54 protein-coding genes, 2 tRNA genes and 1 riboswitch (1 of these 57 only partly in view) are annotated in these 55,018 nt (G+C 63.9%); of the genes, 34 read left to right on the top strand and 22 right to left on the bottom strand.

Annotation, left to right across the window (positions count from 1 at the left end; all coding sequences use genetic code 11):
* Positions 1-96: 96 nt before the first annotated feature.
* Positions 97-1,344 (bottom strand): extracellular solute-binding protein, encoded by a 1,248-nt coding sequence (locus tag ACX80Z_RS10775; protein ID WP_459315877.1) that lies wholly within the window; start codon positions 1,342-1,344, stop codon positions 97-99.
* 296 nt (positions 1,345-1,640) lie between these two features.
* Here ACX80Z_RS10775 and ACX80Z_RS10770 point away from each other — a divergent pair, with 296 nt between their 5' ends.
* From ACX80Z_RS10770 to ACX80Z_RS10745, 6 genes are read left to right on the top strand one after another with little or no spacing between them, the layout of a single operon-like run.
* Positions 1,641-2,588: an SIS domain-containing protein gene (locus ACX80Z_RS10770; protein WP_459315876.1), complete on the top strand. Its 948-nt coding sequence runs from the start codon at positions 1,641-1,643 to the stop codon at positions 2,586-2,588.
* A gap of 7 nt (positions 2,589-2,595) precedes the next feature.
* Positions 2,596-3,558, top strand: a complete 963-nt coding sequence (locus tag ACX80Z_RS10765; RefSeq protein ID WP_459315875.1) for an ROK family protein — start codon at positions 2,596-2,598, stop codon at positions 3,556-3,558.
* Positions 3,555-4,517 carry a 1-phosphofructokinase family hexose kinase gene (locus ACX80Z_RS10760; RefSeq protein ID WP_459315874.1) on the top strand — a complete coding sequence of 321 codons (963 nt, stop codon included), beginning with the start codon at positions 3,555-3,557 and terminating at the stop codon, positions 4,515-4,517. Before ACX80Z_RS10765 ends, ACX80Z_RS10760 begins: the two co-directional genes overlap by 4 nt.
* Positions 4,514-5,398, top strand: a complete 885-nt coding sequence (locus ACX80Z_RS10755; protein WP_459315873.1) for a class II fructose-bisphosphate aldolase — start codon at positions 4,514-4,516, stop codon at positions 5,396-5,398. The genes ACX80Z_RS10760 and ACX80Z_RS10755 overlap by 4 nt, the downstream gene beginning before the upstream one ends.
* Positions 5,395-6,195 carry a DeoR/GlpR family DNA-binding transcription regulator gene (locus ACX80Z_RS10750; RefSeq protein ID WP_459315872.1) on the top strand — a complete coding sequence of 267 codons (801 nt, stop codon included), beginning with the start codon at positions 5,395-5,397 and terminating at the stop codon, positions 6,193-6,195. Before ACX80Z_RS10755 ends, ACX80Z_RS10750 begins: the two co-directional genes overlap by 4 nt.
* A gap of 30 nt (positions 6,196-6,225) precedes the next feature.
* Positions 6,226-7,035: a CPBP family intramembrane glutamic endopeptidase gene (locus ACX80Z_RS10745; protein ID WP_459315871.1), complete on the top strand. Its 810-nt coding sequence runs from the start codon at positions 6,226-6,228 to the stop codon at positions 7,033-7,035.
* Between the two features lie 41 nt (positions 7,036-7,076).
* Here the strand turns inward: ACX80Z_RS10745 and ACX80Z_RS10740 are convergent, their stop codons facing one another.
* Both ACX80Z_RS10740 and ACX80Z_RS10735 read right to left on the bottom strand, forming a co-directional pair.
* The gene (locus tag ACX80Z_RS10740; RefSeq protein WP_019483543.1) at positions 7,077-7,718 is read right to left on the bottom strand and encodes a VOC family protein; all 642 of its coding nucleotides are present in this window, start codon (positions 7,716-7,718) and stop codon (positions 7,077-7,079) included.
* 4 nt (positions 7,719-7,722) lie between these two features.
* Entirely contained in the window at positions 7,723-8,151 is a 429-nt protein-coding gene (locus tag ACX80Z_RS10735; RefSeq protein WP_459315870.1) for a hypothetical protein, read from the bottom strand.
* 117 nt (positions 8,152-8,268) lie between these two features.
* Positions 8,269-8,404, top strand: a riboswitch (SAM riboswitch).
* 18 nt (positions 8,405-8,422) lie between these two features.
* On the opposite strand from ACX80Z_RS10735, the gene metX reads away from it, so the two are divergent.
* Entirely contained in the window at positions 8,423-9,556 is a 1,134-nt protein-coding gene (gene metX / locus ACX80Z_RS10730) for a homoserine O-acetyltransferase MetX (RefSeq protein WP_459315869.1), read from the top strand.
* 14 nt (positions 9,557-9,570) lie between these two features.
* Here the strand turns inward: metX and ACX80Z_RS10725 are convergent, their stop codons facing one another.
* Positions 9,571-10,392 carry an SGNH/GDSL hydrolase family protein gene (locus ACX80Z_RS10725; protein WP_024476586.1) on the bottom strand — a complete coding sequence of 274 codons (822 nt, stop codon included), beginning with the start codon at positions 10,390-10,392 and terminating at the stop codon, positions 9,571-9,573.
* Between the two features lie 115 nt (positions 10,393-10,507).
* Here ACX80Z_RS10725 and ACX80Z_RS10720 point away from each other — a divergent pair, with 115 nt between their 5' ends.
* Complete coding sequence (locus ACX80Z_RS10720; RefSeq protein WP_459315868.1) at positions 10,508-11,218, top strand: alpha/beta hydrolase; 711 nt, start codon at positions 10,508-10,510, stop codon at positions 11,216-11,218.
* Here the strand turns inward: ACX80Z_RS10720 and ACX80Z_RS10715 are convergent.
* The gene (locus ACX80Z_RS10715) at positions 11,205-11,465 is read right to left on the bottom strand and encodes an RNA-binding S4 domain-containing protein (protein ID WP_459315867.1); all 261 of its coding nucleotides are present in this window, start codon (positions 11,463-11,465) and stop codon (positions 11,205-11,207) included. The two genes, ACX80Z_RS10720 and ACX80Z_RS10715, sit on opposite strands and share 14 nt — an antisense overlap.
* Before the next feature lie 105 nt (positions 11,466-11,570).
* Here ACX80Z_RS10715 and ACX80Z_RS10710 point away from each other — a divergent pair, with 105 nt between their 5' ends.
* The 3 genes from ACX80Z_RS10710 (at position 11,571) to ACX80Z_RS10700 (ending at position 15,109) form a co-directional block, all read left to right on the top strand.
* Positions 11,571-12,539, top strand: coding sequence for a DMT family transporter (locus ACX80Z_RS10710; RefSeq protein WP_459315866.1), 969 nt, complete (start codon positions 11,571-11,573; stop codon positions 12,537-12,539).
* Positions 12,540-12,782: 243 nt separating this feature from the next.
* Complete coding sequence (locus ACX80Z_RS10705; protein ID WP_019483536.1) at positions 12,783-14,171, top strand: glycine--tRNA ligase; 1,389 nt, start codon at positions 12,783-12,785, stop codon at positions 14,169-14,171.
* Positions 14,171-15,109 (top strand): GNAT family N-acetyltransferase, encoded by a 939-nt coding sequence (locus ACX80Z_RS10700; RefSeq protein ID WP_459315865.1) that lies wholly within the window; start codon positions 14,171-14,173, stop codon positions 15,107-15,109. Before ACX80Z_RS10705 ends, ACX80Z_RS10700 begins: the two co-directional genes overlap by 1 nt.
* Before the next feature lie 65 nt (positions 15,110-15,174).
* On the opposite strand, the gene ACX80Z_RS10695 is transcribed toward ACX80Z_RS10700, so the two are convergent.
* Genes ACX80Z_RS10695 through ACX80Z_RS10685 form a run of 3 tightly spaced genes read right to left on the bottom strand, consistent with a single transcriptional unit; the run spans position 15,175 to position 17,626 of the window.
* The gene (locus tag ACX80Z_RS10695; RefSeq protein ID WP_116778552.1) at positions 15,175-16,014 is read right to left on the bottom strand and encodes a lysophospholipid acyltransferase family protein; all 840 of its coding nucleotides are present in this window, start codon (positions 16,012-16,014) and stop codon (positions 15,175-15,177) included.
* Positions 16,011-16,841, bottom strand: coding sequence for a DUF1295 domain-containing protein (locus ACX80Z_RS10690; RefSeq protein WP_459315864.1), 831 nt, complete (start codon positions 16,839-16,841; stop codon positions 16,011-16,013). Before ACX80Z_RS10690 ends, ACX80Z_RS10695 begins: the two co-directional genes overlap by 4 nt.
* A gap of 32 nt (positions 16,842-16,873) precedes the next feature.
* Complete coding sequence (locus ACX80Z_RS10685; RefSeq protein ID WP_459304210.1) at positions 16,874-17,626, bottom strand: alpha/beta hydrolase; 753 nt, start codon at positions 17,624-17,626, stop codon at positions 16,874-16,876.
* 145 nt (positions 17,627-17,771) lie between these two features.
* On the opposite strand from ACX80Z_RS10685, the gene ACX80Z_RS10680 reads away from it, so the two are divergent.
* From ACX80Z_RS10680 to ACX80Z_RS10655, 6 genes are all read left to right on the top strand, one after another.
* Positions 17,772-19,154, top strand: coding sequence for a YibE/F family protein (locus ACX80Z_RS10680; protein WP_459315863.1), 1,383 nt, complete (start codon positions 17,772-17,774; stop codon positions 19,152-19,154).
* A 50-nt stretch (positions 19,155-19,204) separates the two neighbouring features.
* Positions 19,205-20,386, top strand: coding sequence for a tRNA dihydrouridine synthase DusB (gene dusB, locus ACX80Z_RS10675; RefSeq protein ID WP_116778548.1), 1,182 nt, complete (start codon positions 19,205-19,207; stop codon positions 20,384-20,386).
* The gene (locus tag ACX80Z_RS10670; protein ID WP_459315862.1) at positions 20,370-21,671 is read left to right on the top strand and encodes a deoxyguanosinetriphosphate triphosphohydrolase; all 1,302 of its coding nucleotides are present in this window, start codon (positions 20,370-20,372) and stop codon (positions 21,669-21,671) included. The genes dusB and ACX80Z_RS10670 overlap by 17 nt, the downstream gene beginning before the upstream one ends.
* A gap of 75 nt (positions 21,672-21,746) precedes the next feature.
* Complete coding sequence (gene dnaG, locus ACX80Z_RS10665; protein ID WP_459315861.1) at positions 21,747-23,693, top strand: DNA primase; 1,947 nt, start codon at positions 21,747-21,749, stop codon at positions 23,691-23,693.
* Positions 23,694-23,772: 79 nt separating this feature from the next.
* Positions 23,773-23,848: transfer RNA gene (locus ACX80Z_RS10660), tRNA-Asn, on the top strand.
* 87 nt (positions 23,849-23,935) lie between these two features.
* Positions 23,936-25,405 carry an SDR family oxidoreductase gene (locus tag ACX80Z_RS10655; protein WP_019483527.1) on the top strand — a complete coding sequence of 490 codons (1,470 nt, stop codon included), beginning with the start codon at positions 23,936-23,938 and terminating at the stop codon, positions 25,403-25,405.
* A 35-nt stretch (positions 25,406-25,440) separates the two neighbouring features.
* On the opposite strand, the gene ACX80Z_RS10650 is transcribed toward ACX80Z_RS10655, so the two are convergent.
* Positions 25,441-26,610 (bottom strand): multidrug effflux MFS transporter, encoded by a 1,170-nt coding sequence (locus ACX80Z_RS10650; RefSeq protein WP_019483526.1) that lies wholly within the window; start codon positions 26,608-26,610, stop codon positions 25,441-25,443.
* Positions 26,611-26,958: 348 nt separating this feature from the next.
* On the opposite strand from ACX80Z_RS10650, the gene ACX80Z_RS10645 reads away from it, so the two are divergent.
* The 5 genes from ACX80Z_RS10645 to ACX80Z_RS10625 all read left to right on the top strand — a co-directional run bounded on the left by ACX80Z_RS10645 (position 26,959) and on the right by ACX80Z_RS10625 (position 30,860).
* On the top strand, positions 26,959-27,765 hold the full coding sequence (locus ACX80Z_RS10645; protein ID WP_459315860.1) for a phage holin family protein: 807 nt from the start codon (positions 26,959-26,961) through the stop codon (positions 27,763-27,765).
* Positions 27,766-27,839: 74 nt separating this feature from the next.
* Positions 27,840-28,484, top strand: coding sequence for a CDP-alcohol phosphatidyltransferase family protein (locus tag ACX80Z_RS10640; RefSeq protein WP_116778543.1), 645 nt, complete (start codon positions 27,840-27,842; stop codon positions 28,482-28,484).
* Positions 28,485-28,529: 45 nt separating this feature from the next.
* Positions 28,530-29,423, top strand: a complete 894-nt coding sequence (locus ACX80Z_RS10635; protein ID WP_019483523.1) for a DMT family transporter — start codon at positions 28,530-28,532, stop codon at positions 29,421-29,423.
* Between the two features lie 58 nt (positions 29,424-29,481).
* Positions 29,482-30,678, top strand: coding sequence for a glycosyltransferase (locus ACX80Z_RS10630; RefSeq protein WP_459315859.1), 1,197 nt, complete (start codon positions 29,482-29,484; stop codon positions 30,676-30,678).
* Between the two features lie 108 nt (positions 30,679-30,786).
* Positions 30,787-30,860: transfer RNA gene (locus ACX80Z_RS10625), tRNA-Ile, on the top strand.
* A gap of 519 nt (positions 30,861-31,379) precedes the next feature.
* Here ACX80Z_RS10625 and ACX80Z_RS10620 read toward each other — a convergent pair.
* From ACX80Z_RS10620 to ACX80Z_RS10595, 6 genes are all read right to left on the bottom strand, one after another.
* Entirely contained in the window at positions 31,380-32,285 is a 906-nt protein-coding gene (locus ACX80Z_RS10620) for an endonuclease/exonuclease/phosphatase family protein (RefSeq protein WP_459315858.1), read from the bottom strand.
* 33 nt (positions 32,286-32,318) lie between these two features.
* The gene (locus ACX80Z_RS10615; protein ID WP_459315857.1) at positions 32,319-33,278 is read right to left on the bottom strand and encodes a glycosyl hydrolase family 32; all 960 of its coding nucleotides are present in this window, start codon (positions 33,276-33,278) and stop codon (positions 32,319-32,321) included.
* A complete protein-coding gene (locus tag ACX80Z_RS10610; RefSeq protein ID WP_459315856.1) occupies positions 33,275-33,883 on the bottom strand; it encodes a glucosamine-6-phosphate deaminase in 609 nt (202 codons plus the stop codon). Before ACX80Z_RS10610 ends, ACX80Z_RS10615 begins: the two co-directional genes overlap by 4 nt.
* A gap of 223 nt (positions 33,884-34,106) precedes the next feature.
* Positions 34,107-34,946, bottom strand: a complete 840-nt coding sequence (locus ACX80Z_RS10605; RefSeq protein ID WP_459315855.1) for a carbohydrate ABC transporter permease — start codon at positions 34,944-34,946, stop codon at positions 34,107-34,109.
* 30 nt (positions 34,947-34,976) lie between these two features.
* On the bottom strand, positions 34,977-35,861 hold the full coding sequence (locus ACX80Z_RS10600) for a carbohydrate ABC transporter permease (protein ID WP_019483517.1): 885 nt from the start codon (positions 35,859-35,861) through the stop codon (positions 34,977-34,979).
* 138 nt (positions 35,862-35,999) lie between these two features.
* Positions 36,000-37,319, bottom strand: a complete 1,320-nt coding sequence (locus ACX80Z_RS10595; protein WP_459315854.1) for an ABC transporter substrate-binding protein — start codon at positions 37,317-37,319, stop codon at positions 36,000-36,002.
* 146 nt (positions 37,320-37,465) lie between these two features.
* On the opposite strand from ACX80Z_RS10595, the gene ACX80Z_RS10590 reads away from it, so the two are divergent.
* Complete coding sequence (locus tag ACX80Z_RS10590) at positions 37,466-38,197, top strand: GntR family transcriptional regulator (RefSeq protein ID WP_459315853.1); 732 nt, start codon at positions 37,466-37,468, stop codon at positions 38,195-38,197.
* A gap of 151 nt (positions 38,198-38,348) precedes the next feature.
* On the opposite strand, the gene ACX80Z_RS10585 is transcribed toward ACX80Z_RS10590, so the two are convergent.
* The gene (locus ACX80Z_RS10585; protein ID WP_459315882.1) at positions 38,349-38,759 is read right to left on the bottom strand and encodes a helicase associated domain-containing protein; all 411 of its coding nucleotides are present in this window, start codon (positions 38,757-38,759) and stop codon (positions 38,349-38,351) included.
* 623 nt (positions 38,760-39,382) lie between these two features.
* On the opposite strand from ACX80Z_RS10585, the gene ACX80Z_RS10580 reads away from it, so the two are divergent.
* Entirely contained in the window at positions 39,383-40,573 is a 1,191-nt protein-coding gene (locus ACX80Z_RS10580) for an acyl-CoA dehydrogenase family protein (RefSeq protein ID WP_459315852.1), read from the top strand.
* Between the two features lie 118 nt (positions 40,574-40,691).
* Here ACX80Z_RS10580 and ACX80Z_RS10575 read toward each other — a convergent pair whose 3' ends face one another.
* A complete protein-coding gene (locus ACX80Z_RS10575; RefSeq protein ID WP_459315851.1) occupies positions 40,692-41,264 on the bottom strand; it encodes a murein hydrolase activator EnvC family protein in 573 nt (190 codons plus the stop codon).
* Positions 41,265-41,656: 392 nt separating this feature from the next.
* On the opposite strand from ACX80Z_RS10575, the gene rpsB reads away from it, so the two are divergent.
* The 6 genes from rpsB to ACX80Z_RS10545 all read left to right on the top strand — a co-directional run bounded on the left by rpsB (position 41,657) and on the right by ACX80Z_RS10545 (position 46,799).
* Positions 41,657-42,601, top strand: coding sequence for a 30S ribosomal protein S2 (gene rpsB / locus ACX80Z_RS10570; RefSeq protein ID WP_459315850.1), 945 nt, complete (start codon positions 41,657-41,659; stop codon positions 42,599-42,601).
* Between the two features lie 107 nt (positions 42,602-42,708).
* Positions 42,709-43,545: a translation elongation factor Ts gene (gene tsf, locus ACX80Z_RS10565; RefSeq protein ID WP_459315849.1), complete on the top strand. Its 837-nt coding sequence runs from the start codon at positions 42,709-42,711 to the stop codon at positions 43,543-43,545.
* 165 nt (positions 43,546-43,710) lie between these two features.
* Positions 43,711-44,451 carry a UMP kinase gene (pyrH, locus tag ACX80Z_RS10560; RefSeq protein ID WP_019483509.1) on the top strand — a complete coding sequence of 247 codons (741 nt, stop codon included), beginning with the start codon at positions 43,711-43,713 and terminating at the stop codon, positions 44,449-44,451.
* A gap of 108 nt (positions 44,452-44,559) precedes the next feature.
* Positions 44,560-45,117 (top strand): ribosome recycling factor, encoded by a 558-nt coding sequence (gene frr / locus ACX80Z_RS10555; RefSeq protein WP_019483508.1) that lies wholly within the window; start codon positions 44,560-44,562, stop codon positions 45,115-45,117.
* On the top strand, positions 45,117-46,184 hold the full coding sequence (locus ACX80Z_RS10550; protein ID WP_459315848.1) for a phosphatidate cytidylyltransferase: 1,068 nt from the start codon (positions 45,117-45,119) through the stop codon (positions 46,182-46,184). The genes frr and ACX80Z_RS10550 overlap by 1 nt, the downstream gene beginning before the upstream one ends.
* Positions 46,185-46,220: 36 nt before the next feature.
* Positions 46,221-46,799 carry a DivIVA domain-containing protein gene (locus ACX80Z_RS10545; RefSeq protein WP_459315847.1) on the top strand — a complete coding sequence of 193 codons (579 nt, stop codon included), beginning with the start codon at positions 46,221-46,223 and terminating at the stop codon, positions 46,797-46,799.
* 37 nt (positions 46,800-46,836) lie between these two features.
* Here the strand turns inward: ACX80Z_RS10545 and ACX80Z_RS10540 are convergent, their stop codons facing one another.
* The 4 genes from ACX80Z_RS10540 to ACX80Z_RS10525 all read right to left on the bottom strand — a co-directional run bounded on the left by ACX80Z_RS10540 (position 46,837) and on the right by ACX80Z_RS10525 (position 50,709).
* A complete protein-coding gene (locus tag ACX80Z_RS10540; RefSeq protein ID WP_459315880.1) occupies positions 46,837-48,309 on the bottom strand; it encodes a sodium/solute symporter in 1,473 nt (490 codons plus the stop codon).
* Between the two features lie 15 nt (positions 48,310-48,324).
* Positions 48,325-48,708, bottom strand: coding sequence for a DUF485 domain-containing protein (locus ACX80Z_RS10535; protein ID WP_026041174.1), 384 nt, complete (start codon positions 48,706-48,708; stop codon positions 48,325-48,327).
* A 10-nt stretch (positions 48,709-48,718) separates the two neighbouring features.
* Positions 48,719-49,453, bottom strand: a complete 735-nt coding sequence (locus tag ACX80Z_RS10530; RefSeq protein ID WP_019483503.1) for a LytR/AlgR family response regulator transcription factor — start codon at positions 49,451-49,453, stop codon at positions 48,719-48,721.
* 68 nt (positions 49,454-49,521) lie between these two features.
* A complete protein-coding gene (locus tag ACX80Z_RS10525; RefSeq protein WP_024476574.1) occupies positions 49,522-50,709 on the bottom strand; it encodes a sensor histidine kinase in 1,188 nt (395 codons plus the stop codon).
* A gap of 236 nt (positions 50,710-50,945) precedes the next feature.
* Between ACX80Z_RS10525 and ACX80Z_RS10520 the strand changes: the two genes are divergently transcribed.
* Both ACX80Z_RS10520 and ACX80Z_RS10515 read left to right on the top strand, forming a co-directional pair.
* Entirely contained in the window at positions 50,946-51,329 is a 384-nt protein-coding gene (locus tag ACX80Z_RS10520) for a DUF485 domain-containing protein (RefSeq protein WP_019483501.1), read from the top strand.
* A complete protein-coding gene (locus tag ACX80Z_RS10515; protein WP_019483500.1) occupies positions 51,326-52,948 on the top strand; it encodes a solute symporter family protein in 1,623 nt (540 codons plus the stop codon). Before ACX80Z_RS10520 ends, ACX80Z_RS10515 begins: the two co-directional genes overlap by 4 nt.
* 136 nt (positions 52,949-53,084) lie before the next feature.
* Here the strand turns inward: ACX80Z_RS10515 and ACX80Z_RS10510 are convergent, their stop codons facing one another.
* Positions 53,085-53,564 (bottom strand): Lrp/AsnC family transcriptional regulator, encoded by a 480-nt coding sequence (locus tag ACX80Z_RS10510; protein WP_024477013.1) that lies wholly within the window; start codon positions 53,562-53,564, stop codon positions 53,085-53,087.
* A gap of 201 nt (positions 53,565-53,765) precedes the next feature.
* Between ACX80Z_RS10510 and pdhA the strand changes: the two genes are divergently transcribed.
* Together pdhA and ACX80Z_RS10500 are read left to right on the top strand one after the other, a co-directional pair.
* On the top strand, positions 53,766-54,920 hold the full coding sequence (pdhA, locus tag ACX80Z_RS10505; RefSeq protein ID WP_019483498.1) for a pyruvate dehydrogenase (acetyl-transferring) E1 component subunit alpha: 1,155 nt from the start codon (positions 53,766-53,768) through the stop codon (positions 54,918-54,920).
* Positions 54,920-55,018: the start of an alpha-ketoacid dehydrogenase subunit beta gene (locus ACX80Z_RS10500; RefSeq protein ID WP_019483497.1), read on the top strand. It continues 909 nt past the right edge of the window; 99 of the gene's 1,008 nt are visible here — the first part of the coding sequence; it begins with the start codon at positions 54,920-54,922; its stop codon lies off the right edge, out of view. The genes pdhA and ACX80Z_RS10500 overlap by 1 nt, the downstream gene beginning before the upstream one ends.

Genomic DNA, 55,018 nt, shown 5'->3' with positions numbered 1-55,018 from the left:
CCCCCCCCCCCCCCCCCCCCCCCCCCCCCCCCCCCCCCCCCCCCCCCCCCCCCCCCCCCCCCCCCCCCCCCCCCCCCCCCCCCCCCCGGCTGCTGGCTACTCGGCTGCTGCGTCAGCTTCCGCTTGAATCTGCTCGAGTACTTCTGCTGGTTCCATCCCTTGTCCAAGCTGGCCAAACAGGCTCTTGAACGCGCCATCGGTGGCGTTCCAGGCCGGGTTGGAGGTCGGGTAGAACACTGCACTCGGCAGCATGTCCAGGAACGGCGCCAGGGTTTCATCGCCGGACATCTGATCGGCACCGGAAATGGTGGTCGGCAGGAACCCTTCGGCGCTGACCCATTCGGCGTAGTTGTCCTCGGCGAAGAAGAAGTCCATGAACGCGGTCACGGCCTCGGCCTTGTCGCCGTCGTTCTTGAACGACATCAGCCGGTCTGCGACACCCAGTGTCGCGGGCTCACCTGTCGCGGTGGGGATGTTCGCCAAACCGTAGTTCAGCTCAGGGTTCTCGGCTTCGATCTGGCCGACGGTCTGTGGCAGACCGTAAACCATTCCAATCTGGCCCTGGATGAACACGTTGATCATCGGGGTGCGTTGGGTGGCTCCCGGATCGGACTGGGTCAGTCCGTCGTCAATCATGCGTTTCATGAACTCGACTGCCTCGAGGTTTTCAGGCGTATCAACGGTGATTTCGTTTTCATCGCCGAATCCGCCGCCGTTGCCAGCCATCCAGATCAGTGCTTCACCCTGGGCTTCTTCGGAGCCGAGTGGCATGCCGTAACCGGGGGTTCCGGTCTCGGTGATAGCGTCAGCGGCATCGTAGAGCTCGTCCCAGGTGGTGGGTGCACCGTCAACGCCGGCTTCTTCGAACAGGTCCTCGTTGTAGAACATGGCCCGTGCGGACGCCAGCAACGGCAGGGCGTACTGGGTCCCGTCAAACTCCTCGTTGACCGCGAAGGACTCCTGGAAGTCTTCGAGAGTTTCGGGTGAGGCGATTTCCTCGGCCGGGTACAGCAGCCCTTCCTCGGCGAAGGCCGCAAAAGCGCCACCGTTGTAGATATCCGGTGCCTCGCCGGCCTGGATCTGGGTGTTCAGGACCGACTCAAGGTTCTCCCACGATTCGACCTGAAGGTTGACCGAGATGTCCTCGTTGGCGGCCTCGAACTCCTCGATGACGCCTTCCCATAGAGCCCTGCTGTTGTCGGAATAGCTGGGTACCAGCAGGTCCAGGGAGGTGCTGCCTTCTGCGTCTCCGCCGGAATCCTCACCGCCAAAGCCGCAAGAGGTGAGCAAGAGACCGGCAGCCGCAACGCTTGCGACAACTCCGGTACGGATGGATTTCTTCATGGTTTCCTCGTTTTTCCAAAGGTGGTGCAGCTGCTAGAGCTGTCACAGGAATACTTGCAACAAGTTGACGGTATTGAGCTCGGAATGAGCATTACTGTTCATCCATTGTGGAACGATACTTGCGTGATCCACGTCTCACGTCAAGCTGATGCGGGAATTGAAATCTGAGCGTTACAAGACGCGCACTGCCCAAAACGTTCCAGGGATGGTTAGATTGGTACTGATTGCTTTACCTCTTGAAACGTCACACCTAATCACTCGCGGACCTAGCCGCGGCCACCGTGAAGGAGCGCCAGATGTCCCATCCCACCCCCGAGGTACCCGGTGCCCCAGCCCCCGCCGGGGCACACATGGACCGGGAGCTTCACTCCCAACCAGCGGTCTGGCGACAGGCGATCGATCAGGCGATGGCCGAGGATCTCCTCCCGAAAGACGGTGACCGGGTGGCCGTCGTCGGCTGTGGCACGTCCTGGTTCATGGCGCAAAGCTACGCCGCCGCACGTGAAGGCGCCGGCAAAGGCCTGACCGATGCGTTCGCTGCTTCCGAAGCGTCGGTCGTGGCAGGCCGCGGCTACGACGCGGTGGTCGCCATCTCCCGCTCAGGCACCACCACCGAGGTGCTGGAATTGATGAGGTCCTTGCAGGGCACGCTGCGGATGATCGCCGTGATCGGCGATGTCGATTCGCCCGCCATCGGGCTCGCCGACGCCGTCGTCGCCCTGCCCTACGCCGACGAGCAGTCGGTGGTGCAGACCCGGTTCGCCACTGCGGCGCTCGTCTATCTGCTCACCTCCGTGGGGATCGACCTGGAGCTGGCGTTGACCGATGCTGCGGCGGCCCTGGCAGCAGAGGTCAGTCCCCGGCTGCTCGACGCCGAACAGTTCACCTTCCTCGGCACGAACTGGACGGTTGGCCTTGCCCACGAGGCCGGACTGAAAATGCGCGAGGGCGTCCAGGGTTGGACCGAGTCCTACCCGGCGATGGAATACCGCCACGGTCCCATCTCGATTGCCGCACCGGGGCGGGTCGTGTGGCTCTTCGGTGCCGACATCCCTGGCCTCGCCGACGACGTCGCCCCCACCGGAGCCGACTATGTCTACACCGGGCGCCACCCCTTGGCTGATCTCGCCCTGATCCACAAAATCACCCTGGAGCGGGCGAGGGCACGGGGCCTGGATCCTGACCTGCCGCGCAACCTGACCCGCTCGGTCATTCTCGACTCCGCGGCCACCAACGATTCGTAGTCCCGGCGTGAGCACCATCGACCCAACGGCGACGCCGGAGCCAGCCACCGGTCCCGGCCAGGACCTGGTGCTGGCCATCGACGTGGGTGGCACCGATCTGAAGTCGGCACTCGCAGATCCTGCGGGGACCCTGGCCGATATCCGACGCACTGCCACCCCGGCCAGCTCCGGGGTGCCGGGCGAAAGCATCGTTGAGCGGTCGGCCGGGTTGCTCGCCGAGTATCGGGCGGCCTGGCCGGCGAAGACCATCGGAGCCATCGGATTGATCGCGCCGGGCCTGGTCGATGAGGTCAACGGCGTCGGCATCTATTCTGCGAACCTGGGGTGGCGGGACTTTCCCTTCGCTGACCGGCTGCGGCGCGCCACTGGTCTGCCGGTCAGCTACGCGCACGACGTCGGCGCCGCCGGAGACGCGGAAATGCGCTTTGGGGCGGCCCGCGGGCTGGACGACGTCGTGGTGATCATTGTTGGCACCGGTATTGCCGGTGCCGTTTTCTGCGACGGTAAGCGGGTCCTCGGGGGCGGGTATGCCGGCGAACTGGGCCATGCCCAGGTGCCGGGCGGCCTGGACTGTACCTGCGGCCTCCGGGGCTGCCTGGAAACCATCGGATCGGCCGGTGCAATCGCCCGCCGCTACTCCGAACTCACCGGGCAGTCCGCGCCCGGTGCCCGGGAGGTGTTCGCCGCAGCGGCTGCTGGGGACCCGGCAGGCCGTCGGGTAATCGATGACGCCATCACCGCTTTGGCGTTCAGCATTGCCCAATTGGTGGCGATCCTCGGCACCGAGGCCGTTGTCATTGGCGGCGGTCTGGCCCAGGCCGGTGCTGCGTTGCTTGATCCGCTGCGCCTGCGGGTCAAGCAGAACCTTTCCTTCCATCGGCACCCGGTCCTGCTCGCGGCCCAGATGGGTCAGGATGCAGGACTCATCGGGGCAGCGTTGCGTGCCCGCGGCCTGCTGGACGCGCCATGACACTGCACCTCCGTGGCCACGTCCTCACGGTGACCGCGAACCCGGCCATCGACCTGACCTATGCGGTCCCGCGGCTCATTCCCGGAGCCTCCCACCGCGTCTCGGCGCCGCTGCAGCGGGCTGGCGGTAAGGGACTGAACGTGGCAAGAGTGGTGCATCAGACCGGGTACCCGGCGGTCGCCGTGGCGCCCGTCGGGGGGACAGCCGGCGCCGAATTCAGCTCCGAACTCTCGGCCAGCGGCGTGCCTCACGCCCTGACCGAGGTGGCGGCGGCCACCCGGCGGAGCATGGCCTTTGTCGACAGGGAGGCAGGGCAGACCAGTATTTTCAATGAAGCAGGACGACCGCTGGCCGCCACCGAGTGGAATGCCCTGACTGGGCTGGTGGAAGAAAACCTCGCTGGCGCCGGGGTACTCGTGGGAGCCGGCAGCCTACCAGAGGGAGCGCCAGCCGATTTTTATCCAGCGCTGGTCCGCCAGGCAAAAGCGCACGGAATTCCGTGCATCATCGACACCTCCGGCGCTGCCCTCCTGGCCGCGGCTGACGCTGGTGCCGATGTGCTGAAACCCAACCACCATGAACTTCTGGAAGCGACCGGAGCGGCAACCATTGCCGACGGCGCCCAGATGTTGCTGGACCGCGGCGCGGGAACCGTAGTGGTCAGCTGCGCCGAGGCCGGCATGTACCTGTACCGGACGGGACAACCACCCCAGCAGGCGTCGCTACCCCGGGTGGACGGCAACCCGACGGGGGCTGGGGATGCGGCGGTAGCGGCGCTCGCCGTCGTACTCGCTGCCGGCATCACCTCCGCGGAAACCCTGCTGCGGCTCGCCGTCGCGTGGTCGGCCGCCGCGGTCCTGATGCCAGCCGCCGGCGAGTTGCACCCCAGCTACCCGGACCTGGAACCAGCAGTTACCGTCACCCAGCACCACCTACCCGAGCAGGAGTCCCGCGCATGACCCTCACACCGACAGGCGAACTGATGGCTGCGGCTGCAGCCGCGGGAACCGGGATTGGCGCGTTCAACGTCATCCAGCTGGAAACGGCCGAGGCGCTGGTGGCCGGGGCCGAAGCGGCGGGGCTGCCCGTGATTCTCCAAATTTCCGAGAACTGCGTCAACTACCATCGCGGGCTGGAACCGATCGCTCTCGCCACCCTTGCCATCGCCCGCGCCGCCCTGGTGCCGGTCGCAGTGCATCTGGATCACGCTGAAGATCCTGAGCTGGCGTTCGCCGCGGTGGACCTGGGCTTCGGATCGGTGATGTACGACGGCGCCGCCCTGGACTTCGACGAGAATGTTGCCACCACCACCCGCGTGGCCACCTACGCCCGGGAACGCGGCGTGTATGTGGAAGCCGAACTGGGCAAGGTCGGCGGAAAGGACGGCGCTCACGCGCCGGGCGTCAGGACGGACCCGGGGGAGGCCGCCGCCTTTGTGGCGGCCACGGGTGTCGACGCGCTCGCCGTCGCCGTCGGCTCCTCCCACGCGATGACTCAGCGCAGCGCCGAACTGGACCTGGTCCTGATCGCGGCCCTGAACTCAGTGCTCGATGTGCCGCTGGTCCTGCACGGGTCGTCGGGGGTTTCTGACGACGTTATCGCTGCGGCGATCCGGGCCGGGATGACCAAAATCAATGTCTCCACGCACCTGAACAGCCTCTCCACCCGGGCCGTTCGCCTGTACCTGGATCACAATCCGACAATCGTCGACCCGCGGAAGTATATCGGGGCCGGGCGTGCTGCCATCGAATCGGAAACCGCACGCCTGCTAACCCTCTTCGCTACCGCAGGCCCGGTCGCTGCGGCAGCCACCATCAACGGGAACGGGCCAGCGGGATGAAACGCGCGGAACGGCTCAGCGCCATCCTTGACCTACTCTCCGAAGCCACCCAGGTGGAAGTCGACGAAATAGTCAGCAAGCTCAAAGTCTCACCGGCCACCGCCCGGCGGGACCTGGACAGCCTCGCGGAGCAGCGGTTGCTGACCCGCACACACGGTGGGGCCACCATCGAAACCGTCGCCTACGATCTGCCCGGGCGCTACAACAAGGACGTCCACGCCGGGCAGAAGCGCGCGATCGCGCAGGCCGCAAGCGACCTCATCCCCAAGGGAGCGGTGATCGGGCTCTGCGGCGGGACCACCAGCACGGCAATCGCCTCGGCGCTCAGCAAACGCAGCGACCTGATGGAACCGTCAAACAAGCCAACGCTTACTGTCGTCACCAACGCCATCAACATTGCAGCCCAGCTCGCTGTCCGGCCCAACTTCAAAATCATGGTCACCGGTGGCATCGTCAACCCCCGCTCCTATGAACTGGTGGGTTCTTATGCTGACGCGGTGCTGCAGCGGGTGGCCCTCGACCTGGCGTTTGTCGGAGTCAACGGGCTGGACCCGGTCGTCGGGCCCACCATCAGCGACGAGGGTGAAGCCGCGGTCAACGCAATGGTCGCCAAACGCGCCGCCAAGGCCTACGTTGTCGCGGACTCGTCGAAGATCGGTACCCGATGCTTCGCCACCATGACCGGCTACACCTTCAGCAACCTGATCACCGACTCAGGAATCACCGCCGCTCAGCGGCGGTCGTTCGAAGATCATGGGACCACCGTCATCGTCGCCCCGAAGCTGGGTGCCGACTAGCCCCAAGGATCGCCCACTAGGATGGCTGGCATGTCCACCGAGATACCCAAGGCGTCCACGACGTCGACGCCGGACGATGTCAACCGGTCGGCCCCCGTCCAACGTCGGCGGATCACCGCCGAGATAGCGATTGTGCTCGGACTTTCCCTCGGGCAATCGGCCGTCTACGCGGTGGTCAACCTGCTCGACAAGCTCAGCCAGGCGCCGCTCGCTGCGCAGACCACCCGGCTGAATCCGGTCCTGAATGACCGCCAGTACTTCGACCTCACCTACCAGCTGCTCGGCATCTTCTTCGCGCTGGTTCCGGTGTTCCTGGTGCTATTCCTCCTGACGGAACCGGGAAAGTCGGCGTTCCGCACCCTGGGATTCACTTTCAGCCGGCCACGGGTCGATTTCGGCCTGGGGTTCGGCCTGGCGATGGTCATCGGGGTCGGCACGCTCGGCGTCTATGCGGCGGGGCGTGCGCTGGGGATCACGACGGCAATCGAGCCCGCTGCGCTCGACGCCTACTGGTGGACCGTGCCCGTCCTGATTCTCTCGGCGCTGCGCCACGCAGTGGTCGAAGAGGTCATTGTGGTGGGATACCTGTTTCACCGGCTGAAGCAGCTGGGCTGGTCAATGCCGGCCATCATCATCACCAGTGCCCTGCTCCGGGGCAGCTACCACCTGTATCAGGGCTTCGGGCCGTTTATCGGCAATGTCCTGATGGGTCTGATCTTTGGATATGCCTACACCCGGACCAAACGGGTGATGCCCCTGGTCATCGCCCACGCCCTGCTCGATATCGCCGGGTTTGTAGGCTTCGCCCTCTTTGGATCGGCGATTGGTATCGGCGACTAGTCACGTGGCGACTTGCCGGCCGGTCACACGAAAGGGTGCAGTTAAATTTCCACCAGGCCGTTGGCAGTCTGGAAGGTCACGGACATGATGCCGGGAGTGCCATTGGGTGCCACCCACTGCACAACAACCTCATCGAGCGGCTCGGTCGCCGGCGTGCCCAGCCATTCAGCAATCCGGTCGGGGGACCCTGCAATGGTCAGCGAATCGAGGCGCACTGTAGCGGGTCGGGCCTGTGAGGGGTGCAGGGCCTCAGTACCGTCATCCCACCGCAACATATAGGGGACCTGGGGATCAGCGATCAGCCCCTTGATGCCAATCTGCTGCCAGGTGAGCTCCTGACCGTCAGGAAATTTGCGGTTGCCCGGGACGGCGCTACGACCGAGGCGTTCCTCGAAGGGGGCCAGATCATCCACAGCAACACACCAACCCATCCAGCCGCCGCCAGCCTCGGACCGGGCGCGAACCGCCTGGCCGAAGGGAGCTTTGTCGGAAGCCGGGTGGTTCAGCACCTCAACAACTTCGAGATATTGACCGTTCAGCATCGGGAAAATCATGTTCCTGGTGCCGAAGCGGGGATGCACACCACCCTTCACCGGGTCGACGCCGAGGGCATCGGCGATCCTCCCCGCAGTTGCTACGAGGCCGTCGGGTTCACAAGCATATGAGACATGGTCCAAGCGCATGGCCCTAGTTTGGCACTTTGTGATCTGTGTCTCGACTTAGGGGACCCTTACCGACGAAAAGGCGTCTCACGCCACCCCGGGCAGCCATCAGAACGATGATCAGCGCCGTGACCTGGAAGAAGCCACCCAGGTACACCGCATCGCCGAAGAGGAACGCCACCAGCTGGAGCACCAGGAGTTTGCTTCCGGGAAGCACCAGCAGCAGGGCCCCACCATTGATCACCCGGGGGAGAACCCGCTCAGCCGTACGGACGCGGGTCAACAGGGCCTTCTTCACCCGCATCACCAATTCGAGCACCAGCTTCAGCAGCGCAGCGGTCAGCAACGCCAGGGTGAACGTCTCGGAAATCACCGCGGGAAACAGTTGAATGAACAGACCCAGGACGACGAGGTAGACAAAAACATCGACGAGATCGATTGGGCGGATCCGCATGGCGCAAGCTTATCGGGCTGCTGGGGGCAGATCAGGGTCTTTTTTGCCACGGACGTTCAGATACACGGACGTTCACATATTTGCGTCGAAGCTGCGTTTTCGGGTTATCTAGGAACAGGTCACGAGTGCCAGCACGGAGCGGAACACCCCGCTCCACCAAGCCCCGGCTTGCTGGACGGCAACCCTCCTTCGCGGTGGGGTGCCCCGGGTGACGACCAGGCGGCGGACAGGGTGTCCGGCGCAAGCGCGGATTCCGAGGTGGGCGATACCAGTGACAACTATTCACACCGCACAACAGGACCGGGCCCAGGTGACACCTGACGGCGTCGTCCGCTCACTCGGTCTGGGCCCCTTCACCTGTGAAACCGGGGGGCACCTGCCCGAGATTACGCTCGCCTATGAAACCTGGGGCACCCTCAACGACGATGGGTCCAATGCCGTCCTGATTCAGCATGCACTGACCGGCAGCTCCCATGTTGCCCGCGGCGATTCGACCGAAGACGGTTGGTGGGACCAGCTGGTGGGCCCCGGCAAAACCATCGACACCACCAGGTATTTTGTCGTATCCATCAATATGCTCGGCGGCTGCTATGGCTCCACCGGACCTGCGTCAGCGGACCCCGACGGCGTCCCCTGGGGCTCCCGATTCCCCTACCTCACGGTCAGGGATTCGGTCCGGGCCGAGGCCCTCCTGGCTGATGCGCTCGGAATCGATCGGTGGCACTCGGTGATCGGGGGGTCGCTCGGCGGCGCGAGGGCCCTGGAGTGGGCTCTGGTGTACCCGGAGCGGGTCGAACGGTGCGCAGTCATCGCCTGCACTGCCGCAAGCTCGGCAGAGCAGATTGCCTTCGCCCAGGCGCAGCTGCAGGCTATCCGGTTGGACCCGGGATTCGCCGCGGGGGACTACTATCCGGGCACAGGCCCGGTCGCCGGGCTCGGGCTGGCCCGGCGCATCGCCCACATCACCTACCGGTCCGAGCCGGAGCTGGAGCACCGCTTCGGTCGGGCGGCACAGGGTGCAGAGACACCCTTCGGCTCGTCGGACCCGGCAGCCCGGGGCAGATTTCAGGTGGAAAGCTACCTTGACCATCAAGCCAGCAAGCTGGTGGAACGGTTCGACGCCAACAGCTATCTGGTGCTGACAGAAGCACTCATGGGGCATGATGCCGGCCGGGACCGCGGTCCCCTGCACCTGGCGTTGCGGGATGCCACCGCCGAGTTCTTCATCGCAGCGGTTGACTCGGACCGGTTGTATTTCCCCAGCCAGTCCCACACCCTGGCACAGGCCTTGCCGGGGGAGGTGCCCGTCCACACGATCGTCTCACCGATCGGCCACGACGCCTTCCTGACCGAGATCCACCAGCTCGATCAACGCCTGCGGGAAGCCTTCTACACCGATCACTAGTGAATGACCGGGGCTTAGCCGCCGACGCCGGGGGGCATCCCGGGGCCAAAGATCGGAGCGGCATCGGGCCTTTTCGCCAGCACCCCGTCGCCCGAGGACTGGCGGCGGAGCCGGCGCAGCACCCAGGGGACGAAGTACACCTTCGCCCACACCAGGTCCTCCGTCCGCGCGGCGCGCCAGCTCTGATGGGGCAGCGGCTGCGGTTCGAGCGGTGTCAGGGAATGGGGTACCGCGAGGGTTTCCAGCACCATCATGGCAATGGTGTGATGACCCAGCGGGGAAAAGTGCAACCGGTCTCCATCCCACATCTGCGGGTTCACCAGCTGCCGGAGCGCCCACATGTCTGCGATCAGGGCGTCATGCCGGGCGGCGATGATCCTCAGGTTCTCGTTGAAAATTGCCGTCTTGGACCTGAAGTTGCCCAGCACCGAATCTCTCGCGTCGGGGCCGGCGAACAGGACCACCGTCGCCTGATCCGCGCTGAGCGCCTCAACGGCACCGTCCAGCCGGGCCGCCAGCTGGTCCGGGTCGCCACCCGGCCGGATCAGGTCGTTGCCGCCGGCCGAGATGGTGATCAGGTCCGGTTTCAAGGCCAAAGCCGGTGCAACCTGCTGGTCCACGATCTGGTGCAGCAGCCGGCCACGAACGGCGAGGTTGGCATACGCGAAATCCTCCCGGCTCCTGCTGAGTTCTTCAGCGACCCGGTCGGCCCACCCCCTGTTGCCGCCCACGCTCTCGGGATTCGGGTCACCAATGCCCTCGGTGAATGAGTCACCGAGGGCAACATAGCGGGTCCACGGATGCGGGATACTGTTCGCCACGCTGCTCTCTGGCATGCTGTCGTGAGGATCGGCCGGGGTGTCGGGCGTCAGGTACAGGTTCCGGTTCATCCTTCTATCCTGTTACAGACCGATACTGAACGCGACCCTCCGCGCGTGAAAGACTAGGTCAATGACTCTTTCGGAATCACCCCACCTGCCAGCCGCCGATCACGCCACCGCGCCTGCCTGGGATCCCGTGGTCCTGTGGTCGCGCCCCGCGGCGGAACGCGAGGGTACCGCCCTGCTCGTCATGTTCCACGGACATCTTGCCAATGAGGAAGACCTCATGGGCTTAGTCGACCATCTGCCGCCCAACCTCACGGTCGCCTCCGTGCGGGCCCCCCACGCGATGGGGCCAGGGTTCACCTGGTTCCCCCTCACCCAGGACACCGGATACTCGGTGGATCTGGTGACTGACACCGTCGCCAAGGTAGCCGGCTGGCTCGACTCGGTGAAAGCCGGGCATACCAGCGTGTCCCTGCTCGGCTTCTCCATGGGAATGGCCGTCGCCACCACCCTGCTGCGTCATCGCCCCCGCGACTTCACCGCCGTCGTCGGGCTCTCAGGGTTTGTGGTGCCAGCCGAGGGCAGCCAGTTCTTCAATGACGACGACGCAGCAGCGCACCCGGTGCCGCTCTTCTGGGGGCGCGATCAGGAGGATCCGGTGATCACTCCCGACCGGATTGAATTCACTCACCGCTGGGCTGTCGCACACACGAACCTCACCAAGGTGCTGTATGCGGGCATCGCCCACAGCATCAGCATGCGTGAGCTTGCCCACGTCAAGGAATTCCTCGAGCTGACAGTTTTCGGGATTGAACCGCAGCCTAAACGCCGTTAGCGGTCTCACGGGTGATAGTGACCGAGGCGCCATTCACGGTGACCACGTCGCCTGGATGGAGCTGCGCGCCGCGGCGCTCCTCGATGGCCCCGTTGACTTTCACGAGGCCGTTATCCACCAGCTCCTTGGCCTGCGCGCCGTCCTCAGCCAGATTGGATAGCTTCAGCAGCTGACCCAGCCGGATCATGTCATCAGTAATGGGGATGGTGTGGCCGACGGTCGGGTCGCTTTCTGGGGATTGGTTCATGGCTCCATTCTGCCCGACCCTGCCGGTCTCAGCGGCATGGCTCCGAATCTCTTGATCCGTTCGACTGGTCCCAGGGCACGGGCCAGCCTGCCATAGGATCAATGGGTGTCACACCACCCCCGGCTTCCCCTGTTCCTCGGCCTGCTGCTCGCCGTCTCAGCCGGCGTGGCAATTCCCCTGCAGGGGAGAATCAACGGCGCCCTCGGCACACACCTCAACGATGGGGTTGCCGCAGCGCTAGTCAGCTTCAGCACCGGCCTCGTCCTGATGGTGATTATCACCCTCGTGCTGCCGCGGGGGCGGGCCGGTTTCCGGCAGATACTTCCCTCGGTGCGGGAGCGGCGGTTCCCGCCCATCTATCTTGCCGCTGGCACCATCGGCGCGTTCTTTGTCTTCTCCCAGTCCCTGACCATCGGTGTTCTGGGGGTGGCGCTCTTCACGGTAGCGGCAGTGATGGGCCAGACCCTCAGTGGCCTGCTCGCCGACCGTGCAGGCATCGGGCCGGCAGGGAAACGACCGCTGACCGTGATGCGATTAATTGGCACGGCGCTCGCCGTCGCTGCCGTGGTCTGGGCGGTGTCACCCCGGTTCGGTGCCACCGGCGACCTCAGCAGCTGGCTGATACCGGTGCTGCTGCCGATCCTGGCCGGATTCCTCATCAGCTTCCAACAGGCCATGAATGGCACCGCGTCGGTTCACTATGGGACCCCAATCATCGCCACCCTGATCAATTTCATCTCCGGGGCGTCGGTCCTGCTGCTCGCCTGGCTGATCAAAATTCTCGTCGCCGGGCCGGGCGCGGCCCTGCCCACCGAGTGGTGGTATTACCTCGGCGGCCCGCTGGGATGCGTCTTCATCGGGCTGGGAGCGGTGCTGGTCCGGAGCCTCGGCGTCCTGCTCACCGGTCTGGGGATGATCGCAGGCCAGCTGGTCGGTTCCCTGGCCCTCGACCTGGTCTTCCCGACCCCGGGCACCGTGGTGGAACTCGCCACCGTGGCGGGCCCCATCCTCACCCTCATCGCCATTGTGCTGACCACCTTGCCATGGCCGAGACGGGCGCTCCGGGTACGCTGATCAGCCGACCCCAGATGCCTTGACCTGGGCAGTTGATCCGGGTAGTTGACCGGAGCAGCCGATACACCCCGGCAGCCGATACGCCTCGGTAGGCTAAGGTTGTACCTTCGATTCGAGCAGGCACCCAGCCCCTGTTTTGGAACCCCTCACCGGGACCATTCACCGGAACCAGATGCTGAACCTCAGCCCTGCCGGACACCACCACGGACCGCACCCAGCGGCCTGTAGAAATGGAGAACCACCTTGGCCAAGAACCAGTCCGCACTCGACCCCATCATTTCGCTCGCGAAGCGCCGCGGGTTTGTCTTCCAGGCGGGGGAAATCTACGGAGGATCACGGTCAGCCTGGGACTATGGTCCCCTCGGCGCCGAGTTGAAGGAAAACATCAAACGCCAGTGGTGGCAGTCAGTGGTTCGCGGGCGCGACGACGTCGTCGGCCTGGATTCCTCCGTAATCCTCCCGCGCAAGGTCTGGGAGGCATCCGGCCACGTCGAGGTGTTCAGCGACCCCCTGGTGGAATGCCTCAGCTGCCACAAGCGGTACCGGGCCGACCACCTCGAGGAAGAATATGAGGAAAAGAAGGGCCGCGCCGCCGAAAACGGGCTCAAGGACATTGCCTGCGCCAACTGTGGCACCCGCGGGGAATGGACGGAACCGCAGGAGTTCTCGGGACTGCTGAAAACCTTCCTGGGCCCCGTCGCCAACGAGGAAGGCATGCACTACCTGCGGCCGGAAACCGCCCAGGGCATTTTCGTGAACTTCAACAACGTCCTCAACACCTCCCGCAAGAAGCCACCCTTCGGCATCGGCCAGATCGGCAAGAGCTTCCGCAACGAAATCACCCCGGGCAACTTCATCTTCCGCACCCGCGAGTTCGAGCAGATGGAGATGGAATTCTTCGTCGAGCCCGGCACTGATGACGAGTGGCACGAGTACTGGATCAAGAACCGCCTCGACTGGTACACGGACCTGGGCATCAAGCCGGACAACCTGCGGCTGTTCGTGCACCCGCTGGAGAAGCTCAGCCACTACTCCAAGGGCACCACCGACATTGAGTACCGGTTCGGGTTCCAGGGTTCGGAGTGGGGCGAGCTGGAGGGCATTGCGAACCGCACCGACTTTGACCTGTCCACCCATTCGAAGCACTCCGGTACCGACCTGAGCTACTTCAACCAGGGCACCAACGAGCGGTACACACCGTACGTGATCGAACCCGCCGCTGGCCTGACCCGGTCCTTCATGGCCTTCCTGGTGGATTCCTACACCGAGGACGAGGCACCCAACTCCAAGGGTGGCGTCGACAAGCGCACCGTCCTGAAGCTGGACCCACGCCTCGCGCCGGTCAAGGCTGCCGTGCTGCCCTTGAGCCGCAACGAGGATCTGTCGCCGAAGGCGAAGGATCTTGCCGCGCAGTTGCGCCGGAACTGGAACATCGACTTCGACGACGCCGGCGCCATCGGCCGTCGCTACCGTCGCCAGGATGAGATCGGCACCCCGTTCTGCATCACCGTGGATTTCGAGACCCTGGACGACCAGGCCGTCACCATCCGGGAACGCGACACCATGGCCCAGGAACGCGTTTCCCTCGACAAGGTTGAGGGTTACCTGGCCGCCCGACTGATCGGCTCCTGATGGTGCTGAACTACCGTGAATGGCGCGACGGCGACGACCTTGAGCTGATCCAGCTCTGGGGCGGACCCGAGAACGCGCAGGTCGAGCAGGCCAGGGCACTGTTCCGTCCGTCATCGAACACCCCGTGGCTGCGCTGCATTGTGGCCGAAGACGTGGTGGGAACCGGTACAGCGGGAGACGGTACGGGCGTTCCGGTCGCCGCAGCGTATGTCTTTGAACCGAAGCTCCACAACCAGCGGCTGTGGGCCTACATTGAGGTCGCGGCGGACCACCGCCGCACCGGGGTGGGGTCCACGCTGCTGGCGATGCTGCGGCATGAGGCGGGCGGGTCGCCGTCGGGCGCCACCCAGTTGCGGGCGAAGGTGATTCCCGGCAGCACTGGCGCGGATTTCGCCACGGCCTCAGGGTTCGGGCAGATCCAGCGGTCGCGGATCGTCAAGGTGGAGCCCGGTGCGCTGTCGCTGCCGGTCTTCGACGACGCTGGTGGGCCGCAGCTGGACGAAGCAGCGACCGGATCGGTCGAACTGACCACCGCCGTCGCCGCCTGGTACAACTCGGTGCACGCGTGGGATCCGGCGGAGATGACCCTGGGCCAGGCCCAGCAGTATCTTCTTGCCGACTCCACCGGGGCCGGGGGAGCAGTGGTGCTCAGGGACAAGCCGCAGGCCGACGGCGGGAAGATCGCCGCGTTCGCTGTCAGCTACACCCAGACCCGGACCGATGATCCAGCCGACGTACTGGTTGGCTACGACCCCGACCTCGCTCCGGCGGAGCAGGAAGCCGCGGTGGCGTCCCTGCTGGCGATGCTGGTGCACCAGTTCCCGGTACTGCTTGAGGTGGATGATTCGATGACCGCCCTCGTCAACGTGGTCGAGCCGCTCCTGGCGATGGGATCAGCATCGGTCAGCGCACCGGAAACCCAGGTGATCAGCGACTAGCGACTGGGCCTGAACAGTGAGATGAGGCGGGCCCACGACTGGTGGGCCCGCCTTATCTCATTCGGCTACTGACGCTCGTGCCGCCCGGTGGCCTTGTCGTGGGCGTCGGCCGCGATGCGTTCCTCCTCGGTCATGGCGCCGCCGCCCAGGGGAGCGGGATGCCACCACGCGCCGGGTTCGGGGACCAGCGGGAAGTTGGCGATACCGCGGTCAATGCCGTCCTGCAGTTCGGCCCGCAACTGCTCGGTCTCCTTGACGACGTCGGCATCCGCGCCGTGCCAGATCGGCGGACTGATGTGGACCCGCACGGGTGCCCTGAAGATGGCTTTGAGGGACAGCTTGTGGCCGCGGCTCATGAACCGGTGAGACCCCCACACGGACATCGGAAGGATCGGCACACCAGCCTCCGCTGCCAGGCGGACCGCACCGGTTTTCAGTTCACGGACGGTGTAGCTGCGGCTCACTCCGGCCTCGGGCAGGATTGCCACATACTCGCCGGCCTTGAGCTTCTCCAACGCACCCTGATAGGCGGCGCTGCCCGCGCTGCGGTCAACGACCACGTGCCCTGCCGCTCTGATCGCCGGTCCGGCGAACCAGTGTGCCGCCGCACCCTTGGTGACGAGGAACCGCATCTGGGCGCGGGCATGCCGCCACAGCACCAGTTCGGCGAACGCAAAATCGAGGTACCCGAAATGGGTGATCGCCACCACCGCTCCCTGGCCCGGGACTGGACGCCGTGACCGGCCGTTCAGCGGACCCGCAGGCAGGAGGTTCTCCTGACCGGACACAATGACCCGAATGCGGAACACAAACCGGAGCGCCTGTCCGGTGTGCACGATCATGCGATAGAAACGGTCATTGGGCTGGGGCTGCCAGCGCCCGATTTTCTCAGTGAGTCGACTCATGATGATGCACCTCGTCCGGGTTTGGGTGGCAGCGGGAAGAATCCGCTGGTGTTCTCGATGTATTCGCGGTAGCCGGGGCGGGTGCTGAGCCGCTTCTCCGTCAGGGGCTTGCCTGTCTTGTTGGAAAGGGTCCAGATCATCAGGGCGGGGGAGAGGATGGTGAGCACTCCGGGCCAGGAATCAGCCGATATCAGGAACAGGCCCACCCAGACGGCTGCGTCACCGAAATAGTTGGGGTGCCGGGTATAGCGCCACAGGCCCCGGTCCATCACCTTGCCCTTGTTCGCCGGATTGTTCCGGAATGCGGCCATCTGGTAGTCCCCGCTTGATTCGAAGTAGAACCCGACCAGCCAGATCACAGCGCCGACCCAGGCCAGCCAGCCCAGGGGGCCGGTGGCGTACATTCCTACCTGAAGGGGCAGCGACACGAAGAGCATCACCACACCCTGCGTCAGGTAAATCTTTCGCAGGGCATAAATGTTGCGGGAGCCCGGCGCCTTGCTGAGCATGTCCTCGTACCGTGGGTCCTCGGCGCCGTCGCGGGCCCGCCACCCGATGAATCCGGCCAGCCTCAGCCCCCACGCAGCGGTGAGGAGCAACAGCAGCCAGCGGCGGGCGTCGTCGCCGGCTGCGTCCACCGAAGTCTGGGCAGAGGTGACGAACGTGATCGCCGCGATCACCACAAACCCCAGCCCCCACGCCGTGTCGATCACCGAGTGGCGCTTCTGCACCTGGGCCATCGCGAAGGTGGCAGCGAGGAGCACGACGACGCCGAGCGCCGCCCAGCCGAAGCCGCCGAGGAAGCTGAGAAACGGGAATTCAGGCATCATTCACCTTCAGGGTGGTAGGGGGCAGTCCGTTAGACGGTGATGGAGAGGGGCTGGTCGCCGACCAATAGATCGCGGGCGGGCAGGGTGCCGTCCGGATGGATGGCGGCTCCGGTGTCCTCGGTGAAGGACTTCAGGACGAAGGAGGCAGTGAGTTCGTGCCAAAGCCGTGCTTTTTTGACCATGAAATGCCCAGCGCTGCGAACCGTGACGTAGTGCAGGTCCGTCGCCAGTGAACGGGCACGGTGCGCATAGCGGAGTGACTGCCGGTGGGATGTCCAGCGGTCCGAGTCGCCGTGCAGGATCAGGACGCGCTTGCCGGCGACGGGATCGGCGGGGGTGGTCTCGCTCAGCCAGGGAGCCAGGGACGCGACCGCGCGGACCTCGGGGTCGTCGGCCACACAGAGGGCAACCAGGCCACCCATCGAATGCCCGACCAGATAGACGGGGACTCCCGGATGCCGGTCACGGATCGCGGCCAGCGCCCAGCGGGCATCATGCAACGGCGACATTTCCTGACCGTTCCACCCCCTGACGCTATTGCGGAGGGACCACACTGCCAGGCCGTGATCCTTGCCGCGGCTGTGGACCAGCGCGGCGAAGGGAACCATCCGCACCGGACTCAGGTGTCGGGCACGGACCGGTTCGAAGCTGTTCGCCCGGCCGCCGTGGAGCACCAGGACCACACCCTTCACCGGGCCTGTCGCCTTTCGAACAGTCACCACTGGCGCATGCGCAACGGTTCCGGCGGGAACCTCATCCGATTCACTAAACCGTTCTTTCATCTGCCCTTTTCCATCTGCCGCGGGGTGTTGTTCCAAACCTTGGGTCTAGCTTATGTCGCGGTCCGGGACCGTTTTGTCCCCGCGTAGAATTCCGTAGAGCACCGAACCAGTGCGTTGAACCTCATCAAGGACAGCTAGGAACCTCGTGGGCCACAGCCACACTCATGACACAGGCAATTCGGAGCCAAGCCCAGCAACGATTGGCGCACGGAAACGCGCAAATCTGTTGCTCGCCACCATCCTGGTTCCGATCGGTGTCCTGACAGTGATCGGCATGATGTTGCTGTGGCCCAGCGGCGACCGCAGCAGCGTCACCATCTCCAATCCCTATGCCACCGCCGACGGCGTTTCCATCGACGTCGGACAGGTGGAACGGGTCTCGGAAGAAGACTGCCCCTCGTCCCAGCCCACCGTCGATGCGGGCGGGGAGGCGCTGCAGTGCCAGGTCGCCTACACGGCGCCCGACGCCGGTGGCGCCCTCGTTCCGGTGGAGGTCACGCCCGAGCTGGCCCGCGCTGGCGCGGTCGAGGCCGGGGACAAAATCCGATACCTGAACCTGGACGGAGTGATCCAGGGAGGCAGCGCCCCCTACATTTTCATGGACTTCGTCAGGACGGTGCCGATGATGTGGCTCGCCGTCCTCTACGCCGTGGTTGTCGTTGCGGTTGCGCGGTGGCGGGGGCTGCGGGCAATGATCGGCCTGGTCGGTGCCCTGGTGGTGTTGGGACAGTTCATCCTGCCGGGTCTGGTGGAGGGGAAGCCGCCGCTGCTGCTGGCGCTGGTGGGGTCGGTGGTGATCATGATCGGGGTGCTGTACTTCGCCCACGGCTTCTCCGCGAGAACGTCGACGGCGCTGCTTGGCACCCTGTTCGGGCTTTCTATCACTGCCCTGCTGGCGGCCTGGGCGACCGAATCCATCTACCTCTTCGGGGTGGGCGACGAAAATGCCTACGCCCTGGTCAACTCCTCGGGGGAGGTGTCGATCTCCGGAATCATTATGTGCGGCCTGATCATTTCCGGGCTGGGCGTTCTCAACGATGTGACCATCACGCAGTCGTCAGCGGTGTGGGAACTGTACGAACTGGCCCCCAACACATCGTCCCGGAGGCTGTTTTCCGGAGCCATGCGGATTGGGCGCGACCACATCGCCTCCACGGTCTACACCATCGCCTTCGCCTATGCTGGTGCCGCACTGCCGCTGCTGATCCTGGTCTCGCTGTATGACCGCACGTTGCTGGAAAACCTCACCAGCGGAGAGCTCGCCGAGGAGGTGGTGCGCACCCTCGTGGGCTCGATCGGCCTGGTGCTGGCCATCCCCGCCACTACCCTGATCGCGGTGGTGGTGGTCAAGGCGGTGGGTATCCGTCAGCACACCGTGGCCGCCGGCGCCGGTCAGGTATCGGGCGGGGCGTCCGCCGGAAGCGCAGCCAGCCTGCCCGGCGGTGACCTCGTGAGTGTCGCTCCGGAGGGCGGCGACGTCGAGACCCGACGGTCGCGGCGGGACCGTGATGCACGCGGGGGTGAATAGCGAGGGGCTGTTGCGCTTCCCGATTTGCCTCAGCTTGCGACAATAGACACGTGACTGTTGTATCAACCCTGCCCGCCGACACCCGACTGGACCTGCCCCCGCTGCAGCTCGGCAACATTACCGTGAAGACCCCGGTGGTCCTCGCGCCGATGGCCGGTATCACCAATACCGCGTTCCGCCGCCTGTGCCGCGAATACGGCGGCGGCTTGTATGTCTCCGAGATGGTGACGTCCCGTGCCCTGGTGGAGCGCAACCCCGAGTCCCTGCGGATCATTTCGCACGACGACGACGAAGCGGTCCGCTCGGTCCAGCTCTACGGCGTCGACCCGGTCACGGTGGGCGCCGCCATCAGGATCCTCGTCGAGGAGGATCGCGCCGATCACATCGACCTCAACTTCGGCTGCCCGGTACCCAAGGTCACCCGGAAGGGTGGCGGCGCCGCACTGCCGTGGAAGCTTGACCTGTTTACCGGCATCGTGCAGACCGCGGTCCGTGAAGCGTCGAAGGGTGAGATCCCTCTCACCATCAAGATGCGCAAGGGGATCGACGAGGATCATCTGACCTTCCGCGAAGCAGGCAAAATTGCCCGCGACAGCGGAGTCGCCGCGGTTGCCCTGCACGGGCGCACCGCGTCCCAGTTCTACTCCGGCAAAGCCGATTGGGATGCCATCGCCGAGCTCCGCGAAGCCCTGCCGGACATTCCGGTGCTGGGCAACGGCGACATCTGGTCGGCCGAGGACGCCATCCGCATGGTCCGCCAGACCGGCGTCGACGGCGTCGTCATCGGGCGTGGTTGCCAGGGCAGGCCCTGGCTGTTCGGCGACCTGATGAACGCCTTCGAGGGAGACAGCACCCGGCACCAGCCCGGCCTCGGCCAGGTGGCCGACACCGTCTACCGCCACGCCGAGCTCCTGGTCGACACCTTCGGCAACGAGATGATGGCGCTGCGGGACATCCGCAAGCACATGGCCTGGTACTTCAAGGGCTACGTGGTCGGCGGAGAACTGCGCGCCAAACTGGCCGCCGTTCCCACCCTTGAGGTGCTGCGTGGGCTGCTGGCCGAGCTCGACGCCGAGTCACCGTACCCGGGCGCCGACGCCGAGGGTCCGCGCGGGCGTGCCGGCAGCCCCAAGAAGACCTCCCTACCCCAGGACTGGCTGAATTCCCGCGCCCTCAACGATGCACAGCAGGCGGACATTTCCGCCGCGGAAGTGGATGTTTCAGGTGGCTGAACCGAGTTTCCCGCATGCGCCAGTCACGGCCGGGTACACCGACGCCGACATGCAGCGGTGGGTGGACGAGCCCGCCAAGAGCACCCACCGGTCCCATTTCGAGCGTGACCGTGCCCGGGTCCTGCATTCCTCGGCGTTGCGGCGTCTCGGCGCCAAAACCCAGGTGGTCGCCCCGGACACCGACGACTTCGTGCGCACCCGCCTCACCCACAGCCTCGAAGTGGCGCAGGTGGGCCGCGAGCTGGGCCGGGCGCTCGGCTGCGACCCGGACATCGTCGACGCCGCCTGCCTGGCCCACGACCTCGGCCACCCGCCGTTCGGCCACAACGGCGAATCGACGCTGAACGACCTCGCCCACTCGGTCGGCGGATTCGAAGGTAACGCCCAGACCCTGCGGCTGCTGACCCGGCTGGAACCGAAGGTCATCCGGGCGGACGGCACCCCAGCTGGCCTTAACCTCACCCGCGCCAGCCTCGACGCGGCGTCGAAGTATCCGTGGACCGCTGCCAACGCGCCGGTACTCCAGGGGCAGCGCACCTCAAAGTTCGGCGCATACGAGGACGATTTGCCGGTCTTCACCTGGCTTCGCGACGGTGCGCCCGCCGGCCAGTCCTGCCTGGAAGCGCAGGTCATGGACCTTGCCGACGATATTTCCTACTCAGTGCACGACGTCGAAGACGCGATCGTTGCCGGACATTTCCAGCTCAAACAGCTCGACAGCTCGGACACGCGCGCCCGGGTGGTCGGCTACACCCAGCAGTGGTACCTCCCGCACAGTGACCCGGCTGCCATCGACGCCGCCCTGACCCGGCTTGAAGCCACCGATGTGTGGGTCCGTGACGCGGACGGCAGCAGACGCTCGATGGCGGCGCTGAAAAATATGACCAGCCAGCTCATCGGCCGGTTCTGCCTCAGCGCGCTGGCCGCCACGCGGGCCATCTACGGCCACGCCCCCCTCACCCGGTACCACGCGAAAATGGTGGTACCCGAGGAGACTGAACTCGAAATCGCGGTCATGAAGGGCCTCGCCACCACTTTCGTCATGACCTCTGAACGGCGCCAACCCGTCTACGAACGGCAGCGCGAGGTGCTCAGTTCCCTGGTGGCGCAGATGGCTGCGGCGGGGAACAGGTTCCTCGAACCCACCTTTGCCGCCGACTGGCAGGACGCGCCCGACGACGACGCGCGGCTTCGGGTGGTGATCGACCAGGTGGCCTCACTCACCGATGCGTCGGCGCTGTCCCTCCACCGACGGGTCGTCGGACCGGTCCCGTCCCTCTGGTAGACGTGAGGGTTGACTCCTCCTGCACAGCTGAGCCCCGCGGAACCTCACAGCACCGGTGACGCATAGACTGTTTTCATGGCCGGACTCATCAAACGCGAAGACATCGATGAGGTACGCCAACGCACTGACATCAAGGAGATCGTCGACGGCTACGTCACGCTCAAGTCTGCTGGTGTTGGATCCTACAAAGGCCTCTGCCCGTTCCACGACGAGCGGTCGCCGTCGTTCCACGTCCGCCCCCAGATGGGCTCCTACCACTGCTTCGGCTGTGGTGAGGGCGGGGATGTCATCTCCTTCGTCCAGAAGATGGACCACACCTCGTTCTCCGAGACCGTCGAAAAGCTAGCCTCGCGGATTGGTTTCGAACTTCGCTATGAGGACGGTGGAACCGGGCCCCGCCGCGAGGACATTGGCAGGCGCCAGCGCATGCTCGACGCCCACAAGATCGCCGCCGAGTTCTACCGCGAACAACTCCTCACCCAGGGCGCGGCCGCAGGACGGCGGTTCCTGCAGGAACGCGGGTTCGACCGGGCCGCCGCTGAACAATTCGGGGTGGGCTACGCGCCGCAGGGCTGGGACGGCCTCCTGACCCATCTCACCGGCAAAGGCTTCACCCAGGACGAGCTCAAGCTCACCGGCATGTTCAGCGTCTCCGCCAACAACGCCCAACGGATCTATGACCGGTTCCGCGGCCGGCTGATCTGGCCCATCCGCGACATCACCGGAGACACCGTCGGGTTCGGCGCCCGGAAACTGTACGAGGAGGACCAGGGGCCCAAATACCTCAACACCCCCGAGACCTCGCTCTACCGCAAATCCCAGGTGCTCTACGGCATCGACCTCGCCAAACGGGAGATCGCCAAATCGCGTCAGCTCGTGGTCGTCGAGGGGTACACCGATGTGATGGCGTGCCACCTCGCCGGGGTCGGCACCGCAGTCGCCACCTGCGGCACCGCCTTCGGCGCCGATCACATCAAGATTGCCCGCCGGCTTCTCTCCGACGATGGATCCGGTGGCGAGGTGGTCTTCACCTTCGACGGTGACGCGGCCGGCCAGAAGGCGGCCCTCCGCGCCTTTGAGGAGGATCAGCGGTTCGTCGCGCAGACCTATGTGGCGGTGGAGGCCAGCGGCGCCGATCCATGCGAGCTCCGCCAGACCAAGGGCGACGACGCCGTCCGCGGCCTGATCTCCTCCCGCAGGCCACTCTTCGAATTCGCCATCAAGGCCTCCTTCGGCAACTACGATCTGTCCACGGGCGAAGGCCAAGTCAACGCGCTGCGGCACGCGGCGCCGATCGTCGCCAGGATCCGGGATGTGTCGCTGCGGTCCATTTACACCCGGGAGCTGTCCCGCTGGCTGGGAATGCAGTTCGTGGGAGAGGACCAGGTGGCCCGGGCGGTGGCGACCGCAGCCAGGAAGGGTACCGGGGTAGCGGGCGGTACCGGCAGCGGATCCGGGAGCGGATCGCGGGAGCACGCTGCGTCGTCGTCGGCTCAGGGTGCAGCCGATGGGTCGGCTGGCGCAGAGTCAGGTGGCGACGTCGAGCAGTTCCCTCGGCCGGATCCGAAGGACCCGATTGGCAGGATGGAACGCGAGGTCCTCGAGGTGGTCCTGCAGTACCCGAACCTTCTCGAGCCGACGCACTGGGAGCGGTTCGCCGAGTCGGGGTTCTCAGTGCCCGTCTACGCGGCACTGAAGGACGCTGTGCAGGCCGCGGGTGCCGCTGGGGTGGAGCCTGCGCAGTGGGTGGAACGGGTCCGGCAGGAGGTCCCTGAGGTGCTGCGCGGCCTGGTCACGGAGCTGGCCGTCACGCCGCTGCCGTCGAAGGCCGAGGATGCCCTCGCCCTCTACAGCAGGGATATCGTGAACCGGCTCTACGAGCTGCGCATTACCCGGCTCAAGGCCGAGATGCAGGGAAAGCTGCAACGGGTCGACGCCGCCGCCGACCCCGAACAGTACGTCCAGCTGCAGCGGGACCTGCTGGAACTGGAAATGCGCCGTCGCCAGCTTCGCTCCGACTGAGGTTCCACCGGGATCCGCTGGGTGAAACAAGCCAATTTCACTTACCCGCACTTGGTATGTAAAGTTGTATCTGCTGCTTTCCTCCGTAGCTCAATTGGCAGAGCATTCGACTGTTAATCGAAGGGTTACTGGTTCAAGTCCAGTCGGAGGAGCCACCAAACCCCTTCCCACCAGCTTCGTGCTGGCGGGAAGGGGTTTTCTTTTTGTCACGCACAACGTCGCGCTAAGCGTATTCTGAAGCAATGGAACAAGACAGCAAACTGATCTTAGTCACCGGCGCTACCGGCTACATCGGCGGCCGTCTGGTGTCCCGTCTCGTCGCCGAAGGACACACGGTCCGTGTGCTGGTCCGGTCACCACAGAAACTCAAGGACGTCCCCTGGAGTTCCTCGGTGGAGGTAGTGGAGGGCGACCTCGAAGATGAGGGGTCACTCAGGGAAGCCTGCGCTGGAGTCGACACCCTGTACTACCTGGTGCACTCGATGGGAATGGGCAAGGGCTTCGAGACCAAGGAGTCGAAGATCGCCTCGATGGTCTCGAGCGCGGCGACCGCGGCCGGCGTCGTGCGGATGGTCTATCTGGGTGGACTGCACCCGGCGGATGTCGAACTATCCACCCACATGCGCTCCCGTGAGGAGGTGGGCCGCATCCTCCTGGAATCCGGAACGCCAACCATCGCGTACCAGGCAGGTGTGGTGATCGGATCCGGCTCGGCGTCGTTCGAAATGATCAGGCACCTCTCCGATGTCCTGCCGGTGATGCCCGCCCCCAAGTGGGTGCTGAACCGGATTGAGCCCATCGCCGTTCGCGACGTCCTTCACTACCTGATCGGTGCGCTGACGCTGCCCCCTGATCTGAACCGGACCTTCGACATCGGGTCCCGGAACGTCCTCTCCTACGCCGAGATGATGAACCAGTATGCAGTCGAGGCAGGTCTGCGGCGGCGCAAGATTCTGGCGCTGCCGGTGCTGACCCCCCGGTTGGCTGGCCACTGGGTTAATTTGGTCACTCCCATTCCGCGCGTGATGGCGATGCCACTCATCGAGTCGCTCCAGCATGATGCGATCACCGCGGAACACGACATCGACAACTACATTCCGGTGCCCGACGGCGGTTTGACTGACTACCGCACGGCCGTCGATCTGGCGCTGGGCAAGGAACGGGGCGGAGAGGTGGAGACCAGCTGGGCGGGAGCCTCCCGGGTCGACAGTGCGGCCGATCCGCTGCCCACCGACCCGGAATGGGCTGGGCACACCGTCTTCACCGATGTGCAGGTCTACAAGTCCAAAGCCTCCCCGGAGCGGCTCTGGAAGGTCATTGAGGGAATCGGCGGGGACAACGGCTGGTATTCGCTTCCCGTCGCGTGGGCCGCGCGAGGGTGGATGGACAAGCTGGTGGGCGGCGTGGGACTCCGCCGGGGCCGCCGCCACACCGACCAGCTGCTCACCGGCGACGCACTGGACTTCTGGCGGGTCGAGGAAATCGTCCGCGGCGAGCGCCTGCGCTTGCGCGCCGAAATGAAACTACCCGGCCGCGCCTGGCTGGAATTGTCTGTGCGCCCCGACGGCACCGGCAGCGAGTACACCCAGCGTGCGGTGTTCTTCCCGAAGGGGCTCCCCGGTCGGTTGTACTGGTTAGGCGTGCTGCCCTTCCACGGGACCATCTTCAAGTCGATGGCCCGCAACATTTCCAGCAAGGCTGAGCGCAGCTAAACCCGACCGGAACTCTTATCCCGGCCCGCCCCTGTCTAGCCCAGGGGCGGGACGGTCCGCGGCCTGACGACAGTCCACAGGAACACCACTCCGGCGCCGATGCAGACAGCCATCACGCCGCCCATACTGGTAGCGGAAACCCCGAGAAGTCCGACGACCGGTGAAATTGCCCCGGCCAGACCGAAGGTGACAGCGCCCAGCAGCGACGCCGCAGTGCCAGCCTGGGCGCCGTGGTTGGCCAACGCCAGCACCTGGACACAGGGGAACGTGAACCCGGCCGACATGATGTAGAACCAGAGCGGCACCATGATCCCCCACAATCCGAGCCCCAGCTGTGCGAACAGGATGATGAGCAGGGACATCAGCAGCATCGACGCGGTGGAATAAACCATCACCCACTGGGGGCCGATCCGGCGGATCACCCGTGCACTGATCTGCACCCCCGCCACAATGCCCAGCGAATTCACCGCAAACAGCAGCCCATACTGCTGCTCGCTGAAGTTGTAGGTGCCCTGGAAGAGGAAGGGAGACGCCGAAAGGTAGGAAAACAGGCCGGAGAAGTTCATCCCGCCCACCAGCAGAACGCCGATGAAAATCCGGTCGGTAAGAACCGCCCGGTAGCGTTGCAGGGCGGTGGCCCCTGAGCTGCCGCGCCGATCCGCGGGGAGGGTTTCAACCAGGAACACCGACACCGCAAGGATGACCAGCAGCCCGTAGCCGGCCAGGAACCAGAAGATGCCCGGCCACGGCATGACGAGCAGCAGTTGCGATCCGATAACCGGCGCGAAAATGGGAGCGAGCCCATTGACCAATGCCATGTAGGAGAGCATCCTGACCAACGGATACCCGCTGAACAGGTCCCTGAGCATCGCCATTGCCACCACGCCACCGCCAGCAGCACCCACGCCCTGCAGGACACGAAACACCATCAACGTGGTGATGTCGGTAGCCATGGCCGCTCCAAGCGAGGCCAGGATGTGGACGCTGGTGGCGAGAATCAGGGGAAGCCGGCGTCCCACCTTGTCGCTGAGCGGGCCGACGATCAACTGGCCGACGGCGAATCCAACGATGGTGCCGGTGAGCGTCAACTGGACCGCAGCTTCGGTGACGCCGAGGTCGCTCTGCAACGACGGGAACGCCGGAAGATAAAGGTCGATGGTGAAGGGGCCCAGCGCGGTCAGGGACCCGAGGATCACTACGTACATCAGCTTTTGTCGTCGGGAAAGTGAAGCGCCGGGGTGGATTACTGTGCTCACTGGTGCCTATCCGACCAAGGGTTTACCCTTGCGTCACGGGTGGCCCGTGGGCCTCGAATAGATGTTTGTGCGAGGGCGCGCTGATTCTCGTCTGAAAAGGGGGAGGGACAACGCACCACGCTGTCGTCAGTTCCATCTTAGGTTGCCTTGGCAAACGGAAGGCACTAAGTCTGCTTGCTATTGAAGTAGGCTTACACAGATTCGGCTTTAGCCACTCAATGGTAATTTTAGGAAAAGGTTTACGCAGCTTGCAGGTACGCTCACGCGACCTGTTAGACGAGGGATGGAGGCAGAGCTATGGATAGTTCCGCTAGCACACGTGGCACAGGGACTTCGAGCAAGCCGTCAGTCTTCGGACTGATCAAGCTATTGGGAAGGCTCACACCGCGCCAGTTCGGTGACGAAGTCACCATGGCGCTGGAGCAGATGAAGCAGAAAGGCATCAAGGCGGGGATCGCAGCAGCGTTCCTCGTGGTGGCGGTCGTCTTCCTGGCCTTCCTCGCCGTCGCGCTAATCGCCGCAGCGATCCTCGGACTGGCCACCATCATGGATGGCTGGCTGGCGGCGTTGCTGGTTGCCGGTGTATTCCTCATCATCATCGCTATCACCGCGCTGATCGGTGTGTCCCGGTTCAAGAAGGCGCTGCCCCTGCTGCCGGAGGAAGCCATCCGCGGCATCCGCTACGACATCGGTGTCCTTCGCGAGGGTCGCAGCTTCGATCCGGCAACCCTTGATGTCAAGAAGCCCAAGGAAGAAAAGCCCAAGGACGAGGCCGACGACGCCAAGCCCAAGGAGCCGACGCCGTCGTACGGCGAATTGCGCCGCCGCTCAGGTACCCGACGCGACCACCTTGCCGACCTCCGCGACGATCTGGGCCGCGAACTCGACTTCAAATCACGCTGGAACGAGGCCAAAACATCGGCGAAGACCGGCGCCAACCGGCTCGCCGAGCAAGCCAGGTCCGTGGTGCCCCCGCGCACGCCGGCCGCACCCCGCGAGCACCCACACAACGTCACCCTGGCCGATCGGTGGAAGCCCCTCTCCGTGGTCGCAGGCTCGGTGACCGCCATTATCGTCATGGTGCGGAAACTGGTTTCCCGCTAGCAGACCCTCGCCCGATCCGGGGCACAGGTCCGGGCGGGCCCGCTCTCCCTGCATAATGGTGGGGGGAGGGAATAGTGATCAGACTCATTGGGGCCGGTGCCAGACCAGGACGCGAAAACGACGTTCTGGCGACCTTCTGGACGCTGCCCAATATCATCACGGTCATTCGGTTCCTTGGGGTTCCGTTGTTCGTGTTCCTCATTGTGCAAAACGAGGACGCTCTGGCCGTCATCACCCTCGTGGTCCTTGGCTCCACCGACTGGATCGACGGGTATATCGCTCGCCGGTTCAACCAGGTGTCGGTTGTCGGCAAATGGCTGGATCCGATCGCGGACCGGACGGCTCTGATCGTCATTGCGGTGGTCTTTGTGGTGGATGGTATTGCCCCCGCATGGCTGGTGTGGGCCATCGTCATTCCGGACGCCATCCTCATCGTCAACGCGCTCATCCTCTTCCGCGGTCCGCTGCACCTACCGGTCACCAATATTGGGAAGATCCGCACCGCCCTGTTGCTGATCGGCTCGCCGATGCTCCTGCTGCACCGCGTGCCGGGCTTTGATCAGCCGTGGCTGTTCGTCACCGCGCACGTCCTGCTGCTGTTGGGCTGTATCGGCCACCTTCTTGCGTTCTACGGGTACTTCACTGCTGCGCACCGGAAGTACCGCTCGGACGGCAGGCCCAACGGATCGGCCCAGCCCGGGGCCGTTGATGCTCCCTAGCCGTCCCCTTTCCCATCACCGCCCCCGGTGCCCGAAGGGCGGCGCATGGTCTGGTTAGCCATTCTCCTGGCTCTCATCGGTGCCTGCTTCCTCGCCGTTGGCGCGCAACGCCAAGGCAGCGCCGTCAGGTCCAATACCGGCGGCCTGTCCCTGAACTCCAAGGGGTTCGTACGGCTCCTCCGCAACCCGCGCTGGGTACTTGGCCTGATCCTCCTGGGTATCGGGATGGCACTGAACGTGGTCGCCCTCAGCCTGGCAAGCCTCACAGTGGTGCAACCGATCGGTGCCATCGCGCTGGTGATCACCACGGTCGTCAATTCGAAGGATCAGGGCATCCGGATCAACCGGGCCACCGTCGTCGCCATTGCTGCCTGCGTGAGCGGAAGCGCGCTGTTCGTCCTGCTCGCCGTCAACGTGACCCGCAAAGACCATGAGGTGTTGCCGGAGCAGGAACTCGTCACGGTGCTCCTGTTGGCAGTCGCGGTTTCAGTGTTCGGTTCCCTCGCGGTCATGTTCCGTCGCCGGCTGGGCGCCTTCGCCTACATTCTGGGGGCGGGGGTGTTGTTTGGTTTCGTCGCGGTACTCACCAAAATTATCGCTACCCACCTTTTGGACTCCAATGGGCGGTTCCTGCTGAATGTGCCGCCCTACACCCTGGTGGCGATTGCTGTCGCTGCCGGCCTTGGTTCGTGGTTCGTGCAGAGCGCCTATGCCACGGGTCCGCCGGACCTCGTGATCGCCGGCTTGACAGTGATTGACCCGATCGTTGGCATCGCCATCGGCATTGTCATCCTGGGCGAGCTGGAACCCGACGTGGAATCGGTCATCGCAATTGCCATGGGAATGGCCGCGTTGGTTGCTATTGTGGGGGTCATCGCGTTGTCCCGGCATCACCCAGATGTGGTGCAACGCCAGAAGGAAGTACGACGACGGCGTTAGCTGAGGCCCATTCTGTCCAGCCGCCGGATCCGCCAGTTACCCACAGAGGAAACCCACAGTGAGCCACCCGGCCGAGAAATTGCCATTGACCATTCTGATCGCAGCAGAAACCTACCCGCCCAACATCAATGGGGCAGCGCAGTTCGGCTACCGGCTGGCAAAGGGAATGCACTCCCGCGGGCATGAGGTTCACGTCCTGGCTCCCAGCACCAAGAATGGCAAGAGCTTCACCGAAGCCGACGGCGAATGGCCCGTGCACCGGCTGAAATCCCATGCGGTTCCCACCCATGACTACTGGCGAATCTGCCTTCCCTGGGAGATCAAACGCGACATCAGCATGCTTTTTGATCGGGTGCAGCCTGACGTCGTGCACATTCAGTGCCACTACATGGTGGGGGAGTACACCCTCTATGAGGCCGTGAGGCGCGGAATCCGGGTGGTTGCCACCAACCACTTCATGCCCGAAAATCTCAACCCGTTCCTGCCCTTCCCGGAGTGGTTCAAGAAAATTGTTGCCAAGAACTCCTGGCGTGACATGGGCAAGGTCATGGGCAAGGCCGCTGTGGTGACCACGCCGACCCCGTTGGCCGCCAAGGCCATGCACGAGCATGCGTTCCTTCGGAAGGTGGTCCCCCTCTCCAATGGCATCGACTCAGCCGCCTACGAATTGCAGCCCGGGGAGACGCTGGAACCCCGGGACCACCCGACGGTGCTCTTTGTCGGTCGACTCGCCGAAGAGAAACACGTTGATGTCCTGATTGACGCCGTCGCCAAGACTCCTCCAGCGCTAAAAGTCCACCTTGAGATTGTGGGTGGCGGCGAGGTGAAAGCCGCACTCCAGGCACAGGTCGCCCGGCTAGGTCTTGGTGGACGGGTCAGCTTCCGCGGACTGATCACCGATGAGGAGCTGCGGCAGGCTTATCTCCGTGCGGCACTGTTCTGCCAGCCTGGAACGGCCGAGCTGCAGTCGCTGGTGACGCTGGAGGCGATGTCCGCTTCCACCCCCGTGCTGCTCGCCAACGCCATGGCTCTTCCCCACCTCGTGGACCACGGGGTCAACGGCTACTTGTTCACGCCGCACGACAGCACCGAGCTCGCCGATCGGATCACCCAAATTCTCAGCCTGCCACCCGCTGACCAGGACCGGATGGGCAAGGCTAGCCGTTCGATGGTCGATGTTCACTCGCTCACGGCCACACTTGCGACGTTTGAGGGCCTGTACTACGGCGAGTTGCTGGAATCCGAGGCGGTCTGACAGGCCACCGGCCGGGTGCCGCCAGGGGCGAGTTCGGCAAATGCTGCGGGGTCGTTAGAATACTTCGGTGTCGTTAGACTTACATAGTCGCTTCGGCGATCACTTCGCGGGGCTGTAGCTCAGCTGGTTAGAGCAGCGGACTCATAATCCGTTTGTCCTGGGTTCAAGCCCCAGCAGCCCTACCGAAGAAAAGCCCCTGGCCTGCGGAAACGCGGATCAGGGGCTTTTTGCGTTGTGACTCTGAGGTAGGCATCCACCGGAAACCCACCGAATTCAATCCAGGCGCTGACCAAACGCTGTGAGCAGAACGGTGTTGTCAGGCCGGTACATGGGTCTTCTGCACGTAGTGTTTCCGGGTGACCCAGGGGTTGGCCTCCAGACGGCCCAGCTGCCGCCTCAGGAGCATTTCCACCGCGAAGGGTGGGCCAGACCCGCGCTGGTGTCCACGAGTCCGGGTCTACCTGCTCCAATGGCGGTCGGTTCGTGGCCCAGCGCACGAGCGGCCCCCGCAAGTGCTGATAGCACCGCGAGGACCGCGTCGACAAGGCGCCGGAGGACTCTTCGAACGTTGGGACAGCGTGTTCGGAGGTTTTTTCGACCCCGTCAACGAAGACCGAGCCCTTGACTGTGGCCCCGCCGACGTCGACTGCCAGGACTACTTCCGGCCCTCTGTACTGTCCCGATTTCATGTCTTGTTGCAGCTACTTCACCAAGCCGTTGGGCGACTTCGTCACCGAAAGTTCGGCGATGATAGGCAGGTGATCCGATGCTGTGGTCTTGATGACCTCCGCGGACGTCGCAGTGGCCCCGCGTGCGGTCAGGATGTAGTCGATGCGCAGGGTGGGGTTCTCCACTGACCCGCTTCCGGGAAGCCCTTCTAGATCCGGAGCGAAGGTGTAGTCCTCGTTCTGCCCGAGTGCGGCAAAGCTGTCAGTGAATACTGAGAATAGGGGCTGCAGCTCCGGTGCGTCCGGCGTCGCGTTGAGGTCCCCGACGATGACCGCCGGCCGATCATTGCTGCCGGTGATATCGATTATTTCCTTAACTTGCAGCGTCCGCTGCTCTTCCCGCTGGAAGTCCAGGTGGGTGTTGTAGAAGGAAAGGTGGGCCCCACGGATGTTCACCACGGCTTCGAGCAATCCGCGTTGTTCGGTGGGTCGTTCTTCGTACTCGATGTTCGTCAGGAGGTGGTTCGTGGAGGAGATGATGGGGTATTCGCTGAGGATGGCTGTGCCGTACTGGCGGTTGCCCACATCGCCGGGCAGCGGTGGTTCGTCGAGGTTAGCTCCGTAGACGACGTGCATGTCGAGCCGCTCCGCAAGCCATGAAGCCTCGTCCAAGAATTCGCTGCGCGCTCCCCAATGGTTGTCCACTTCCTGCAGACCAATGATTTCCGCACCCGAAACTTCGATCACGGATGCTGCGCGTTCGAGGTCGAAATTATTGTCACCGTCAGCCCCGTAGTGGATGTTGAAAGACATCACGGTCACGTCGGTGGTTTTGTCGCCGGCCTTTGCGGGTGAGGCAAGGGCGGGTGCGGCACCGAGGATGGTGCCGCCGACTATGAGTGCGGCTGCCGAGCCGGCTGCCATCAATTGTTTGAACATAGTGCTGTTCTCCTTTTGTGGTGGTGGTGCAGGTTATACGTCGGTAGTCGGGGTGTACGGAAAGAGGGTTCGTCCGGCCAGAACTTCCGTGAGGGGAACAGGGCTCCCAATCTCCCCAACGAAACGGCCGTCCACGCTGTTTTGGAAGCCGAAGACAACCCACTCTCCGTCGCGCTTCCTGTAGAGCTGCACCGCGTAGAGTCCCGGCAGAAAGAAGCTGGAGCTTCCCGTCAGGTCCCACGGTCCGAGCAGGCTCTCCCCACACGCAATCCACGTGCCGGTGCTTGAAGTTTCAAACGGTATGCCCGGCGCCTTGTCGGGGAGGCAGGAGAAAATCAGAACGGTCTCGCCGTCAACCTGTCGTGACTGAATTACTTCCATCTCGCCGAAACCGGCCGGGGAAGACAGTGGCGGGCGCGTATCCCAGTGCGTGAGGTTTGGGCTCACTGCGTGCCCGACGACGCCGCGCTGGTCGGGATTACCGGTTCGGTTGCGGGCTGTGATCACCATTTGCCACAATCGCGTGTCCTCGTCAAAGAAGACGAAAGGGTCCCGCCACGCTTCATCAGGCCAGGTGCCCTCACCCAGCTTTTCGTACCAGCGCTGGTCGGCTTCGAGGGCAGGCATTTCGGACCGCGTCCAGGTTACGAGGTCATCGGATACGGCGGACCCGATCCTCTGCTGTAGCCCATTCTCGGCGCGGCTGACGCCTGTGTAGAACAGATGCCAGGTGCCGTCCGTGCCACGGACGGTGCAGCCGGTCCACGTGGCGAGGTCATCCCATGCGGGTGCGCCGGCGGCGGTGAGTGCGTCCGGAAGGAGAGTCCATTCCTCCAGGTCAGCGGAGACTGCGTGCCCGATAGACGCTCCGTGGTGGCGTCTGTCAGGATCGATCAGCGCCCTGCTCGCACGGAGGAAGAACAGGTGATAGTTCTCCCCGTCGTCAGCGAGCCAGCTGTCCCATACCCAGTGATCCGGCAGCCGGAATGTCACGGTGCCTTCCCGATGAGGAGCGGCTTTGCTGAGGCGCCGGACCGGTAGTAGTCCGTGAACGCCATCCGTGAGGCGGCAACTTCATCCAGCACCACCGGTGCGTCGGGATGGAATTGAAGGAGGGATGCCGGGCGCATGCTGCTGACCGGGCCGTCTACCGCGGCTGCGAGTGTCTCGGCTTTCGATTTTCCCTGTGCTAAGGGAACTATCTCCCGCGCGTCCATGATGGTGCCCAGCCCTTGGGCGATGCGGCGCGAGGGTACGCTCTCGCCCTCACCGAAGAGCCACGCGTTGTCCTTGCGTGTCTGTTCAGACAGAGCCTTATTTTGTGTGCGGGAGGCCAGGGAAGACATCGGTTCGTTGAAGCCGATGTGCCCGTTCGTGCCAATTCCCGGAATCTGGAGATCCACACCTCCGGCGGAGGTAAGAGCGTTCTCGTAGTCCAGACAGGCCTGCTGGAGATCCGCGGCGCTCCCGTCGGGGGTGTATACGTTCTCGGGGTTCAATCCCAAAGGCCCGGTCACCTCTTCAACGACGACGCCGGAATAGCTCGCCGGGTGCCCGTCAGGTAGGCCCACGTATCCGTCCAGAGCGAAGCAGCGCACCCTCTCGAGCGTGACCTTGCCCAGCGTGCGCCTTCGGGAGAGTGCCCGGTAGGTACCAGCGGCGATGAACTGGTTGCTATCCCGAGGACCGTGTCAGGCTTGTCCGTCATCCGACGGGCTACGAGATCAGCGGCATGGGCTCCGATCGCAGACGGATCAGCCAAAACCAGGACGTCCAAGGCCAGTCCTTTCTGATGGTGTGTATCTGCCGGGTGGGTAGGGCTCAGCCCTTGACGGCCGAGCTGGCCACGCCTTCGATGAACCAGCGCTGGAACAGCAGGAAGACGATTATCACGGGAATCACCAGGAGCACTCCAAAGGCCATGACCTGGCCCCAGGCAGGCGGAAGCTGGCCGGCGAACACGCTGATCTGGAGCGGCAGCGGCCGCAGGCTCGGATCCGAGATCATCAGCACCGGCCACAGGAACATGCCCCACTGCGCCAGAAAAGTCAGGATGGCAACGGATGCGTATGCCGGCTTGCTCATCGGCGCAATGATTCGGAAGAAGATGCGCAAGGGTCCGGCACCGTCCATCCGTGCGGCCTCGTCGATGCTCTTCGGTATCCCGGAGAAGAACGAGTAGAACAGGAAGATGGAGAGCGCGTTGCCGACGAAGGGTGCGATCTGGATCCACAGGGTGTTCCGTGCGTCGTTGTAGAGGTAGAACATGGGCACCGCAACGGCTTCGAAGGGAACCACCAGCAGGAGCAGAATGCCGAGCAGGGTTAGGTCCCTGCCGCGCCAGGACAGGCGGGACAGCGCGTACGCTGCCATTGAGTTCACCAGCAGGCCCAGTCCGACGACGGAGACTGTTACCGTGAATGAGACCAGGAAGAACTGGTACAGATGCCCTGTGCTGTCGGAGGACAGGCTGCTGGCCACGCCAGCGTAGTTGTGCAGTCCCCACTGGGAGACATCGAAGACTTCAAAGCCGGACAGGGTGTCCTCGGCCGGTGCCAGCGACGCCGCCACCATGTAGGCAACTGGGGCGAGGAATAGTGCCCCGGTGACGAGCAGGGTGAGATACCGGGGAAGAAGTGCTTGCCGCTGTCGCCGGCTCATTTTTTGAGATGTGCGAACCGTTGTCATGGCTTAGTCCTCCCGCTCGCGGGTAGCGCGTCGCTGAATAAGGGACAGGATGACCACGATCACGAAGAACACGACGGAGATCGCGCTTGCACGCCCGATGTTGTTTTCGTCGAAGGCGGCGGTGACGGCCTCGTACATGACCGTCCGGGCGGCGTCTTCGTTGAGACCGCCGCCACCTTTGGCCAGGACATAGATCTGGTCGAAGACCCGCAGGGAAAGGATGGTCGTATAGAGGGCTACGAAAACCAGTGTGGTGCGGATTCCGGGGAGAGTCACGTGCAGGAACTTCTGCCAGGGGTTGGCGCGGTCCAGTTCGGCAGCCTCGTAAAGGTCGCCCGGCACCTGCTGCAGTCCCGCCAGGAGGATGACCATCTGGAATCCGGCGCCCTGCCAGATCGAGAGCACGATCACGGAGGCCAGTGCGGTGAATTCGGATCCGAGCCAGTCCTGGTTGCCGAAGTTTCCGACCGAGAAGAAGTTCAGTGCCTGGTTGAGTAGACCCTGGTCGCCGCGGGAGAGGATCAGGCGCCAGATGATGGCAACGAGTGCAATTGGAAACACGACCGGCAGGAAGTAGAGGGACCGGAAGAGACCGATACCCGGAATGTGCTTGCTTACCAGCATGGCCAGCGCGAGTGCCAGTCCGGTTTGAACCGGAACCACCACAGCAGCAAAGAGAAAGTTGTGCAGCAGTGCGCTGAAGAACTCGCGGGAAACCGTGGGTTCGGTGAAAATCTGCACGTACTGGTCGATAGCGACAAAGTTCGGTGGGCGGGGGTCTCCCAGCCGCACGCTGTGCAGGGAGAAGAAGATCGCCGACAGAAACGGAATGGCAAGAAAGAGGATCAGCAGCAGAACCGCCGGGGCGGCCATTAGGGGGCCTGCCACACGGCTCCCGGTTCTTCTCGTCTTCTGGCGTCGCTCAACAGCAGTACCTGCCGGAGTTACAAGGCCGGTTGATTGGGCCATAACGCTCTCCTCGCTATGAGGGTGGGGCTGCCATGGCAGCCCCACCCTGATGGCCTTTTAGTCCTCTTGGTAGCCGTTGTTGCTCGAGAAGTCGGAATCGATGGCACTGGCTGCCGAGTCGAGTTCCTCTTGGACGTCGCCGCCGCCCCAGATGGCGAGGAGGGCACTGCCGAAGGAGCTGGTGACCGTCGGGTAGCCGGGGGTTACCGGACGGGCAACCGCGATGCATTCCTCGGTGACGTTCTCGGAACCGCAGGCGCTGGCCAGGGCTGTGGCGAAGAGTTCCAGCTCGCCGCCTTCGCCGTAGAGTTCGCTCTGTTCAAGGGCCGTGGTGCTGCCGGGGATAGCGGCGTTGGCCTCAGTCATTGTGAGAATGCTTTCGTCAGTCATCAGGAAGTCGATGAACTGGCCGGCCTCCGCAGGGTCTGCCGTCGGGGTTACGCCCCACTGCCAGGAGCCGTGGCCGGATTTGGTTCCCAGACCGAACTCGGGCAGCGGCATTAGCACCAGATCCTCACCGAGTGCCTCGCTCAGGGCCGGGTAGGCCCAGTTTCCGGTCACGCTCAGGGCTACGCGCTCAGACTGAAGTGCGCTGCCGTCCGTGTTCGGGTCGGTGTACGGCTTCCAGGAAGCCCACTCTTCCAAGGCATCGACATTGGCGGGGCTGTTGATCACGCCTTCAGCTTTTCCGTCTTTAATGAGCGTTCCGCCGGCCGACCAGATGTGCGGGGTGCTGGTGAAGGTTCCCCACTCAGCGGCGAAACCGTTTGCTTCACCCAGATCCAGTGCCGCGCCGGAGGGGTTCGCCGCCGAGAGTGTCTCGAGAATCCCACTGAATTCCTCCGCAGTCCAGGCTTCTTCAGCGGTGGTCGGGATTTCGACGTCGGCTTCCTCCAGAAGGGTCCGGTTGCCCCACATGCCCAGTCCGACGTCGAACATGCCCACGGCATAGGTCTCGTCGTTGTAGGTACCGCTCTCCGCCACGCCGGAGATCCTGTTGTCCAGCGTTTCCTGGGAGACGACGCCGTCAAGGGGAACAAGTTTGCGGTCGTAGACAAACGCCGCCATTGTCGGGGCGTCCATTTCTATGATGTCCGGCAGTTCATCTGCTGACGTGGCCTGGATTGTCTGCGTGTAGTCAGCCTCGGGAATGAGGGTTAGTTCGACGGTCAGCTCTTCATTGGAAGAGTTGAACTCATCGACGAGGGTTTGCAGGGCCTCTGCTTCGGAAGCCTGGCCGGAGTGTGCCCACACCTCAAGGGTTCCGTCGCCCGCTTCAGGTTCGCCGCCTCCGGAGCAGCCTGACAGCGCCATGGCAATCGCAATGCCGGTGGCTACGGCCGCCCCACTGCGGTTGCTCCTTTTGTTAGTGATCATCAGTGATACTCCTTTTTCCGCCCGAAACATCCGAGCCAGCAGCGGCCCTTCCCCGAGTTTGGACTAGACCAATTTCGATGTCAATAGATTGGCCTAGACCAATTTTCGCTGGGTATCGGCGGTACTATCGGCGGTATTATTGCTCCATGACCGTTCCGGCCTTCGCCGCGCCGAAGTACTACGCCGCGCCGAAGTATTACCAAGTGAAGGAGGACCTGCGCCGCCTCGCGCTCGTGGCCGGCCCAGGAGCGCCCTTGCCGACAGAGCGCACCCTTGCCGCCCGGTACGCGACATCGCGGACCACTGTCCGGCAGGCCATTTCCGAGCTCGTGGCCGAGGGCATACTCAACCGCACCCAAGGCAAGGGGACATTTGTGGCGCCGCCGCATCCCGCCTACATTCGCCAGCTCACGTCATTCACCGAAGATGCCGAGGCGCAGCACCTCAAAAGCGCATCCAACATCCTCGGGATCGAGCCTGTGCTCGCCGACGAGCAACTCGCTGCACAGCTGCGTGTCCCTCTCGAAACGAAACTCACGCGCATCGAACGGGTACGTTTCATCAATGGCGAACCGCTGGCCCACGAGGCAGCGTACCTGCCTGGATCGCTTCCCGATCTGCAACAACACCTCACGGAAAAGGGGTCCCTGTATGCCGTTCTCAGCACCCGTTACGGTATCGAAATTACCGAGGCGGAAGACTCCGTCATGACCACGATTGCCGGTCCGCTCGAAGCTCGCCTTCTCGCTATCGAAATGGGCGCTCCCTTGCTGCTGATTCAACGGCGCGGTCTGAACGCCAGCGGCGTTCCAGTCGAATGGACCCGATCAGTATTCCGTGGTGACCGATTTCAATTTTTCGCGCGCACCCGGCACTGACGCAGCACCAGACAGCTGAGAATAACCATCCAGTCGGCTCCCACTCGCCGGGCCGTGGTAGGTGAGACGATCCCTATGGAGTGACATGCCGAGCTGTCTGACTCGTCATTTTTGCCCGTTGAGATGGGTTGCTGACCTTACGTTGGTTCAACTACCGCCAGCCAGCAACCCATCCGGGGAGTTGCTCATCCAGGCGTGCCTGCCGAGTCGGATCCAGGGTGCCGCGGCGGTGGAGGCCGCGCTGGGTGACCAGCCAGGTTGCCAGGGTGTTCTCGTGCCGGTCGTCGCCCCTCCTGGATCGAGGCGGGTGGCCCTCATCAGCGAACACGTCCGCCACTTCGGTCAGGCACCGGTCCCACATGCTGGTCTCTGGCGCCGGACGTGGGAGCCCTACCCAGTCTCCGAATGCTGCTTGCAGCAGTTCCCGCCGATCATTGCTGATGGAACCATTACGGATCTGCTTGCGCTGGCCCGAGACCCAGACGGTGAGACGCCGTTCGATGGGGTCTTTGGAGACCACCGGAGGCCAGCACCACGGCGCGGCCACAGTCGAGTTCGGCAAGGTTCGACCCGTCGAGAATGTGCTCTTTCCCTTGCTGCCAGGAACGGCTCGCACCGTTCTTGCCTTTGGGAGAGCACGCAAGAAACCATCTTCGGCCACACTGCCGCTATACACCTTGGCGTTGGCCGCTGACGAGATTCTGCGCATGTTGTCCTCATTCCACATCTGCACACCTTGTAACCAGGACTGCAAAGTAACCAGGACTGCAAAACCGCCACGACGATAATCCTGCGATCGTCAATCGTCCAGGGAAGATCTTGGCGCTTCTCAATAGGCTCGCCACGCTCATGCGGGTCGGCCGCACGCCCGGTGGCGCTTAGCCCACCGCTTACCCACCGGAAACAACGAGCAAGGACGAAAGATAATGATCAGTTGGAATCACTCGACTGGCGTTATTGCTGGGATTTACGGAGGGATGGAATGCACCGGAAACCAACGAAAGACCGGAGTTGCTAATCCCTTTGTCCTGGGTTCAAGCCCCAGCAGCCCTACCCCCTTTCAAAGTCCCCGGAACGCTTCTGTTCCGGGGACTTCGTCGTTCCGCGCCCCAGATGATTGGCAAGGAAGTTACTCGTGGGTAACATAGAGCGAAAGAACCGCTGGACGACGCAAAGGACACCCGCATGAGCAAGCCAGTCATCGATGTAAACAACCTTCCCTATGCCGACGGCGACTTCTACTCTTTCGAGGCGCTCCTGAGCCAAAAAGAGCGGGACCGGCTCGAGGAGATCCGCCAGTTCCTGCGGACCGAGGTGAAACCGCACGCCACCGGGTGGTGGAACGATTCAACCTTCCCGAAAGACCTCATTCCCAAGCTTGCCGAGCTGGACGTGATGAGCCCAGTCCGCCGGCAGGGGTACTCAAACCTGTTCGCCGGGCTAATGCACGCCGAGATTACCCGCGCCGATACCTCAATTGCCACCTTCCTGGGTGTTCACGACGGTCTGTTCACCGGATCAATCGAGGAGCTCGCGTCGCCGGAACAGCAGGAAGCCTGGCTGCCCGATATCTACTCGATGAAAAAGATCGGCGCTTTCGGGCTGACTGAACCCCTGGGCGGATCTGATGTCGCAGGCGGCACCCGCACCACGGCCCGCCGGGAAGGCGATAGCTGGATCATCAACGGCGCCAAACGGTGGATTGGCAACGCCACGTTCTCCGACTGGGTGGTCATCTATGCTCGCGATCTCGCCGATAACCAGGTCAAAGGCTTCCTCGTTGACACCACGCTCAAGGGCTATAGCGCCACCAAGATCGAGAATAAGATCGCGCTGCGCACCGTTGAAAACGCCGACATCATCCTCGACAACGTGGTGGTCCATGATGACTTCCACCTCAAAGGCGCCAACAGTTTCAAAGACACCAACAAGGTACTGAAGGTAACCCGACTCTCGGTTGCGTGGCAGGCGGTAGGCCAGCAGCTCGCGGCATTTGACGTGGCACGGCGATATGCCGTCGAACGTCACCAGTTTGGCCGTCCGCTGGCCTCCTTCCAGCTGGTCCAGCAACAACTCGTCGAAATGCTGGGCAACACGGTCAGCTCAATGGGCATGATGGTCCGGCTGGCCCAGCTCGAGGACGAAGGGCAGGCCAAGGACGAGCAGTCGGCACTGGCCAAGGCTTTCACCACGGCGCGGATGCGCGAAACCGTCGCAATGGGCCGCAGCCTGCTGGGTGGAAACGGCATCGTCACGGACTACGAAATGGCCAAGATCTTCTCCGACGCCGAAGCGGTGTACTCCTACGAGGGCACCCACGAAATCAACACCCTCGTGACCGGGCGGGCCATCACCGGGATCGCCGCGTTCGTCTAAGTTGCTGGAATATCAAGGGCGCCTGAGCCTTCCGGATGCCTGTCGCATGGCGTGCTGCATGACGCCCGTCGCATGATGTGCTGGATGAGGCCTTTCGCGTAATGACTGGGGCGGGACGTCAGGGGCCGTGCAGCGGCAGCAGGACCGACGGCCTGCGGTCCAGCACATAATTGAGCGGATTGACGTACTCACCCCTCAGTCGCACGCCCCAATGAACACATCCCGCGGGGCAGTGCGACCCGGCCGTTAGCGAAGCGACCGTCCCCAGCGTCTGGCCCTCCTCGACCGCCTCACCCCGGTCGAGGAGGGCGGCGACCGGCTCAAAGCTACTCAACAGCCCGCCGCCATGGTCGATGGTCAACACCGGGCGATCAACAACCCATCCGGCGAAGACCACCCTGCCCGGCGCCGGACTGAGTACCACCGCCCCGTCAGCTGCGGCCAGATCGACGCCGCGGTGTCCCGGCAGCCAGCGCTGCGCTGGTGGATCGAAGTGCCTCAGCACTACCGGGGTAGGGGTAAGCGGCCAACCCCACGGGGGATCGTAGGTCGCCGTCGCCGTCGCCGTCGCCGCCGTGGCCATGGACCCGGTGGCCGTGGACCCGGTCGCCATCGATCCAGTGCTACCCAGCGCCGTGACCACTAACACTGCGAGAATGATTGCTCGTCGACGGAAGAGTTTCGTGCTCATGCAACAACTGTTCCGCCGTTTCATTCCGCGTGGGTCGCTGTCTGCACCTATGTGGGTAACCGCACTCTTCTGACTGCCAGAGCCCCGAATCCCCGTCCCGGTCGACTCCTGCCATGTAGTAGACTCAACACAGCAGTTTGCTGCGATGCCGCGTGCCCGGAGAACATTTCTGGCACACATCGGCTCGTCGCATCTGACTACGCGTACCTCGACCCCAGCTATCTCACGGATAGCGAAGGGCATGGGTCCAACGGTCCGGATACGTTTCCGGTGATGGACTCCATGGGTGAAAACCAACCGGTACCAGGAGTGACGTTCAACCCGAACGGAACACTAGCAACCGTCAACAGGCAGAACAGGCGCCCTGCGCCCTGCCGATAGAAAGGAACGACATGCCAGTCGTTACCATGCGCCAGCTGCTCGACAGCGGCGTACATTTTGGCCACCAGACCCGTCGCTGGAACCCGAAGATGAAGCGTTTCATCTTCACCGAGCGCAACGGCATCTACATCATCGACCTGCAGCAGTCACTGTCCTACATTGACCGCGCCTACGAGTTCATCAAGGCCACCGTCGCACACGGCGGCACTGTCCTCTTCGTCGGTACGAAGAAGCAGGCACAGGAAGCCATCGCCGAGCAGGCTACCCGTGTTGGCCAGCCCTACGTCAACCAGCGTTGGCTTGGTGGCATGCTCACCAACTTCCAGACCGTCTCCAAGCGCATCCAGCGTATGAAGGAGCTCGAGGAAATCAACTTCGACGATGTGGCCGGCTCCGGTCACACCAAGAAGGAACTCCTCCTCCTGCGCCGCGAACTCACGAAGCTGGAAACCAACCTCGGTGGTATCCGCAACCTGACCAAGGCTCCTTCAGTCGTGTGGATCGTTGACACGAAGAAGGAACACCTGGCCATCGACGAAGCCAAGAAGCTCGGCATCCCAGTGGTCGCGATCCTCGACACCAACTGCGACCCCGACGAAGTTGACTTCCCGATCCCCGGCAACGACGACGCCATCCGCGCCGTTCACCTGCTCACCCGCGTGGTAGCAGATGCAGTGGCAGAGGGCCTGATCGCCCGTCACAACCGCTCCGGTGGAAATGACACCGAAGCAGCAGCCGAGCCAATGGCCGAGTGGGAGCGCGAACTGCTTGGCGATAGCGCCACACCAGCAGCCGACGCCGCGCCAGCCGAGGAAGCTGCACCAGCAGCCGACGCCGCGCCTGCAGAGGCAGCAGCCGAGGAAACTCCAGCAGCCGAAGCCGCAGCCGATGCTGCTCCCGCCGCTGAGGAAGCCCCAGCAGCTGAAGAAGCTCCAGTAGCAGACGACAGCAAGTAACTGGATTTGGGGGTGCGGGTGAAAATCCGCGCCCCCTTCTCCATGTGCCCAGGCGTCACCGCCTGCAGGCATAGCTCTTCTTAGACACAACATACCTAGGAGTTCAGATGGCGAACTACACCGCCGCCGATATCAAGGCACTGCGCGAGCGCACTGGCGCTGGCATGATGGACGTAAAGAAAGCCCTCGACGAGGCTGACGGCGATGCCGGCAAGGCCATGGAGCTCATCCGCATCAAGGGCTTGAAGGGTGCAACCAAGCGCGAAGGCCGCTCAACCGCAGAGGGCCTCGTGGCTGCCAAGGTCGACGGCAACGTCGGCGTCATGGTTGAGGTCAACTGCGAGACCGACTTCGTCGCCAAGGCTGGCCCCTTCGTTGAATTCTCCAACAAGGTCCTCGCCGCAGCGATCGAATCCGGCGCAGCCGACGTCGACTCCCTCCTCGCGTACACGGTTGACGGCAAGCCCGTCTCCGAGCACGTCATTGAGGCCGGCGCCCTGCTGGGCGAAAAGGTAGCAATCCGCCGCCTTGCACGCATTGAGGGTGGCATTGTTGACGCCTACCTCCACAAGACCTCAAAGGATCTTCCCGCGCAGGTGGGCGTACTCTTCGCAATTGAGGGCGAAGGCGATGCAGCCAAGGAAGCCGCTCACGACATTGCGGTTCACATTGCTGCCTACTCGCCGACGTACCTGGTGCGCGACGACGTACCAGCGGAACTCGTTGAGACCGAACGCCGCATTGCCGACGAAACGGCACGCGCCGAAGGCAAGCCAGAGGGCGCACTGACCAAGATCGTTGAAGGTCGCCTCACCGGCTTCTTCAAAGAGGGAGTGCTTGTGGACCAGGCATTCGCGAAGGATGCCAAGAAGTCAGTCGCTCAGGTGCTGACTGAAGCCAACGCAAAGCCAAGCGCATTCGCCCGTTTCCGGGTCGGTGCCTAGGTCCGCTAGGACAAAGTAAGACATAGGAGAAGGGGTGGTCGCCACGGTGACCACCCCTTTTTCCTGCCCAAGTGTCCTGTCCCCCTTTCCTGCTAGGGACCATTCCCGTCAGGACTGCAACGTATTCTTTTAGCAACGAACCCCACAACCGCCCTGGGAGGCACCATGGACAACTCTGATTTGGGCACGCAAGGCCGGGAAACCCGCCGACGCCGGGTGCTCCTCAAGCTCTCCGGCGAAGTTTTCGGTGGCGGAAAGCTCGGCGTCGACCCTGAGACCGTGCGATCGGTAGCCAAACAGATCGCAGCGACGGTCGGCCAGGTCGAGGTCGCGATCGTGGTCGGCGGGGGTAACTTCTTCCGCGGCGCCGAACTCTCGCAGAGCGGCATGGACCGGTCCCGGGCTGATTACATGGGGATGCTGGGTACGGTGATGAATTGCCTCGCCCTGCAGGATTTCCTGGAACAGGCGGGTGTCGAAACCCGGGTGCAAAGTGCGATCACGATGGGACAGGTGGCCGAGGCCTACATCCCGCGCCGCGCTATTCGCCACCTCGAAAAGGGCCGCGTGGTCATTTTCGGCGCCGGTGCTGGACTTCCGTACTTCTCCACGGACACGGTGGCGGCTCAGCGTGCCCTTGAAGTGCATGCAGACCTGGTCCTGATGGCCAAAAGCGGTGTCGACGGTGTCTACACCGCGGACCCGCACAAGGATCCCACCGCGAAGAAGCTTGAGACGTTGTCCTACGACGACGCCCTGCGCCAGGACATCCGCGTCATGGACCAGACCGCCATGACCATGTGCAAGGACAACGACCTGTCGATGGTTGTCTTCGGTATGGAGGGGGAGGGGAACGTCACCCGCGCAATCCTTGGAGAAAAGATTGGAACCACGGTAACCACCTAGGCACGTCATGAGCCTGCCCCGGATGGGTGGCTCAGGTGAACTAGGATTGAAAACTGAACCGGACGACGCGCGGCTGTTGCTCAGCTGACGCACAGCTTAGGAGTTACAGTGATCGACGAGACATTGCTAGAAGCCACCCAGAAGATGGACAAGGCTGTGGAAGCGGCGAAGGAAGACTTCGCCACGATTCGCACCGGACGCGCGAATGCCTCGCTGTTTTCCAAGGTGATGGTCAACTACTACGGTGCCCCAACGCCTCTCCAGCAGCTGGCCTCATTCCAGAACCCTGAGGCACGTACGCTCCTGATCACCCCGTTCGATAGGGCAGCACTGAACGATATCGAGAGGGCCCTGCGCGATTCGGACCTCGGCGCCAACCCCTCCAATGATGGCAACATCATCCGGGTGGTCCTGCCCGAGCTGACCGAGGAACGCCGCAAGGAATACGTGAAGCTGGTCAAAACCAAGGCTGAAGACGCCAAGATCGCCATCCGGAATATCCGGCGTAAGGCGAAGGACGGCATCGACAAGGCGGTCAAGGATGGCGACGCCGGGGAAGACGAAGGCGCGCGCGGCGAAAAAGAACTCGATCTGCGGACCAAGTCCCACACTGACACCATTGACGAGCTGCTCAAGCGCAAGGAAACCGAGCTGCTTGAGGTCTAATGAGCGACACCCATCACTCAGCTAACACTGGGGGACAGCCAGTCTCACACGGGGACGTAGGTTCCGCGCCAGGTGAGGGCGCCCCCACAACGGGGGCAGCGACGGAGCCCGACCGGGCGAAGTCACCAGAAGCGGCTCAGCCCGTGGCCGGCGTTGATGCTGCCAGAAGTGGCCGGCGCGCCCAACGCGCGCCGGGCACTCGCCAGGTACGTCGCAGGCCAGCCTCCAAGAGCGCCGGGGCGCCCAAGGCTCCGTCCCGGGCGGGACGGAACCTGCCCGCGGCAACGGCAGTCGGCGTCGCCCTGCTTAGCTCGGTGCTGGGCGGAATCCTCTACCTGCCGATAGCTTTCGTGGCGATTACCACCGCGTTCGCGCTGGTGGGTGTCTGGGAAATATCCCGGGCACTCGAGGTGCGTCAGATCCGCCTGCCCCTCGTGCCCACCATCGTCGCGACGGTCGCCCTTCCGTTCTCCGCTTACCTGGGCGGCCCGGAGGCGCTGGCCTACGCCGTCGCCCTTTCCACGACAGCCCTGGCCCTCTGGCGGAGTTTCGACCCGGCCCCCGATGCGGCCCGATCCATCACCGCGGGCATTTTTGTGGTGCTATGGGTGCCCCTGATGCTCAGCTTCGCCATGCTGCTCCTGCAGGAACCATCCGGAAAACTACTGGTGGCCACGCTGCTGCTGCTGGTCGTCGCCAATGACACGTTCGGCTATCTGGTCGGCGCGTTCTTCGGCAAGCACGCCATGGCGCCCAAAATCAGTCCGAAGAAGTCCTGGGAAGGGTTCGCCGGATCAGTCGGTGGCGCAGTCGTGGTTGGAACTCTCGCCACTGTGTTCCTGCTGGACCGGCCCTGGTGGTTTGGCCTCGTCCTGGCGGTGGCAACCGTCTCCGCGGCGACCGCCGGCGACCTCGCAGAGTCAATGATTAAACGTGAGCTCGGGGTCAAGGATATGGGCAACATTCTGCCCGGGCACGGCGGGATGATGGACCGGCTCGACTCCATCGTGTTCGCCTCCCCGGTTGCGTTCCTGCTGTCAGTTACATTGGTACCGGGATTTCTCTAGCTCGCAGCCGCCAACCCCCAAAGGATTCAGTAGACCATGGATGAAGCTCGTCAGAGCACCTCTCCCTTTGCGCGCGTAGGCCGCCGGGAGTACGGCTACAACCTTCGGCAGGTGGATAGTTTCCTGACCCGGGCGCGGGCCTACTACAACACGGAGGACCCCTCCGGCGGTCCCGTGACCAGCGCCGACGTGCGATCCATGGCGTTCGACCCGGCGAAGGGCGGGTACGAGCCGCAGGCCGTGGATGCTGCGCTCGACCGCCTGGAAGACGTTTTCGCCCAGCGGGAACGCGACCGCCTGATCGAATCGAAGGGCGAGGACGCCTGGCTGATGCAGATCGGCCGGTCCTCGGCGGTGCTGCGGGGCAGGCTGCACCGGGCCCCGGGCGAACGGTTCAGGCGCCCCACCAAGCGGAAGAACGCCAGCTACAACGTCGACGACGTCGATGCCCTCTGCAACGAACTCCTCGGCTACTTCGAAAACGACGTTCCGCTGAGCGTGGACGTGGTGCGACGGTCAGTGTTCCGCGAAGCTGTGGGGGTCGACGGCTACGAGGAGACCCAGGTTGACGCCTTCATGGACCGGGTGGTCGAACTGATGGCGGCTATCGACTAGGTCAGGTCCCGCCCCCAGCGCCGGCTGACGCAACCTGCTACGGCCCCTGCACCGGTTCGGGGGTGTGCAGCCGTGCCAGCACCCGCGACACGCTACCCGGGGTGCGGCTAACGGTAAGCCGCGACACCAGTATGGTGACGGCGAACGCCGCCGGCACCGTCCACAGTGCGGGCTGTTGCAGCCATTCATAGCGGGCCGACGCCGGACCGAGCGCCGCTGCGGCGAGAATCGATCCGCCGCACAGTACCGCTCCGGACAGCATCCCCGCGACCGCTCCCACGTCGGTCAGGCCCCGCCACCAGATCCCGAGGAGGAGCAGCGGGCAGATGGTTGACGCTGTGAAGGCGAACACCATGCTCACGCTGCCCGCCAATGCCAGCGTGTTGGTGGCCAGTGCCAACAGCAACGGGATCAGTGCCGAAATCACTGCGGCCCGCCTGAATCCCTTCACGCTGCCCTGGAAGAATTCCTGGCTGACCACCCCGGCCAGAGACACCACCAGACCACTGGTCGTCGACAGGAACGCGGCAAACGCGCCTGCCGTCACCAGCGCCGACAGCAGGTCGCCCACAGCCCCGTCGAAGATGCGGCTGGGCAGCAGCAACACTGTGGCGTCCGCTGCCCCGTCCGCTGCCAGATCGGGGGTATAGATCCGGCCGAGGATGCCATACATGGTGGGAAACAGGTAGAAGACCGAGAGCAGCCCCAGGACAATCAGCGTGGTCCGGCGGGCCGACGCACCATCGGGATTCGTGTAGAAGCGCACCAGCACATGGGGGAGACCCAGCGTGCCGAACAGCAGGGCAATGACCAGTGAAATATTGCGGTAGAGCGAGGCATCCCCGCCGATGTTCAGCTCGGCCGCGAAGACGGCGCCGGCGTCGGTGATCGGGCTCCCGGTCGATGACAGGCGCAGCAGGATGAACACGATCGGCACTGCCAGCGCGGTGAGCTTGAGCCAGTACTGGAACGCCTGCACAAAGGTGATGGATCGCATCCCGCCGGTGACCACGCTGAGGCAGACCACCACCACCACCGCCACCGCGCCCACCCACGGCGGGAGGCCGGTGGTGATCTGAACGGTCAGGGCCGCTCCGTGCAGTTGCGGCACAATGTACAGCCAGCCGACGACGACGACGAGCAGGCTGGTCACCCGCCTGACCATCAGCGATTCGAGCCGGGCTTCAGCGAAGTCCGGGATGGTATAGGCGCCGGACCGCCGCAGGGGAGCGGCAACAAAAAGGAGCAGCATCAGGTACCCGGCAGTGTAGCCGATCGGAAACCACAGGGCGTCAACGCCGGAGAGCAGAATCAATCCGGCGACACCGAGGAAACTGGCCGCCGACAAGTACTCGCCGCCGATTGCCGAAGCATTCCACCAGGGCCGTACGGTCCGGGATGCGACATAGAAATCGCCTGTGGTGCGGGAGATGCGAAGCCCGTAGATGCCAATCAACACGGTGCTCAGGGAGACCAGGATCAGCGCCACATAGCCGACCACCGGGTTCAGCTCGGCGTTCACAACCTACCCCTCATCGATCAGGTCCCTGAACCGCATCTCGTTGCGGGAGGCGCTACGGACATACAGCGCGGCGCAGCTAATGACCAACGGGTAGACGCCCAACCCCAGCAGCAGCCACGGCACCGGAACCGTGAAAACGGACAACTCGCCGATTTGCGGGAAGACGGCCAGCAGCACCGGAATGCCGATCAGGATGAGCAGGAAGCCCGCGGCCACCACCAGGGCAAGCCGGAGCTGGGAACGGATCAGGGAGCGGACGAACAGTTCACCGACCTCGGACTGTTCAGCCATTTCCCGGGCAACCGGGTAGGACCCGGGCGTTGGCCGGCCGGCGCTTCGCGGCGCCGTGACCCGGACGCGTTGGGGAGGATCGTCAGCGGGATTCACTGAGGGTGCCTCACTGCTGTCGGGGTCGGAGGCGGGTCGCCTCAAGCTTGTCCCGGACCACGGGTAGATGCCTGCGGCTGACCGGTAGCTCCGCGCCGCCCACCATGAGGGACGCCCGCCCTGCCCCGATTTTGACCTGCTGGACCTGACTCATCGCCACCAGGTAGGACCGATGGATCCGGAGGAAACCGGCGTCGGCCCACTGGCGTTCAAGATCGTTCAGGGGAATCCGGATCAGGTAGCTCGATTCTGCGGTGTGTAGCCGAGCATAGTCACCCTGGGCCTGGACATAGCGGATCTCGTCGCGTCTGATCATCCGGCTGACCCCGCCCTGATCAACAGTGATGACCTCGGGCTGGGCCGCTGTCCCATCCTGACCGGTTTCCATCAGTTCGCAGATCCGCCGCACCGACTCGGCCAGGCGTTCCATCCGCACCGGCTTGAGGAGGTAATCCACCGCGCGAAGGTCGAAGGCCTCCAGGGCGCGGTCCTCGTCGGCGGTGACGAAGACCACCGCAGGGGGCCTGCTGAACCGGGAGATTACCCGGGCGATGTCCAGGCCCGAGAGGGCCGGCATGTGGATGTCGAGGAACAATGCGTCGACGTCGTGGGTCTCCAGGGCGCGCAGGGCCTCAGCGCCGCTGGAGGCGCGGTGGATTGTTTCGATCCTTGCATCCTTGGCGAGGAGGAAAGCCAGTTCCTCGACTGCGGGGAGCTCATCGTCGGCGATGACTACATTGACCATGTGGTCCAGATTACGCGCATCGCGGCGTTGACAAGTGACCCGGACGTCCGGCCGAACCGTGGGGGACGCTACGTCTGATGATCCGGCTGAGACTTGGGGATCCGCAGGGTGATCATCGTGCCGGCGCCGACGGCGGTGTCGATCGTGAGCCCGTGATCCTCGCCGTACACCTGGCGTAGGCGCTGGTCGACGTTCCTCAGGCCCACATGAACCCCCTCGGTGTGGCCGGCCAGGACCGAGCGCAGGTAGTCCGGATCAATGCCGACGCCGTCGTCCTCGATCGTCACCTCGGCGAATGCACCGGCGTCGTGGGCGGTGATGGTGATGTGCCCTGACCCATCAGTGGACTCGAGCCCATGCCGGACGGCGTTTTCCACCAGCGGCTGGAGGCTCAGAAATGGGATCACAGTGCTCAGCACCTCGGGGCCGATCTCCAGGGTGACTTTCAATCGCTCCCCGAACCGGGCACGCTCCAGCAGCAGGTAGCGATCAATCGATTGGAGCTCCTCGGCGACCGTGGTGAAATCACCGTGTCGGCGGAAGGAGTACCTGGTGAAGTCAGCGAACTCCACCACCAGTTCCCGTGCACGTGCCGGGTCGGTGTTGATGAAGGAGGCGATGGCGTTGAGGGAGTTGTAGATGAAATGCGGACTGATCTGGGCGCGCAGGGCGCGCACCTCTGCCTCCATCAGCAAAGTCCTCGACGAATCGAGTTCGGCAAGTTCCACCTGCGTTGCTACCCAGCCAGCTACCTCGTTGGCGGCGCGTACCAGGCCGGCGTTGACGTGCGGGGCGAACGCCCCCACGGTACCGACCACCCGCTTGTCTACGCGGATGGGGGAGATCACCACCTGCCCGCTGCCGGGGACGGCCGTGGGGTCCAGCTGTGCTTCCCTGAAGATCTGGGTGCGCCCACTGGTGAGGACCTGCTGGACCAGCTCCATCACCGGCGCGGGCATCTCGCGCCCGCCGTCCCAGGCGAGCACAGCATTTTCGTCGGTGATCAGGAGGGTGTCACACCGGAGCAGACTCCGCAGATGCTTGCTGGCCTTCGAGGCGCCGGCGGGCGTCAGCCCAGCACGAAGGTGCTCCGAGGCGAGCGCCGCGGTATGCAGGGTGGCGTAGGTGGCGCGGTCGGCGTCGGACCCCAGATCGCGGTAGGAACGGGAAAGCTTGAATCCGAGGGCGGCAACCACCGCGATCGTGATGACCACGATGGCGCCCACCAGGGCGGTGTCGACGGCGGTGCTGAACATGGCTCAACAGTAACCGTCCGCGCCGGCCTTTCGAGGTTGCTGGTGGTCCCATTCGCCGCAGGACGGGTCCACTCACCGCAACTGAGTGTCGATTCGGCGATACACCGTGCTGCGGTACTGGAGAACCACGCCCGCAGGACGCAAGGTGATGGGAGTCACATCTTTACGTGCCTGATGCTGCTCCCGACCCTTCGGAGTTGGCCCGGCGCGGAAGACGTTCTCAACGAGGAGGAACCATGGCTACCGAGCCATCGCCGCCGGATGCAGGCACAGCAGCGCCCGTCGACTTCACCGCATATCAGCAGAACCCCCAATTCAAGGAACTACGCAAACGCCACCGTAGTTTCGTTTTCCCCATGGCAGTCTTTTTCCTGCTCTGGTACTTCCTGTACGTACTGCTGGCGTCCTACGCCACCGACTTCATGTCCACCCCGGTGTGGGGAAACATCAATATCGGACTCATCATGGGTCTGCTGCAGTTCGTCACCACGTTTGCCATCACCATGGGCTATGTCACCTACGCCAACCGGAAGCTTGACCCAATCGCTGCGGACATCCGCCACGAGCTTGAGGCCACCGCTCCGGAGGTCTTCACCGAAAAGCCAGGAGCTACCAAATGATGCCCCTCTCCCTGCCGATGCAGACGGTCGAAAGCACCCAGGTTGGTGAACCGTGGCTCAACATGACCATCTTCGGCTTGTTCGTCGCTGTCACCCTGGTGATCGTGCTCCGGGCTAGCCGCAACACCAAGACCGCGGCCGACTACTACGCCGCGGGCCGGTCCTTCAGTGGACCGCAGAACGGTACCGCCATCGCCGGCGACTACCTTTCGGCCGCTTCGTTTCTCGGAATCGTCGGCGCCATTGCCATCAACGGCTACGACGGGTTTCTCTACTCGATCGGTTTCCTTGTCGCCTGGCTGGTAGCCCTGCTGCTCGTGGCCGAGCTGCTCCGCAACACCGGCAAATTCACCATGGCCGACGTCCTCTCCTTCCGGTTGCGCCAGCGTCCGGTGCGTATCGCCGCCGCCATCACCACCCTGGCCGTCTGCTTCTTCTACCTCCTCGCGCAGATGGCTGGCGCCGGCGGACTTGTCTCCCTCCTGCTGGGCATTGATGACCGGCTCGGTCAGTCCCTGGTCATCACCGTCGTCGGCGGGTTGATGATCCTTTACGTACTGATCGGTGGCATGAAGGGCACCACCTGGGTGCAGATCATCAAGGCCGTCATGTTGATCACCGGCGCGTTCGTGATGACCATCTGGGTTCTCGCTATCCACAACTTCAACCTGTCCACCCTGCTCGGTGCCGCCATGGAGACCGCAGGAAACCCCGAAATCATCAACCCTGGCCTGCAGTACGGTGTCAGCTCCACCTCGCAGTTGGACTTCGTCTCGCTCGCTCTGGCGCTGGTCCTCGGTACCGCGGCCCTGCCCCACGTCCTGATGCGTTTCTACACGGTTCCGACTGCCAAGGAAGCCCGCCGCTCAGTGGTCTGGGCCATCTGGCTTATCGGTGGGTTCTACCTGTTCACCCTGGTCCTCGGTTATGGCGCTGGTGCCCTCATCGGTGCCGATCGCATCACCGCGGCCCCGGGTGGCGTCAACTCGGCAGCACCGCTGCTGGCGTTTGAGCTGGGCGGGCCAATCCTGCTCGGGGTCATTTCGGCAGTCGCGTTTGCCACCATCCTCGCGGTGGTTGCCGGCCTGACGATCACCGCGGCAGCATCGTTTGCCCACGACATCTACGCAAACGTGATCCGCAAGGGCAACCTCGACCCCGACGGCGAGGTGAAGGTTGCACGCCGCACCGTCGTCGTCATCGGCATCCTTTCCATCCTCGGCGGCATCGGCGCGCAGGGGCAGAACATTGCCTTCCTGGTGGCGCTGGCCTTCGCGGTTGCGGCAAGCGCCAACCTGCCGACCATCCTCTACTCGCTCTTCTGGAAGCGCTTCAACACCCAGGGTGCGATCTGGAGCATGTACGGCGGACTCGGTTCCGCAATGCTGCTCATCGCTTTCTCGCCTGTCGTTTCGGGCCGGGAAACCTCGATGATCCAGGGCGCCGACTTTGTCCTGTTCCCACTGAACAACCCGGGCATCGTCTCCATCCCGCTGGCGTTCTTCCTCGGCTGGCTCGGAAGCGTCCTTGCCAAGACCACCGAAGATCCGCAGAAGCAGGCGGAAATGGAAGTCCGGTCCCTGACCGGAGTTGGTGCGGAAAAGGCAACGGAACACTAGCCGCCCGCTTCGACACCTATTTTCAACGGCAACAGGCCGGCCCGAATCCGGGCCGGCCTGTTGCCGTGAGCAGGGTCTTTCCGCAAGGGGGCGTGCCGCGCACGGGGCGGGATTCCGATGTTACGTGTGCCCCTTCCTACGCACCCGGCTGCCGTGGTCCACGTTCCAGGAGGGGCTCAACCCGGAAAGGGACCAGTTCCCCCATGGCCAGGGAGGTGTCACAGCGTTCCACTCCGTCGCAACCGAGGATTTTCCCGTTGATTCTGAAGAGGTCCTCGGCATCCGCGCAGACCACGCGGACCAAAATGTCCGCCTGTCCGGTCAGACCGTACGCTTCGAGCACCTCGGGAATACCCGCGAGCTGCTCGGTGATGGCCGCGAGTTTCTGCTGTTGCACATGCACATGAATGAAGGCCATCAGAGGGTAGCCAAGGGCAACCGGATTGATCCGCCGCTCAAAAGACAGGAACACCGACTTCTTCTCCAGCTGGGCCATCCTGGCCTGCACCGTATTGCGGGACAGGCCCAGTTTCTGGGCCAACGCGACGACGGTGCGTCGGGGGTCCTTCGCCAGGGCCATCAGGAGACGAGTGTCGGTGGAATCCAGGGGTTGCATAATGCGCAATGCTAACACGGTGCAGGCTGCATAAATTGGGCAGGATGCGCAGCCAAACGGGGATCGGTTGTGCTCCTTGGCCTCTGTGAGTAGGGTCACAATATCTTTGGGTAAAGACGCCCGAGGGTCAAGGTCCGACGACGCGACCGGATCAGGGTGATCCGTTGGCGGGTCGGTGCACTCAATGAAGGTTGTGTAATTGTGCCCCTGAATGACACCGCTTCCGCTGGAGAAAACTCACTGATCCAGCTGCTGACCCCCTCGGGTGTTCGGCAGTCCAGTGGGGACTACGACAGGTGGGTTGCCGACGTCGACGGCCCGGCGCTGCAGGCACTCTATGAAGACATGGTGGTGGTCCGCCGGATCGACGCCGAGGCGACCGCGCTCCAGCGGCAGGGCGAACTCGCGCTTTGGCCGCCCCTGCTGGGACAGGAAGCGGCCCAAATCGGCTCAGGCCGGGCACTCCGGGAGGACGACTTTGTCTTCTCCAGCTACCGCGAGAACGCTGTGGCCTACTGCCGCGGCGTCGATTTCACCGATATCCTCCGGGTGTGGCGGGGCAACGCCTCCTCCGGCTGGGACCCGTTCTCCATCAACATGGCCACCCCGCAGGTCATTATCGGTGCGCAAACCCTTCATGCCACGGGTTATGCGATGGGCATCCAGAACGACGGCGCTGATTCCGTGGCCGTCACCTACTTCGGCGACGGTGCCACCAGCCAGGGTGACGTCAACGAGGCGATGGTCTTCGCCGCCAGCTACCAGGCGCCGGTCATCTTCTTCTGCCAAAACAACCACTGGGCCATCTCGGAGCCGGTGGGCCTGCAGGCCCATGTCCCGATTGCCAACCGTGCGCCAGGCTTCGGGATCCCGTCCGTCCGGGTGGACGGCAACGACGTTCTGGCCTGCCTGGCCGTGACGCGGGAAGCGCTCGACCGGGCACGGACCGGCGGTGGGCCGAGCTTCATCGAAGCGGTCACCTACCGGATGGGGCCCCACACCACAGCTGACGACCCCACCAAGTACCGCGACGCGAATGAACTCGAGGACTGGGCGGCTAAGGATCCGATCGCCCGACTGTCAGTGCTCCTCGATTCGCTCGGACTGCTGACACCAGATTTCCTTGCCGCGGTGAACACGAAGGCCAACGACGTCGCAGCCAGGCTCCGCGCCGGGTGCATTGAAATGCCGGAGCCCGCGCCCATGGACGTCTTCAAGCACGTTTACAGCACCCCCAACTCCTGGCTGGACCGTCAGCAGGAGAACTACGGCCGCTACCTCGCCTCCTTCGACTCTGAGCCTGTTGAATCCGAGTCGCAGAAGAGCAGTGGAACAGCCACGGAAGGAAGCCTCTGATGTCCACCATGACATTTGGCCGCGCCATCAACGCCGGCATGCGTCGTGCCATGGAAAACGACCCGAAGGTGATCCTCATGGGTGAGGATATCGGCAAG

The organism is Arthrobacter sp. TMT4-20 (genome assembly GCF_054510775.1).
Note: the sequence above shows the minus strand (reverse complement) of the source record. Positions and strands in the feature narration are given on the sequence as shown.

Excerpts from the sequence above, each read along its gene's own strand:
- ACX80Z_RS10775 (WP_459315877.1), bottom strand. The coding sequence starts at position 1,344 with ATGAAGAAATCCATCCGTACCGGAGTTGTCGCAAGCGTTGCGGCTGCC.
- ACX80Z_RS10770 (WP_459315876.1), top strand. The coding sequence starts at position 1,641 with ATGTCCCATCCCACCCCCGAGGTACCCGGTGCCCCAGCCCCCGCCGGG.
- ACX80Z_RS10760 (WP_459315874.1), top strand. The coding sequence starts at position 3,555 with ATGACACTGCACCTCCGTGGCCACGTCCTCACGGTGACCGCGAACCCG.
- ACX80Z_RS10755 (WP_459315873.1), top strand. The coding sequence starts at position 4,514 with ATGACCCTCACACCGACAGGCGAACTGATGGCTGCGGCTGCAGCCGCG.
- ACX80Z_RS10750 (WP_459315872.1), top strand. The coding sequence starts at position 5,395 with ATGAAACGCGCGGAACGGCTCAGCGCCATCCTTGACCTACTCTCCGAA.
- ACX80Z_RS10745 (WP_459315871.1), top strand. The coding sequence starts at position 6,226 with ATGTCCACCGAGATACCCAAGGCGTCCACGACGTCGACGCCGGACGAT.
- ACX80Z_RS10740 (WP_019483543.1), bottom strand. The coding sequence starts at position 7,718 with ATGCGCTTGGACCATGTCTCATATGCTTGTGAACCCGACGGCCTCGTA.
- ACX80Z_RS10735 (WP_459315870.1), bottom strand. The coding sequence starts at position 8,151 with ATGCGGATCCGCCCAATCGATCTCGTCGATGTTTTTGTCTACCTCGTC.
- ACX80Z_RS10725 (WP_024476586.1), bottom strand. The coding sequence starts at position 10,392 with ATGCCAGAGAGCAGCGTGGCGAACAGTATCCCGCATCCGTGGACCCGC.
- ACX80Z_RS10720 (WP_459315868.1), top strand. The coding sequence starts at position 10,508 with ATGACTCTTTCGGAATCACCCCACCTGCCAGCCGCCGATCACGCCACC.
- ACX80Z_RS10715 (WP_459315867.1), bottom strand. The coding sequence starts at position 11,465 with ATGAACCAATCCCCAGAAAGCGACCCGACCGTCGGCCACACCATCCCC.
- ACX80Z_RS10700 (WP_459315865.1), top strand. The coding sequence starts at position 14,171 with ATGGTGCTGAACTACCGTGAATGGCGCGACGGCGACGACCTTGAGCTG.
- ACX80Z_RS10695 (WP_116778552.1), bottom strand. The coding sequence starts at position 16,014 with ATGAGTCGACTCACTGAGAAAATCGGGCGCTGGCAGCCCCAGCCCAAT.
- ACX80Z_RS10690 (WP_459315864.1), bottom strand. The coding sequence starts at position 16,841 with ATGCCTGAATTCCCGTTTCTCAGCTTCCTCGGCGGCTTCGGCTGGGCG.
- ACX80Z_RS10685 (WP_459304210.1), bottom strand. The coding sequence starts at position 17,626 with ATGAAAGAACGGTTTAGTGAATCGGATGAGGTTCCCGCCGGAACCGTT.
- ACX80Z_RS10670 (WP_459315862.1), top strand. The coding sequence starts at position 20,370 with ATGTTTCAGGTGGCTGAACCGAGTTTCCCGCATGCGCCAGTCACGGCC.
- dnaG (WP_459315861.1), top strand. The coding sequence starts at position 21,747 with ATGGCCGGACTCATCAAACGCGAAGACATCGATGAGGTACGCCAACGC.
- ACX80Z_RS10655 (WP_019483527.1), top strand. The coding sequence starts at position 23,936 with ATGGAACAAGACAGCAAACTGATCTTAGTCACCGGCGCTACCGGCTAC.
- ACX80Z_RS10650 (WP_019483526.1), bottom strand. The coding sequence starts at position 26,610 with ATGTACGTAGTGATCCTCGGGTCCCTGACCGCGCTGGGCCCCTTCACC.
- ACX80Z_RS10645 (WP_459315860.1), top strand. The coding sequence starts at position 26,959 with ATGGATAGTTCCGCTAGCACACGTGGCACAGGGACTTCGAGCAAGCCG.
- ACX80Z_RS10635 (WP_019483523.1), top strand. The coding sequence starts at position 28,530 with ATGGTCTGGTTAGCCATTCTCCTGGCTCTCATCGGTGCCTGCTTCCTC.
- ACX80Z_RS10620 (WP_459315858.1), bottom strand. The coding sequence starts at position 32,285 with ATGTTCAAACAATTGATGGCAGCCGGCTCGGCAGCCGCACTCATAGTC.
- ACX80Z_RS10605 (WP_459315855.1), bottom strand. The coding sequence starts at position 34,946 with ATGAGCCGGCGACAGCGGCAAGCACTTCTTCCCCGGTATCTCACCCTG.
- ACX80Z_RS10595 (WP_459315854.1), bottom strand. The coding sequence starts at position 37,319 with ATGATCACTAACAAAAGGAGCAACCGCAGTGGGGCGGCCGTAGCCACC.
- ACX80Z_RS10590 (WP_459315853.1), top strand. The coding sequence starts at position 37,466 with ATGACCGTTCCGGCCTTCGCCGCGCCGAAGTACTACGCCGCGCCGAAG.
- ACX80Z_RS10580 (WP_459315852.1), top strand. The coding sequence starts at position 39,383 with ATGAGCAAGCCAGTCATCGATGTAAACAACCTTCCCTATGCCGACGGC.
- ACX80Z_RS10575 (WP_459315851.1), bottom strand. The coding sequence starts at position 41,264 with ATGAGCACGAAACTCTTCCGTCGACGAGCAATCATTCTCGCAGTGTTA.
- rpsB (WP_459315850.1), top strand. The coding sequence starts at position 41,657 with ATGCCAGTCGTTACCATGCGCCAGCTGCTCGACAGCGGCGTACATTTT.
- tsf (WP_459315849.1), top strand. The coding sequence starts at position 42,709 with ATGGCGAACTACACCGCCGCCGATATCAAGGCACTGCGCGAGCGCACT.
- pyrH (WP_019483509.1), top strand. The coding sequence starts at position 43,711 with ATGGACAACTCTGATTTGGGCACGCAAGGCCGGGAAACCCGCCGACGC.
- ACX80Z_RS10550 (WP_459315848.1), top strand. The coding sequence starts at position 45,117 with ATGAGCGACACCCATCACTCAGCTAACACTGGGGGACAGCCAGTCTCA.
- ACX80Z_RS10545 (WP_459315847.1), top strand. The coding sequence starts at position 46,221 with ATGGATGAAGCTCGTCAGAGCACCTCTCCCTTTGCGCGCGTAGGCCGC.
- ACX80Z_RS10530 (WP_019483503.1), bottom strand. The coding sequence starts at position 49,453 with ATGGTCAATGTAGTCATCGCCGACGATGAGCTCCCCGCAGTCGAGGAA.
- ACX80Z_RS10525 (WP_024476574.1), bottom strand. The coding sequence starts at position 50,709 with ATGTTCAGCACCGCCGTCGACACCGCCCTGGTGGGCGCCATCGTGGTC.
- ACX80Z_RS10520 (WP_019483501.1), top strand. The coding sequence starts at position 50,946 with ATGGCTACCGAGCCATCGCCGCCGGATGCAGGCACAGCAGCGCCCGTC.
- ACX80Z_RS10515 (WP_019483500.1), top strand. The coding sequence starts at position 51,326 with ATGATGCCCCTCTCCCTGCCGATGCAGACGGTCGAAAGCACCCAGGTT.
- ACX80Z_RS10510 (WP_024477013.1), bottom strand. The coding sequence starts at position 53,564 with ATGCAACCCCTGGATTCCACCGACACTCGTCTCCTGATGGCCCTGGCG.